This is a genomic window from Erwinia sp. SLM-02, from assembly GCF_037450285.1.
In the GTDB taxonomy this organism is placed as follows: Bacteria; Pseudomonadota; Gammaproteobacteria; order Enterobacterales; family Enterobacteriaceae; genus Erwinia.
The window spans coordinates 575,455-633,125 of sequence record NZ_JAQISN010000002.1; the positions used below are offsets into that span (position 1 = coordinate 575,455).

Sequence of the window (57,671 nt, forward strand, 5' to 3'; positions counted from 1 at the left end):
TGATGTTGTGCTGAATGGCGGTATTGAAGGAGACTTTCACCACGCTGTCTTCCCACGGCACCACCTGGGCCACCGTGCGCTCGAAGGCGACGTCGTCACTGCTGCCTTTAGGATCGATTTCCACCGCGTTGATGCGGTAGGGACGCAGATACGGCAGCAGCGCATAGCCGTTCTTATCCACGCGCGTTCCCGGCGACCCCGGCAGCTCGGCACCGGCGGCATCTTTCGCCTCAATCAGCGCCATGGTGGTGCCGGTTTCCGGTGACAGCACCACACCGCCGCCGTGGGCAATCAGCGTCCCGCTGCCGCCCAGCCCGCTCTGGCGATAGCCCGCGCCCTGGCTGTAGCTGCCGTTCAGCGTGGCCAGCGGCGTGCGGTAGCTGCCGTTGAGCGCCACATCATGTTCACCGCCGCTGGAGGTGGTGGTGGAGATGCCGTAGTTGAGGTTATTGCTGCTATCCAGCGAGCCGTTGACGCCAATCTGCGAGCTGCCGAAATGCGAGTTGTTAAATGAGGTATTCGAGGTCAGGTTGGCCGTGCGACCCTCGCCAAACCACAGCGGGTAGCTGAAGTTGAGCGACACGCGATCGTCGCGGCTGTGGCCGGAGCTGTCCGGGGTATAAACGCGCTGGGCCCCCACCGACCATGACAGGCGGCCGGCCATATTGTTGTAGCTGAGCTGATACTGCTTCTCGGTGCCGGAACGGTTCCAGTAGTCGGAGATGCGACCGCTCAGATAGAAGCCGCCCCAGCCGTCCGGCAGGCTCTGGTTTACGGTAAAGGTCAGGCCGTTTTTCTGCCGCCACTGGGTGTAACTGCTGTCGTAGTATTTCTCCTGATCGACCGCGAACAGCGCATCGTTCAGGTTGTAATAGCCTTTGGTGGAGTAGCGGTACGCCGCCAGTACGATGCTGGTCTGGGTTTCGGTGAACATCCGGTTAAAGGTGGCGCGGTAGCTCTGGCCGCTTTCATTCAGCGTGTCGCTCTTCAGCCGCGACTGGGTAACATCAAAGGAGACCGCACCAAAGCCGGTATTCATTCCGGTGCCGAGCAGGAAGGCCTGATAGTCATTAAAGCCGGTGGCGCCAACGTAGCCGGTGAACAGGTTATTCAGACCATGCTGCCATGTGGCCTGGTACAATACGGGGCGGTTGCGCAGCGAGCTGTCGTCGACCTTACCGGCGGAGAGCGCATAGCGCGTCATCCCCGGGCGCAGCAGCTGTGCCACCGAGGCGTAGGGCACGTTAAACACCTCGGTGCTGCCGTCAGATTCCTTCACCGACACTTCCAGATCGCTGCCGTAGCCGGAAGGATACACATCTTTCAACACGAACGGCCCCGGTGGCACCGTGGTCTGGTAAATCATGTTCGCGCCCTGGCGCACCGTCACCAGCGCGTTGCTCTGCGCAACGCCGCGGATCTCCGGCGCATAGGAGCGCATCCCGTCCGGCAGCATATTGTCGTCGGTCGCCAGGTTCACACCGCGCACGCCAACGGTGTCGAAGAACTCACCATTGGTGAAGATCTGCCCCGCGCTGACGATGGAATCCACCTGCGGCAGCGGCCGCTGGACGTAGGTCTGGTTGCTGCTCCAGCGCGCGCTGCCCTGCTGCTGCTGCCAGTTGAGATTCCCCACGTGCTTCAGCAGCCAGCCGTCCCAGGAAAATCCCGCGTTGATACCCAGATAGGCGCTGCTGTTGTCCGAACTCTCGCCCGCAGAAGCATGACTGGTCCAGGTGTTTGCCATCCAGCCCAGGTTCAGCGCGGTAATGCCTTTATCCCAGAATTCCGGGCTGACAAAGTTTTTAAAGCGCTGGTCTTCATAAATCTGCGGCACGGAGATTTCCAGCCGCAGGGAGGACTGAATCAGGTTATCTTTAATCGTATCTTCGCTGTGCCACGCCTGCAGACGGCCGCAGAAACCCTCCTGCTGGCTGAGCGTGGGATTAAGCTTTTCGGCGGCAATGCCAAACTGCGACAGCATCGCGCGGGTGTAGCAGATCCCCATTTTCCCGTCTTGATCGCGGGTGACATTGAGATCGTAGCGTCCTTTCCACTCGCCGTTGGTATAGACGTCAAGTGAATAGGTTCCCTCGGTGATGGCGCTGGTAGAAAAGCGTGACAGGTCGACTTTTTCGCGACTGCCGACGATAAAACCATCGTTAAATGTGTAGGTCGCCCCTGGGTTTTCCTGTCCGCTGGAAACAAACGGCAAACCGCAAAGCGCAACTGCTATCGCCGTGCGTAAACCTGCCGGGCAGAATGACTTCTGCTTCATCATTTTCACCCTTATTGAACGGCGACTTTCACAGCAACATCGGCACCATAATCATTGATATTGTTAACGGTCAGCGTCTGGCCTTTGTTCACCGCAGCGTTCAGCGCAATCACCTGGCTCGACTGCGGAGCAAGCATGACCGTTTTACCGTTGAGCGGCTGGCCGCCGTCGCGTGAGATGCGGCTGACGGTGATATAAAACGGCGTGGGGTTAGAAACCGACAGGCGATTACCGCTGGCGGACAGCACCAGCTTTTCCACCGCCGCATCGCGGTTGCCCAGCCCGGTCGGGCGATAGATAAATTTGAAGCGCGAACGGATCGCCAGCTGCAGAACGTTTTGCCCTTCATTTTTACCGCTAGCCACCACCGGCGGTATTTCCAGCAGGTTCAGCCACCACAGCGTTTCTTTATCTTTCGCCAGTCCGGCATCGCTGCCGAGTTTGATGCGCAGCGTCTGCCCGCTTTTGGCATCCACGCGGGAAATTGGCGGGGTAATAATAAAAGGCGTGCTGATCGTATCCGGCGTGGCATCGGGATTACCGTTATCCAGCCAGGTTTGCGCCAGCGCCGGGCGGTCGGCGGTGTTAGAAAGCTGCACCGTTATTTCTTTTTCATTTCCGGGATAAATAAAGCGGGTGCCGTTGACAATAATATTGTTGGCGCTGGCCGCGACACTAAAAATGGAAAAGAAAAAAAGGGCAATCGACTTCATGCTGACCTCAGAATAAAAAAATAAGCGGCAGCGGGTGCCGCTTTAATTTCAGGCGATAATTACTGGTAGGTAATTTCGTAAGTCGCGTAGCTGTTAACCACACCGGTGGTCACAGTAGATGGGGTGCTGGTGGCATAGCCCACGATATACGTGAAGCGTGCACCGTCCTGCACGGCTGCAGCGTCACCGGATACTTTCGGCTGGGTGCTGTCGCCCGGGATGATTTTGTTGGTCAGTGCGGTGGCGCTGTCAGTAGCCAGAACCAGCTGGATGTTTTTAGCACCGGCGGCTTCGGTGTTCGCCAGGTAGCCCTGCTGTTTGCTGGTGGCGCCAGCCAGCAGGTTACCGCCGGTCCAGTTTACGCCCAGCTTGGTCAGGTCGTCCTGCGCGGTGCCGTCAGCGGCCTGGCAGTTAGACACGTCGATGGTGAAAGATTTTGGTTTCAGCAGCGTATCGGCCGATGCACCTTTCACTTCGGTTAAGGTTACCGGAGACAAATAAACATTGGCATCGCTGCCCTGGCCATTAACGGAAACAGTACAGGAAACATCGGTCACTTTACCGAAGAAATTAACCTGACCGCCACCCACATTCTGATCTGCCGCGTTTGCTGCAGACAGGCCGATAAATGCAGTTGCCATAGCGGCAGAGAGAAGTACCTTTTTCATTGCTTTTCCTTGTCGGAGTGAATTATGTATCAATATGCCAACAGTTATCCGGCACAAAGCGATGAACTTTATGCAATGCGCTTAGGGTGAAACTGTTAATAGAAACTTCAACTGACCGGGAGCCGCAAGATTTAAGGCGTCAGATAACGAATTCCCTCCGGGAAGCTCGTTAATACTGTCGGCGTCAAAGAATGCTATTTCGGCGATAATATACATTTGTTCACATCTTAATGGCGGCTGCTTTGACAGCGAGCGGCTATTAATTTTTAAGGAACAATAGTTTTTTTAATGATAAAAGTTAGCGAATTTCGTCAGAATTTTAAGGTGAATAAGGAGAACGACGAAGATAAGGAGGCTAAGGGAAAATGTGACCAGGACGACTTCGATGAGTTTTGCCACCGGGTAGAGGCAGCCCGGATGGGCTGCCTGCAATAGCACCTTACTCGCGCTTAACTCTCCCCGCCAGCCCACGCAGCCTGTCGGCCGCCGCCATAACGAAGATAAAGAAGACCGGCACGAAGAACACTGCCAGAATCGTTCCGGTGACCATCCCACCAAACACTCCGGTGCCGATGGCGTGCTGCGTTGTGGCACTCGCGCCCGTTGCCAGCATCAGCGGCACCACGCCAAGGGTAAAGGCCAGCGAGGTCATCAGGATCGGCCGCAGACGCATGCGCGCTGCGCGCAGGGTAGCGCTGACAAGATTGCCCTCTTCGCGATAAAGCTGGCGGGCGAACTCGACGATCAGAATGGCGTTCTTCGCCGACAGGCCAATGATGGTGATCATCCCAACTTTGAAGAACACGTCGTTGGACATATCGCGCAGCAGCACCGCGGCCACGGTTCCCAGCAGCCCCAGCGGCACCACCAGCATCACCGACAGCGGGATGGTCCAGCTTTCATACAGCGCGGCCAGCACCAGGAACACCACCAGCATCGACAGTAGCATCAGCATCGGTGCCTGCGAAGCCGACTGCAGCTCCTGCTGCGACTGGCCGGTCCACTCAACGGCAAACCCCGGCGGCAGCTTCTCGGCCAGCTTCTCCATTTCGGCCATCGCATCGCCGCTTGAATAACCCGGCGCGGCGCTGCCGGCAATCCGGAAGGCCGGATAGCCCTGATAACGAATCAGCTGCAGCGGCGATGCCTGCCAGTCGGCCTGCACAAACTCGGACAACGGCACCATGCCGCCGTTTTTATTGCGCACGTAGAGCGAGAGTACGTCTTTAAGATGCATACGATACGGCGCATCGGCCTGCACAATCACCTGCTGCATGCGGCCCCCGTTGGGGAAGTCGTTCACGTATGACGACCCCAGCGCGCCGGAGAGCGTCTGGCTGATATCGGCAAAGGTTACGCCCATCGCTTCGGCTTTCTGGCGGTCAATACGCAGATTAATGCTGTTGCCGTCGGGCAGGCCATCGGGGTACACATCCTTGACGACGGCGCTGCCGGCCGCCGCGCTCAGCAGCATCTGTAGCGCCGCCGTCTGCGCTTTGTAATCATGCCCGGCGCGATCCTCCAGCCGCAGCGTAAAGCCGGTGGAGTTGCCCAGTTCGGCGATCGGCGGCGGCAGCAGGCTCATCACCGTGGCGTCAGGTACGGAGGACATCGCCTCCTGCACCCTGGCGGCTTCCCCCTCTGCCGTAGCGCCGGCCCGCTCTCCCCAGTCTTTCAGCATGGTAAAGGCCAGCGCGGAGTTGGACCCGGAACCGGCAAAGCTGAAGCCCATAATCGACAGGTTACGATCGACCCCCGGACGGTCGGCGATCGCCGCCTCCAGCTTTTTCACCACGTCGCTGGTACGCTCGGTGGTCGCATCGGAAGGCAGCTGAAGAGAGGTAATAAAGTAGCCCTGATCCTCTTCCGGCAGGAACGAGGACGGCAGGATTTTAAAGGCCATTGCCAGCGCCGCGCACAGCGCCACATACAGCAGCATCATCCGGCCGGTTTTCTTCAGCAGGCGGCCCAGCCACGAAGAATAGCCGGAAGACAGCCGCTCAAAACCGCGATTGAACGCGCTGAAAAAACGCCCTTTATGGTGAGATTCCGCGGTAATCGGCTTCAGCATCGTTGCGCAAAGTGCGGGCGTCAGCGTCAGCGCCAGGAACGCAGAGAACAGAATCGACACCGCCATCGACAGCGTAAACTGCCGATAGATAATGCCTACCGAACCGCTGGCCAGCCCCATCGGGATAAATACCGCGGTCAGCACCAGCGTAATGCCAATCACCGCGCCGCTGATTTCACGCATCGCCTTTTCCGTGGCCTCTCGCGGCGACAGCCCCTCTTCTGCCATCAGCCGCTCAACGTTCTCCACCACCACAATCGCATCGTCGACGATAATACCGATGGCCAGCACCATGCCAAACATCGTCAGCACGTTAATCGAGAACCCGCTCAGCATCATCACGGTGAAGGTGCCCAGCAGCGCGATCGGCGCAACAATGGCCGGAATAAAGGTATAGCGAACGTTCTGCAGGAAAAGAAACATCACCAGGAAGACCAGCACCATCGCCTCGATAAAGGTGTGGATCACCTTCTCGATGGAGATTTTAACGAACGGCGCGGTATCAAACGGAATCGAATAGCTCATCCCCTCCGGCATCGTACCGGCCAGTTCTGCCAGCCTCGCCTGCACCGCCGCCGAGGTTTTCACCGCGTTGGCACCGGGCGACAGCTGGATCGCCGCCGCCGTGGACGGCACGCCGTTGTCACGGATGGAGAAGGAGTAAGTTTGCAGCCCCAGCTCCACGCGCGCGACGTCGCCCAGCGTCACGCGTGACCCGTCGGTGTTGGCCTTCAGCACGATCTGACGAAACTCAGCAGGCGTACCAAGCTGCCCGCTGACGGTCAGCGGATAAGCCGAGCGCTGGCCTTCAACCGTGGGCGAATCCCCGATGCGTCCCGGCGCGATTTGCGCATTTTGCAGGCTGATAGCGTTAGTAATGTCGCTGATGGTCACACGGTAGGAAATCAGCCGCGCGGGGTCAATCCATACCCGCATCGCCTTCTCCGCTCCGAATGCCTGGACTTTGCCCACGCCCTCTACCCGGCGTAGCTCTTCCGTCAGATTGCGGGCGAAATAGTCGCTCAAATCGGCTTCGGTAAAGCGGCCCGGCGCCGAGTTCAGCCCGACAATCATCAGAAAGTTTGAAGACGCCGCCTCAACCGTCAGTCCGTTCTGCCTGACCGTCTGCGGCAGCCTTGGCTCCACCACCTTAATCTGGTTCTGCACGTCCACCTGGGCCAGCTTGATGTCGGTGCCCGGCTTGAAGGTCACCGTAATAGTGCCCATTCCCGAGGTATCGCTCGATGATTCAAAGTAAAGCAGATCGTCCACGCCGGACAGTTCCCGCTCGATCAGGGAAATCACCGATTCGTTCATCGTCTGCGGCGTGGCGCCGGGGTAGGTTACCGTGATCGACACGCTGGGCGGGGCCACCGACGGATACTGTGCCACCGGCAGCTGTGGAATAGCGATCAGCCCGAACAGCACGATAAACAGCGCGATAACCCAGGCAAAGATCGGGCGGTTGATAAAAAATTGCGGCATCAGATTTTCCTGTACTGATTAAAGCGGGTATTACGCACGAGGCGCGAGCGGGACGGCCGTCACCGGCATGCCTTCCTGCAGCTTGTCCTGGCCCTCGATCACCAGCGTTGCTCCGGCCTGCAGGCCGCTTTTGACGATCTCGCCCTGGCCGCTTTCGCCCGCCAGCTCAACGCCTATCTTTCGCGCCGCACCATCGCTATCGACCGTCCAGACAAAACTGCTGCCGTTAAGCCGCTGCACCGCCTGACCCGGTATTACCAGCCCGTCCTTAGCAATATGTCGGGTAATGTTGACGCGGATATACATCCCCGGCAGCAGTACACGCCCTGGATTGTCCGCCACGATGCGCAGCACCACGTCGCCGGTTTCGTTATTAACGCTTACGCCGGAAAACAGCAGCTGGGTCTGCACGTCGTAGGCTTTACCGGCCTCATCCAGCAGGCTGACCCGTAGCGCGCCCGGCGCGGTTCCGTCCGCCGCCGGACGGTCAATAATATGACGCAGCTCCGATGCCGGCAGGCGGGCATCGACATAGACTTTTTCCGTCTGCTGCACGATAGCCATCGCCTGCGTATCCGCCGCGCTGACCAGCGCACCCTCGGTCACGAATTCCTCATCGATTCGCCCGCTGACCGGGGCCTTCACCGTGGAGTAAGCCAGATCCAGCTTTTTACGCTGCAGCGAAGCTTTGGCTTCCGCCACGCTGGCCGCTGCCTGGGCGCTGTTCGCCAGCGCATCATCAAAATCCTGACGGCTGATGGCCCCGGTATGCTGGATCTGACTCAGCCGGTTCGCCTTCTGCTGCAGCTGGCGGTGAGAGGCTTCCGCTCTGGCCAGCGTGGCTTCTGCCATTGCCACTTCCGCACGAAACGGCGCCGGATCGATTTGAAACAGCGGCTGGCCCGCCTTGACCTCAGAGCCCTGATCAAACAGCCGCGCGGTAACAATCCCACCGACCTGTGGCCGGATTTGCGCGGTGCGCAGCGCCACAACGCGCCCCGGCCAGCTGCGGGTCACCGACACGTCGCCGGCTTCCAGCGACGTTACCGTCACTTTGGTGGCCTGAGGGGGCTGAGCGGCGGTCTTATCCTCATCCTGCCCACAGCCGACGAGCGACAGGACAACAGCAGCCAGCAACAGCACCCGTCCTTTAATTTTCATAGCGGCATTATTTCCAAAATTCAGGAGGTTGAAAGGCGGCAGACTAACGCGGTTTTATGCAGAATCGGTGGAGCGAATGTGGAGGGAGTGTGGAGATAAAAAATAAAAATTCTGGCCTTAACAACCCGCTGTCGATGCCATATTGTGAGCCACTATGAACACACAATTCCCGATCCTTGTGGTCGAAGACGAAGCGGAAATCGCTGAGATCGTCCAGGCGTATCTGCAGCGCGATGGCTTTAAGACGCTTCACGCCGCCAACGGCGTCGACGCGCTTGAACTGCATGCGCGGCATGACCCCTGCCTGGTGATTCTGGATATCCGCATGCCCGGCATGAACGGCTGGCAGGTGCTCTCCGAGCTGCGCCGACGCGGCAATACCCCGGTGCTGATGCTGACGGCCAGCGATGGCGATACCGATAAGCTGGCCGCGCTGCGCATCGGTGCCGATGACTACGTGATCAAACCGTTCAATCCCGACGAGGTGGTGGCCCGCACCCACGCTATTTTGCGGCGTGCGGCATATCAGACCCGCCCCGTTACCGCCGGGCAGCAGGTGCTGAGAACCCCCCGGCTGGCGCTCTATCCCGAAGAGTTCCGGGTGCTGAATGCCCTTACCGGGGAAGAACTGGGTATCGCGCTCACCACCACGGAGTTCCGCCTGCTGGCCCACATGATGCATTACCCGAAAAAGGTCTTCAGCCGCCTGGAACTGCTGGAAAACTGCCTGGCCGAGGGGGAAACCCTTGAGCGTACGGTGGACAGCCATATCAGCAAGCTGCGCAAAAAGCTGGAGGAGGCCGGGATTTCAGGCCTGCCCGAGAGCGTGCGCGGCCTCGGCTACCGGCTGGGGGACTAGCATGAAAGGTTCCGGCCTGAGCCGCCACCTGGTCGTGCTGATGACTCAGGTCACCTGCTCATCGATCATCATCTCTTTCGGCGTGTATTACGCCTGGTACGGCCTGGCGCTGCTGTTCACCAACATGGAGGAAATCAGCTACGAGCCGACTACCGGAGAATGGCTGCAGTTCGGGATTTCTACCGCGCTGTCGCTGGCGGTGGCGGTGCTGACCGCCGTCCGATTTGCCCGCAAGGTGCTGTATCCGCTGAACTCCCTGGCAGACAGCGCGCGCAAAATCGCCGGCGGCGAGCTTAGCGCCCGTGCGCAGGCCGGCGACCGCAGGCTGACGGAAACCGCTGCCCTGGTGGACGATTTTAATACTATGGCCGAGCGCCTGGAAACGGCCTCGGGCGAGATCACCACCTGGAATGCGGCCATCGCCCACGAGCTACGCACTCCGGTGACCATCCTGCGCGGACGGCTACAGGGGCTGGCCGATGGGGTATTTCCGCCGGATCAGGCGCTGTTCGTTAATCTGGTAAAGCAGACCGAGGGCCTGGCGCGGCTGATTGAAGACCTGCGCACGCTGAGCCTGGCGGAAAGCGGCCATATGCCGCTGCACGCTGAAGACGGTGAAATCAGCAGGGAGATCTCTGCCGTGGCGGAGCTGATGCGCCCCTCGCTGGCCGAGCGCAGGCTGTCGCTGGTGCTGCGGCTGGATGACATCACCCTGCACTGCGACGCCGCGCGAATTCGTCAGGCGCTGCTGGCCCTGCTGGACAATGCGCGGCGCTACGCCACGCCGGGGATCGTGATGGTGTCCTGTTTCCGCAGCCCTGAGGGCGTCACCATCGCGGTAGAAGATGAGGGGCCGGGCATTCCAGACGAGATCGGCAGCACCCTGTTCAATACCTTTACCCGGGGCGATCAGTCGCGATCGCGGGAAAGCGGCGGCACCGGGCTGGGCCTGGCAGTGGTTCAGGCGATTGCCAAAGCCCACGGTGGAAAAGCACGCTGCGAAACCAGCGAGCTGGGCGGCGCGGCGTTTAAGCTGACCTTCCCGGAAAGTTAACGCGGTACTGAACTGGCGGAAGCCCAACAGGCGAAACAACTGCTGCGCCAGCTCTGCGCCCCGGTCACGACAGGATTAAGCCGGGTGCTGGGTGCCGGTCAGCACCGGCATGGTTTCCCGCATCATCGCCAGAAACATGCGCAGCCGGGCAGGATAATAGCGCGCGTGCGGATAGACCAGGTACACCGGCAGCGCCGCCGCCTGCCACTGGGGTGCCAGATGCCGCAGTTTGCCCTCGGCAAGATCCTGCTGCACCAGCCACGAAGAGGCAATGCCGACGCCCATCCCCGCCAGCACCGCATTGCGCAGCGCATACAGACTGTCGGTCAGCAGGCGCGGCTGAATATCAAAGCGCTGCACCTCGCGGCTGGTATCGTGCGTCAACGACACGCTGTGGCGATAAAAGGTGCTGAGCGCCAGCCACGGCAGATCCTGTAGCTGCTGCGGCTGTTCCGGCAGCGAACGATCGCCGAGCAGCGCGGGTGAGGCGATGACGATGCGCGGCACTTCGGCCACCAGAACCGCCACCACCGACGGTTCGGTCACCGGCCCGACGTGCACCGCGCAGTCAATGCCCTCGGCGATAAAGTCTGGCGTGCGGTCGCTGAGCATCCAGTCAACGGTCATTTTCGGATAGCGCTGCAGGTAGGCCTGCAGCGGGGCGATCATCTGGTCCTGGCCGAAGGCATGCGGGGCCAGCACCCGCAGCACCCCCTGCGGCTCCTCCGTCACGCCGCGCAGATCGTCCTCAATCCCCTGCCAGCTTTCCAGCAGAGAACGCGCGTGGGCGTAACAGCGCTCACCGTCTTCGGTCAGCTTCATCACGTGAGTGTTGCGCTGCAGAAGCTTCAGGCCGAGCAGCTTTTCCAGCGTTTGCAGACGGCGGCTGACGGTGGGCTGGGTGGTCGACAGGCGCAGCGCGGCCGCAGACAGGCTGCCTGCTTCCACGATGCGCACAAAGGTTTGCATCAGTTCTATACGGTCAATGCCGGGAGATTGCTGTTTGCTCATACGCCAATCGTATAACAGTTCTTCCTGGCGGGCGACTACCAACTGTCATCGTAACGGTGAAAAATAGCCGCAACTTCTGATGAAACGAACAACGGGTAACAACCATGTCAACGCAAACTCAATCATCGCACGACGAACGCCCTCTGGCGGCTTCCACCGTGCTGATGCTGGCCACCGGTGCCGGCTTCAGCGTGGCGTCGATTTACTACAGCCAGCCGATGCTGGAAATCTTATCCGGCCAGCTGCACGCCAGCGTCACCGCCAGCGGCCTGGTGCCGACCCTGACCCAGATCGGCTATGCGCTGGGGATCCTGCTGCTGGCCCCGCTGGGGGATCGCCACGATCGTCGCACCATTATCAGCATCAAAGGGCTGCTGCTGACCCTCGCGCTGCTGCTCAGCGCCGCCGCGGGCAATATTACCGTGCTGCTGGTCGCCAGCCTGGCGGTGGGGATCGCCGCCACCATGGCGCAGGATATCGTCCCGGCTGCCGCCCATCTGGCACCGGCAGCGCAGCGCGGGAAAACCGTCGGAACGGTGATGACCGGGCTGCTGCTGGGGATCCTGCTTTCGCGGGTGGTCAGCGGCGTGGTGGCGCAGTATGCAGGCTGGCGCACGATGTTTATTCTCGCCGCCGTGCTGGTGCTGGCGATTACGCTGGTCCTCTGGCGTCGCCTGCCGCATATCGCGCCGAGCACCGCGATGAGCTACCCGGATCTGCTGGCCTCAATGCGCCATCTGTGGCTGCGCCACGGTGAACTGCGCCGTGCCGCGCTGGCGCAGGGTCTGCTGTCCGTTGGCTTCAGCGCCTTCTGGTCAACGCTGGCGGTGATGCTGCACAGCCATTACGGTCTGGGCAGCGCCACGGCGGGTGCGTTTGGTCTGGCCGGGGCAGCGGGTGCGCTGGCCGCACCGCTGGCGGGAATGCTCGCCGATCGCCACGGCCCGGCGGTAGTCACCCGCCTGGCCACGGCGCTGGCGACCGTATCCTTTGCCGCGCTGTTTCTGCTGCCGCTGCTGCCGGTTCCGGCTCAGCTGGCGCTGATTGTGATTTCCGCTCTCGGCTTTGATTTTGGCGTACAGGCCACGCTGGTTTCCCACCAGACGCTGATCTTCGGTCTGGAACCCGCCGCCCGCAGCCGTCTTAACGCGCTGATGTTTACCGGGGTATTTATCGGTATGGCCGTCGGTTCTGCGCTGGGCAGTCTGATGCTGGAACGTGCGGGCTGGCCGGGCGTGGTGGCGCTGCTGACCGTCGCCGGTGCCGGTAGCTTTGTGGTCAGAATGTGGGGCCGCCGTGTGGAAACGCGGGACGCGATAACGGCGGAAAAATAGTCGGGAAGCGGATAACGTATGAACCCGTCATTGAGATCCAAATTACATTGCGGTAAACCGCGATAAACTCAAACAGTGCGAACCCTTTTATCGGGTTCGCATTTTTATAAACGCTAAGCCCATCAGGAAATTTTCAGGTCGCCGTAGGCCGCCGTCCAGTCCTGATCGAAGCGCTGCAGCGCGCTGTCGACGGCCGGATCGAGCAGGAACAGCTCGGCCACATCCGGATCGACGGTGATCGACTCACATCCGGCCAGCATGCAGTCCAGCACCTGGCGCGGCGTACGGAAGCTGGCCGCCAGCACTTTGCTCTGCGGGCAGTGGAGCGTCAGCAGCTTTTGCAGCTCTCTGACCAGCATAATGCCGTCGCCGCCCTGGGCATCCACACGGTTGACGTAGGGCGCAATATAGCTGGCACCGGCCAGCGCGGCATAGAACCCCTGCCCCGCACCGTACACGGCGGTACCCAGCGTCGGGATATTCTGCCGGGTCAGCGCCTTAATGGCCGTCAGGCCGTTATGCGTTACCGGCACTTTCACCACCAGCGACGGGACGATTTCACGCAGATGCAGCGCTTCATCCACCATTGCAGCGGCATCATGGGCAATAACCTGAGCAAACAGCGTGCTGTCGGCAGGCAAAATCGACACCAGTTCCTGCAGCACGCTGCTTAACGGGCGCTTGCTGCGTGAAACGATACTTGGGTTTGTCGTTACGCCTTTAATCGGCAGAACTGCCGCCAGGCGTTTGACTGCCGCAACGTCAGCAGTATCTAAATAGAATTCCATGGTGACCTCCGGTGCAAAATACGATTCACAATCAAAAAGTTTCATATGCAATATATTTTCATTTCATTGAAAAATACATCTGTATCTTTGTATAAAAGACGATCGCCATCACATTCTGTGAATTAACAAAATAATCGTATAACTTATTGTAAATTATCACTTTAATCAATAAACAGAGTGAGAATTTATCTAAATCGCAAGTTGGGTTTGCAACGGTGGATAATTTCGAAACAAAAGGAAGAAAGTATGAAAGAAAAGTGCCCGAATCAGCCTGTTGATGAAAAACGCCCAGCGCCCGACTCACCGGTCAGGCGGTCAGGCGGTCAGGCGGTCAGGCGGTCAGGCGGTCAGGCGGTCAGGCGGTCAGGCGGTCAGGCGGTCAGGCGGTCAGGCGGTCAGGCGGTCAGGCGGTCAGCACCTTGACTCCCTGCCGGGTCAGGCTGTCAACAAATTCCCCGGAAAGATGCCGATCGGTGATAATCGTCTCAATATCACCGTGCTTAGCTACATTGTAGGGGTAAAGTTTGCCAAACTTGGCGGACTCGGCGATCACAAAGTTCTGCACCCGTTTTTCTATCGCCAGCCGGATGTTCTCGGCGCGCATCACATCGCGGCCGGTAAAACCGTGCTCCGGGCTGTAGCCGTCAATCCCAATAAACACTTTGTTAAAGTTGATGTTGTTAATACACAGATGCGTCAGCGGCCCCACCAGGCACTCGCTGCGTTTTTGCAGCACGCCGCCAATCAGCACGACCTCCTGATGGCAGTTCTTCAGCTCATTCGCCACATAGACGCAGGGCGTAATCACCGTGACATCCAGCCCGGACCGGCCAATCTCGCGGGCTAAATGCGCATTGCTGCTGCCGGCTTCGATAAATACCGTGTCGCCTTCGCCGAGCAGGCTCAGTGCGCGCTTCGCCATCGCCTCTTTGGTGCTGAAGTTGCTGCTCACCCGCTCGCTGAGATCGTTGAGCGATACCGCATAGCCGTGGGTTCGGGTCAGGTAATTCAGGTTCTCCAGCAGCACCAGATCCTTGCGAATCGTCACGCCGGACACCGCAAACTGCAGCGCCAGATCCTGAATGCTGACTTTCCCCTTTTCTTCCACCCGATCCAGAATCAGCCGGTGCCGCTCTTTCATCTCATCCTCACTGTGCCGCAGGATTTGCAGCATTAAAGTTTCATTAGTAAATAATTGCTTTCATATTATGAAACCTGAGGGGTGATAACAATCGCCGCGACTCGGCCTGCATCGCAAAAACGAAAGAAATGCGGCACAAAGGTGCAAAATTCGCCTCTTTTTTTTTGCACCTTTTCCGACGAAAATAGCGGATGATTTTTCTACTTCAGGGCATGGAACCGTGATTAAAATGATCGCCGTCGATATGGACGGCACCTTTCTTTCTGACCAGAAAACCTATAACAAAGCCCGTTTTTTGGCGCAGTATCAGCGGATTAAACAGCAAAACATCCGGTTTGTGGTGGCCAGCGGCAATCAGTATTACCAGCTGATCAGCTTCTTCCCGGAAATTCGTGAGGAAATCACCTTCGTCGCCGAAAACGGCGCTTACATTATCGATCGTGGACAGACGCTGTTCTGCGGCGCGCTCAGTGCGGAACACGTTCAGCGAGTGCTGTCGGTGCTGTCGGCATTCCCGGATGTTCACGTTGTCGTCTGCGGCCCGCGCAGCGCCTGGATGCTGGACTCGTCGCCGGATGCGCTGGTGGCGCTGATGTCAAAACACTACCACCGCCTTGAAATGCGCGAGAACTTTGACCCGCTGGATGAAAGCGTCTTCAAGTTCTCGCTGAATCTGCCGGATGAAAACATCCCGGAACTGATGGCGCACGTCGGCCACGCGCTGGACGGCATCGTCACCCCGGTTTCCAGCGGCTTCGGCTTTGTCGATTTGATTATTCCCGGCGTGCACAAGGCGCACGGGCTGGCGCTGCTGCAGCGCCAGTGGGGCATTGCCGATGAGGAAGTCGTGGCCGTCGGCGACAGCGGTAACGATATCGAGATGGTGGCGCATGCGGGCTTCGGCTTTGCGATGGCCAACGCACAGCCTGCGGTCAAGCAGGTTGCGCGCTACCACACCGAGAGCAATAACGACGAGGGCGCGCTCAATGTCATCGAGCGCGTGCTGACCCAAAGTGCGCCGTTCGGCAACTGATTCGCTGCTCAGCGCCTGCACAGACAGGCGCTTCCGGCCAAATCGACAGCCTTGAGCCAGGCAGCCTGAACGACGAGCGTAACCGTATTCGGGCGATAAATCTCAGTTTCCGCGGCCAGGGCTGCCCTCATCCCTGCGCCACGCGTTCTCACTCAGAACATTAGCTCAGTTCCTCACGCAGCCGATCGAGCGAGTCCTGCTGCCGCTGCTGATACAGCGTAAACTCATCCTGTACCGCGCAGCCCAGCGCCTGCTCAAATGCCGCCTGGCTGGGATTGCCGCTGCTGACGCTGCTGGTATCGCTGCCCAGGTTGGACTGGAAAATCCCCGCCGCGCTGACCGGCAGAAAATCCTCGTAGATTATCGGCTCGGCAATCACTGCCCCGCTGGCGATCAGCGCCTCCAGATCCTGCCCCGGCTGCGCCGCAGCGCCGGGATTACGCCGGTAGCGGTAAAAGGCCAGTTCCTGCTGACGCAGTTCGGCATCACTGTCGGGAAACGCGGCAAACACGGCGCTGAGGTGCTGCTGATGGGCGGTGTTATCGCTGAACTTCTGCGCTGAAGCCTCGCGCAGCAGGCGATCGTACAGCTCGCGCCCCCTGCGGGTCAGCGCCACGCCGCGCTGCTCGATCTCGCCAAAGCGGGCGGTGTGGGTGCCCTGCTCGCGGTCGGAAAAACGGATCTCTTCATTCAGCGCCTTAAAGCTGGTCTGCCGCAGCAGGATCGGGCAGCGGCGGCGCGGCGGGCCTTCGATCACTTCTTTCGGGCTGATGCCGTACTCCGGCATCAGCTGCTGCACGCGGTCAATATCCAGCGTGCGCGGGGTCAGGTGGTTAATATGCGGCCCGCGGAAGCAGGCAACATCGGCAATCAGTCGGTGCTGGGCCAGCAGCGCATTGTAGGTTGGCAGATCCACCGCCGCCTGCTGATGCCAGCGGAAGGTTTCCAGCGCTTCGCGGACAAACTCGTCGGCCTCGCTCTCGCTGAAGCCCCCCTGCTGCTGCCACAAAACGAGAAGCTCACGCAGGCGCGGCGTGTAGATATCGCGGCCGGCCAGCACATCGGCCACCCGCTGTCGCAGAGCCGGATCCTCAATCAGCTCCAGCCGCAGCAGCGAGGTAAACACGCGGAAGGGATTGATCAGCAACGAGGTTTCACTCACCGGGCGGAAGGCGGTGGAATGCACCGGCACGCCCGCCTCGGAGAGATCGTAATAGCCCACCGCCGACATGCCCATGACCGCAAACAGCTGGCGCATAGTGGCCAGCTCGGCCGCGGTTCCCAGCCGAATCGCGCCGTGGCGCTCCACGCTCAGGCGGTTCAGCTCCTCCGGGGATAACGCACTGCAAACGCGTGTGGATTCCTGCTGATTCACGTCGCGAACCAGCTGGAGCAGCGTGCCGTACTGCGGCACCTCCGCCTGGTACATTGCCGACATGGCTTTGGAAAAACGGTCGCGTATCCGGTCGGCACTGATAAATCTGTCACTCATTGCAGCTCTCCTGAAAAAGCTCAAATTATCCCACTGGCAGCATAGTCACCCCGCCGCGAGTTGAGTACCGTTTGCATCACAGATTATCAATATTGTGAATCAGCCCCGGAAGGCGGCTATTATCATCGCGATCGTTTCATTTCAGGGAGAACACCCATGTCACAACCCCGCATCGGCGTAGGCGTACTGATTTTTCGCGACGGCAAAATCCTGCTCGGCAGGCGTCTGGGCAGCCACGGCGAGGGCGACTGGTCGGCCCCCGGCGGCCACCTGGAGTTTGGTGAAACCCCGCAGCAGTGCGCCGCCCGCGAGGTGCTCGAAGAAACCGGGCTGATCCTCGGTGCCACCACGCAAGGCCCGTTTACCAACGATTTTTTTCACGCCGAGCAAAAGCACTACGTCACGCTGTTCGTGCTGGCCCACGCGGCCAGCGGCACGCCGCAGCGATGCGAGCCGGAAAAATGCGCGGGATGGCAGTGGTGCGATCCCGCCGATCTGCCGCAGCCGCTGTTTGCGCCGCTGCGTTCATTGCTGGCGCAGGAAGGCAGTCTGATTATGCTGGCAAAAGCCCCGATTTAGCGCGGTGCGGCAGGGATCGCAAAAGCGTAAAATACCTGCGAAAACAGTTAGTCAGCGGCAGAGTGACGCCGTACAGTGAAGTTCTCACTTTGCCGCCGACGAGAACCCGATGAACGCACTGACCTCGCTCCTCAATCTGCCTGCTCACCCGATTAATGATGCTGCTTACACCGAACGCTGTCGTCTTCAGCTGGCGGACTCCGGCGCGCTGGTGCTGCGCGGTTTTCTGACCCCGGCCGCGCTGGACATCATCAAAAAAGAGGGCGAGGCGAATCAGCATCTGGCCTTCTACGCCAAAAGCCAGCACAACGTTTATCTGCAAAAAACCGATGAATCCCTGGCCGCCGACCATCCGCGCAACCGCCAGGTGGTGTCCTCCAAGGGCTGCATCACCGACGAAGAGATCCCGGCGGACTCGCCGCTGCGTACCCTGTACGATTCCGGGGTATTCAAAGCCTTCCTGTGCCGCGTGCTGGACGAACCAGAGCTGTATCCCTACGCCGACAGCCTGTCATCGATCAACCTGCACTATGCCCATCAGGGCCAGGAGCTGGGCTGGCATTTTGACAACTCGTCGTTTGCCATCACCCTGCTGATCCAGAAACCGGAAGCGGGCGGCGTATTCGAATACGTCAGCCATCTGCGCGATGCGGAAGCCGGAGAGATGAATTATGACGGCGTGGGTAAGGTGCTGAACGGCGAGCAGGAGGTACAAAAACTGGAGATTGAACCGGGCGATCTGGTGCTGTTTCGCGGGCGCAACGCGCTGCATCGGGTGACCCCAACCGAGGGTGACATCACCCGTATGCTGGTGGTGCTGGCCTGGAATGCCCGGCCGGGTATTGCGCTGTCGGAAAGCGCCCGCATGACCTTCTACGGACGCCTGTAACCCTTAACCGGCGGCGAGCAGCGCCGCCCAGCCGCGCTGGAAAATCTGCCGGGTGCGGAACGCCACCAGCGCCTGCCAGTCAGCATCCTGCGGATTGAAGCCTTCAAAGATCTGCCATTTGAGCTGCCGTCCCTGCTCGCTTGCCGGCTCGCCGTAAAGATGCAGCCAGTGGTCGTCGCGCACCCGGCGATGCATCTCATCCCCGGCATAGGTACCGCACTCCACCACCAGCTGGATCAGCTCGGTTTTCGGCAGATTATCAAGCAGGAACTGCGACAGATAGCCGGTGGCCGTGGCGGTCACGCCGGTTTCACTGTCGCGGCCTGCACCGGTGATCAGCACCGTCAGCCACTCGCCGAAAATCCGTCGCGCTTCATCCAGCGCCGGATAAGGCCGTTCCGCGATCGCCAGCAGCATCGGATGCCCCCAGGCGCCTGCGCCGGTATGCAGATCGAAGCTGATAATGCGCTGCGCGTGCTGCAGATGACTGGCGATAATCTGTTTCAGCGTCAGATGCGACCAGCTGGCCCGGCTGCCGCCGAAGAAGATGCCGTCGGCATACTGATACTGCCCGGCCTCAACAATCTGCTTCACCCCGCTCCAGCCGCGTGCGGCACACTGTTCTGCCAGCATAGCGTCGGCGGCGGCACGTTGAGGGCCGTTCACGTCGCGGCAGGTGTAGATCGCATGCAGTTCGCGGTACGCGGCATTCTCCGGCGCACCGGCGGCGAAGTCGATAAAATTGCGGTTGAGGTCGGCGTTATCTTCATTCACCCGCCGCAGGTGCGCGGTGCCCCACGGATTCAGCAGGTGAACCATTACCACCGCCACGTCATCGGGCAGCGTCTGGCCCTCCAGCGCGTCCAGCCAGGCGATCTGACTGTCGGAACCGTAGTAGCCCTCCACGCCGTGAGTGCCGGAAATAATCAGCATCACCCGCGGCGCATCAGGGCGGCCCAGCACCGCGACATCGGTGGAAAGCGCTTCGCCGTCGGGGCCGGTTAATGGATGGTCGTAGCGGGTAACGGTGCCGCCGTTGCGCGCCACCGCCGCCAGAAAGCGCGCCCGCTGCGCGGTAAAATCAGGAAGAACGGTTGTGGTCATCACTTATTCCGGGCGCTTGTAGACGTCAAAGCTGAAATACTTCTTCGCCAGCTTATCGTAGGTGCCGTTTTTATGCAGTTCGGCCAGCGCCTGGTTAATCTTTTCGACCCGCGCCGTATCGTCCTTGCGCAGGCCGATGCCGATGCCCTCACCGAAGTATTTCTGGTCGTACATCGGCTCACCGGCAATATGATAGCCCGCGCCCTGCGGCGTTTTCAGGAAGCCGGTTTCGGCGGCGGCGGCGTTGATAAAGGTGGCATCAAGACGCCCCGAGGCCAGATCCGGGTAGATTTCCGCTTCGTTCTGATAGCTCACCACCTGCACGCCCTGCGTTTCCCAGACGCTTTTCGCAAAGGCTTCCTGAGTCGTGCCCTGCGCCACGCCGACGGTTTTGCCCTTGAGCGCAGCGACATCCGGCTGCAGCCTGCTGGCTTTTGAGGTCAGCAGCGCGCTCGGCACGTTGTAGATCATATCGGTGAACAGCACCTGCTGGCGGCGCTTCTCGGTCATCGCCATTGCGGACAGGATCGCATCGAATTTACGCGCCTGCAGAGCCGGAATAATCCCATCGTAGGCGGTCTGCACCCAGACGCATTTCACCTGCATCTGCTGGCACACGGCATTGCCCAGATCGATATCGAACCCCTGCAGCGATCCGTCCGCCGCTTTGCTTTCAAACGGGGTGAAGGTCGGGTCGACGCCAAAGCGCAGTTCTTCAGCAGCCTGCGAGGCGGTACTGAAGGCGGCCAGCAGGGCCAGCGCAGTAAGGGTGAGTTTTTTCATGGTAGATCTCCGGATTAATCAGGCGTTTACTCTCAAGTAATACCATGATTAACCGCGGAGAAATAAGGTTTTTAGCTTATATAACAGGGAGAATAATTAGCAGGGATGATACTTATCCCTCCGGGTACATCTCCATCAGGCGGCGGGTCACCCCGTTAGTCCAGCCAAACCCGTCCTGCAGCGGGTATTCCCCCCCGGTACCCAGCAGCGCGGCATCGCCGCTGACGTTGTACTTCTCCACCATTTTATGGTGCTGCTGATAGGTTGATGACACGGTTCTCAGCCAGCGGCTGGCGATTTCATGCGCCAGATTCTCGTCGCCATAAATGCTGAAGCCCTTCACCGCCATCCACTGCAGCGGCGCCCAGCCGTTGGGGCTGTCCCACTGCTCGCCGGTCTGTTCCATGCTGGAGAGCAAGCCGCCCGGCGCCAGCAGATAATCGCGCACCGCTTTCGCCGTCCGGTTCGCCTGGTCGAGGCTCGCCATACCGACGTAAACCGGGGTGACGGCGGCGGCCGAGAAGGTCGCCTGCTCGCCGTCGCGCCAGTTGTAGTCACGGTACAGGCCGGTGTCGTTATCCCACAGATAGTGATTCACCGCTTCCTGGCGACGGTGCGCCAGCTGCTGATAGCGTTCGGCGGTCGCCTCGTCGCCCTTGGCCGCCGACAGACGGGCAATCGCCATCTCCAGCTTGTAGAGGAACGCGTTCAGATCGATGGGGATAATGCTGGTGGTCTGAATGCTGGCCAGACGCCCCGGTTCGCTCAGCCAGCGCGAGGTATAGTCCCACCCCGACGCCGCTCCGGCGCGCAGATCGCGATAGACTTCGCTGGACGGGCGCGATGAGTCGCGCGCGGTTTCCACGTCCTCAATATAAGACTCGTCACGCGGCGTATCGCGATCGTCCCAGTAGCGGTTCAGCACCGCACCGTCCGGCAGCATCACCACGTGGCGATAAGCCTGGTTCGGCTCCAGGTTTTCCCGCCCGTCCATCCAGAAAGCGTATTCGCTTTTGAGATGGCGAAGATAGCGCTGCGCCTCGTTGACGCCGTTCTTTTCAAACAGCTCCACCATCATCGCAAAGACCGGCGGCTGCGAACGGCTGAGGTAGTAGGTGCGGTTACCGTTGGGAATATGGCCGTAGCGGTCGATCATCCAGGCAAAGTTGTCCGCCATATTACGCAGCAGATCGCAGCGCCCGGCGGCGGCAAAGCCCAGCATGCTGAAGTAGGAATCCCAGTAGTAGGTTTCGCCAAAGCGACCGCCGGGAACCACGTAGGGTTTTGGCAGCGGCAGCAGCGAGGAATATTCACAGTGCTGTTTCGGGTGACGGGTTAATACCGGCCACAGTGCATCAATATGTTCCGCCATGGTTTTTTCCGGGTCAGAAACATAATGACTTTCATTGACCTGCGGCAGGTCGAAATTTTCCAGCACGAAGTGAAGCAAATTAAAATCATCGCGTTCACGTGCCAGATAATAACGAAACATAATACGTTCCGGATCGAATTTTGGCGCACAGTCGGCAAAGGTTTTACTGTCGCTAAAAATACGCGATGTTTGCACCGCAACGAACAGTTCCTGATAGCGGTCTGATGGCGTCAGGATATCGGAAACCGGCAGCCCACGGATATGCTCCGGCTGTGGCTCCATGACCGCTTCGGGGCCGGCTTCATAGTCGAGATACCAGTTCTCAAATTCGCCGGGGATGTTGTTTATCGTTTCAGTGTGATTGAAAGTGATAAAAGCCTCCTGCTGTCGGATATTACCGACAGAATTCACATGATGAATTTATCGTACTGCCTGTTAGTATAGTACGGGCGTCTCTACGCGCAACCCAATGTTTCTATTAATCTTAATGAGATATTATTTCAAAAAATAAATGAAACGTTAAATACGGTTTTTTTATAAAAAAAAGAAAATATCAGGGCGAATGAATAAACATAAACTGACAAATTTACCTTTCAGCCCTGTTTATTAAAAATAGCCGCCGATTAACAGCAGGTTAGTGTGACCCGGCTCACTGTTTTGCGGTCGCTGAATTTCTCAGCTTTTTTAGCGGCAATCTTCAGTGCGAACAGCAGATTAGTACGTTTTTCCCCTCGCTGGCCCGCCCCGCTGGGCGCCGAAGGCAGCAGCTGTTATGTTACGTGTTTGTAAATTTTAAGCGGCCGGCTTTTTTTTGCTCACCGGCCTCACGGAGCCATTATGCAATCTGGCACGCCCGCCTCCTCTTCCACTGCGCCGATGCCGAAAACCTGGTGGATAGCCCTGCTGGTGGCCGTCACCTTCTTTATGGAAAACCTGGATGCCACGGTGATCGCCACCGCCCTGCCGCAGATGGCGCGCGATTTCTCGGTCAGCGCGGTGGATATGAACGTCGGCATCACCGCCTTTCTGCTGGCGGTCGCGGTGTTTATCCCGCTGAGCGGCTGGCTGGCCGACCGGTTTGGCGAACGGCGCATTTTTGCCAGCGCCATCGTGCTGTTCACCCTCGCTTCACTGCTGTGCGGCCTGAGCACCTCGCTGCCGATGTTTACCTTCAGCCGCGTGCTTCAGGGGATTGGCGGCGCGCTGATGGTGCCGGTGGGCAGGCTGCTGGTGCTGCGGGTGACGGAAAAACAGGATCTGGTGCGCATGATTGCGCTGATCACCTGGCCCGGCCTGATTGCCCCGGTGCTCGGGCCGCCGCTCGGCGGACTGATCGTTACCGTCGGCCACTGGCCGTGGATTTTCTGGCTGAATATCCCGCTGGGCATCGCGGCGCTGATCTGCACCTTCTGGCTGATCCCGAAAGGCGAACGCGGCCAGCCGCGCCCCTTCGATCTGACGGGGTTCCTGCTGACCGCCATCGCCTGCGCGGCGCTGATTACCGGGCTGGAGTGGCTGGGCCAGAGCCGCCTGGTCGCGGGCGCGGCACTGCTGCTGCTGGGCAGCCTGAGCGCCCGACTGGCCTGGCGACACGCGCGCCGGGCAGCGGCACCGATGCTGCCGATCGATTCACTTGGCATCAGCTCGTTTCGCAGCACCCTGCAGGGCGGCTCGCTGTTTCGTGCCGCCATTAACGCCATCCCGTTTCTGCTGCCGCTGATGTTTCAGGTCAGTTTTGGCCTGTCGGCAATGGAAGCGGGGGTGCTGGTGCTGTGGGTGTTCGCCGGGAATCTGGCGATGAAGCCGTTCACCACGGCAGTGATGCGCCGCTGGGGTTTCCGCCAGGTACTGCTGGTCAACGGCCTTATCAGCACGGCGGCGATTGCAGTCTGTGCCTTTATCACCCCGGCGCTGCCCTACCCGCTGCTGGCGCTGGTGCTGTTTATCGGCGGGCTGTCGCGTTCGATGCAGTTCACCTGTTATAACTCGCTGGGCTTTGCCGACGTGCCGCGCCCGCAGATGAGCGCCGCCTCCACGCTGTTCAGCATGTTCTTCCAGTTCAGCATGAGTGCCGGGATCGCCTTTGCCGCGCTGGCGCTGCGCGCCTCGATGTCTCTGCAGGCACATCCTCAGCCGCTGCCGGTGGATTTTTTCTGGGCGTTTATGGCCGTCAGCCTGCTGTCGCTGCTGGCGTTACTGGATAATCTGCGGCTGAAGGCCGGCACCGGGGAGCACGTACTGCAGCGACAGCCTTAAAACCGATGGAAAATCTTTGCCATGTGATTTACTTATCACTGCCGGGAAAATAAACTATTGCTCCTTCGTATTTTAACGAAATCCATTTAACGCTTACCGTAAAAACCCTCAGGCAGAGGGTTTTAAAAGAAAGGATCCTTGTATGACGCTCCACCTCTGGCTGGCCTATACCGGCGTGATTGCCGCGCTGATTGCCATTCCCGGCCCGTCGGCCTTAATCAGCATGACGCACGGCCTGCGCTTCGGGCGCAAACACGCGCTGGCAACGGTGGTCGGCGGCGTGCTGGCGGCCATGGTTCTGATGACCGCCTCCGCGCTGGGTCTGGGTGCTATTCTTGCCGCCTCCACCACCGCCTTCACTATTCTGAAAGTGGTCGGTGCCGCCTATCTGGTCTGGCTGGGTATTTCCGCGTGGCGCGATAACAGCCACGAAACGCCGGTGGCCACCCCGGAAATGGAAGACGCGCCGGGTGCGCTGCGCCTGTTCCGTAAGGGCTTTATGGTCGGCATCAGCAACCCAAAAGATCTGCTGTTCTTCGCCGCGCTGTTCCCGAACTTTATTGACGCCAGCCAGCCGCACGCGCTGCAGTTTGCCACCCTGGCAATCACCTGGGCCGCGCTGGATTTCAGCATTATGTTCAGCTACGCCTGCGCCGGCCGTCGCCTGTCCGGGCTGTTCTCTAATCCGAAGCGGCTGCGGATGCTTAACCGTTCAACCGGCAGCCTGTTTGTCTTCGCCGGTGGCGCACTGGCCATCTCCGCGAAGTAACCTTTCAGGGCCGCCTCACAGCGGCCCTGCTGTTTTACAGCGGGGAATTTATGCGCTTTTGATTCTGCCGCTGGCGCGGGCATAGGCAAACAGCCCGCCGGCCGCAACGATGTTCGCCAGCTCGCCCGCCGGGTCGATAGCCACCGTTTCACCGCTGTCCAGCAGCGTGACGGTCTGCGCATCGTTGTCGATTTCCACCCGATCGCCGGTGCGCAGGCGATCGCACAGCCGCACGGTCGAGGCCAGCGGCAGCACCTCACCGGTTGCCACACAGTTGCGGAAGAAAATGCGGGCATAGGACTGTGCCAGCACCGCCTGCACGCCCGCCGCGCCCAGCGCAATCACCGCATGCTCGCGCGAGGATCCACAGCCGAAGTTTTTTCCGGCAACGATAATCGGATACGCCGCCCGCTGGCCGGATGCCTCCAGAAACGGCAGCGCGCCCTCCGGCAGGCCGCACATCGCCAGCCCCGCCAGCTGCGCGTAACCCTCCGGCGTCGACGGATTCACCTTGAGGTATTCGGCGGTCAGGATCTGGTCGGTATCAATGTTATCGCCCAGCACGTAGACCGTTCCGCTGATACTGTTTTTCATGATGAGGCTCCTAAAAACTCTACAGGGTTGGTAATCGTGCCGCGCACCGCGGCGGCGGCCACCGCATACGGCGACGCCAGGTAGATGTTGGCACGCTTGTGCCCCATACGGCCCACGAAGTTACGGTTGGTGGTGGAGATCACCGACATGGGCTGATTAATCCGGCCAAAGGTGTCGGCAGGCCCGCCGCAGCAGGCGGCACAGCCGGGTTCAGAGGAAAGATTCACGCCGGCAGCGGTGAGGATTTCATACACCGATTGATCCGCAATCCGGGTGACGATCAGCTGATGAAACACCTCTTTCGTTGCCGGTACGGCAAAGGTGGGGATCGCGACTTTGCGCCCCTGCAATATCCGCGCGGCGGCGACAAAGTCAGCCAGCTTGCCGCCGGTGCAGGAGCCGATATACGCCTGCGAGATTTCCACCTGCCGCAGGCTCTCAATCGACACCACATTATCGGGCGAGTGCGGCTTCGCCACCAGCGGCTGCATACCACTGACGTCGATTTCCACCACCCGGCTGTAAACGGCATCCGCATCCGCTTCCACCACATCAAAAGGCACCGTGGTACGCGCCGCCAGGTAGTCAAGGGTGGCCTGGTTCGGCACCATAATGCCGTTCTTCGCCCCGCACTCCACCACCATATTGCACATCGTCATACGCTCTTCTACCGACATGGCGTCAATAACCGGCCCGGCAAATTCAATCGCCTCGTAGGTGGCCCCCTCCACCGTCAGCTCCCGCAGCAGCGCGAGGATCAGGTCTTTCGCCTGTACCTGCTTTGGCTGTTCGCCGCGATAGTTCACCCTGATAGTGGTCGGCACCTTCAGCGGAATTTCGCCGGTGCCCAGCGCGTAGGCCGCATCGGTGATCCCCAGCCCGATGGCAAAGCAGCCAAACGCGCCGGCGGTAACCGTATGGGAATCGGTGCCCAGCAGCACTTCGCCGGGCCGGGTATGCCCGCCTTCGGCCAGGCCAATATGGCAGACGCCCTTATAGGCGGGGGTGCCAACGTCATAGAAATACTTCACGCCCTGCTCGCGGGCAAACTCACGCATAACCCGAATATTCTGATTCGCCTGCGGATCGGCGGAATAAACAAAATGGTCAGGAATAAGAATCAAACGCTGCGGATCCCATATTTTTGCCTGCTCACCAAACTCTTTTTTAAATACGCTGGCAACGCCCGGCATACAGGGATCGTGTGACATTAATATATCCACCTTCGCCCAGACTATTTCACCAGGCGTGACGCTTTCGCGCCCGCTGGCACGGGCGAGTATTTTCTGACTGATTGTCTGACCCATTTTAATTTTCTCTCTGCGCTATTATTTTTCCGATGGCTCACAATTACTTGTAATTACCCTATCTCTTTTCGGTGCGCCAGAAACGTGAAATATGCTAGTATCCTTTATTGTTTCTCCTTAAAAACAATCCGGGAAAATAATGAGCGATTTTGAAAACCTGCACGGGATGATTATTTTTGCCAAAGTGGTGGAAACGCTGAGCTACACCGAGGCGGCGAAAGTGCTCGGGCTGGCAAAATCCTCGGTCAGTAAGGAGATCTCAGCGCTGGAAGTGCGTCTCGGGGCCAAACTGCTGACCCGCACCACCCGGCGTATTCAGGTAACCGAAGTGGGGATGACCTACTATCACTACTGCTATCGCATCCTGCACGAGGTGAAAAGCGCCGACCTGTTTATCCGTCAGTTCCACGAAGAGCCTACCGGCAGCCTGCGCGTGGTTGCACCGGTGACGTTTGGCTGCCAGTGCATTGTGCCGGTACTCAACCGCTTTGTGGCCAGCAATATCCACGTCAGCGTCGATCTTGATCTCACCGATCGCCCGGTCAGCCTTGAGGATGATAATTTCGACCTGGCGGTGGTGATCAAGCGGGAGCTTCCCGGCCACCGCAACTACCGTCCGCTGATGGATATTACCTGGGGAATTTACGCCGCGCCGGATTACCTGCGGCAGCACGCTGAAATTACCAGCCCGGACGATCTTACCCGCCATGACTTTATTCTGTTTCGCGGCCCGGCCCACACCATTTCATTGCCGTTCAGAAAAGAAAAGCAGAAAAAAGATATTGAGGTGCGCAGTCGATTCCGTGCCAACAACAGTATTGCCCTGGTAAACTCCGCAATAGCCCAGACCGGCATCGCCTATCTGCCGAGCTATATCGCGCAGGAAGCCGTTGATGAGGGAAAATTAGTCCAGGTGCTGCCGGACTGGGAGATGGATATTTATAAATCCTACGTACTGATGAAAACGGACAGCTATATTTCCCCACGCGTCAGGCTATTCGTTGAGGCACTGCAAAAGGCGCTGGGTGATAATTAACATTCCGGATTCAGGCCGGGTGACGGCAGTAATTAACGTTCCGAGTTAACTTCCGGTTCTCAACAATAAAAAACGCCCGCATTAGCGGGCGCTGATTGATTTTCGCGTTGTTCGCGCCTGAAGCGGCCAGCCTGTGCTGTCGTTTCAGGCACCGATAATCAGTAGTAGTTACCGTGACGGTAGTCCCAGGTGGTGAAGATGTCAGACAGCATTGACATAATCTTATCCACGTCCAGGCCTTTACGGATCAGTACCGGGCAAGGCGTGATGTTGCGCTCGCCTTTCTGCTCAGGTACCAGCTTACCGTTTTCATCGACCATTGCGACCATCACACCCTGCTCGTAACGGGTCTTTTCAGATTCGTTAGGCTGGATTGATTTCACGTAGTCGTTCGCGGCGATAATCAGGTCAGCGTGCTGTTCGATACGCTCACCGATACCTTCTACCAGGCCACGGTTGCCTTTGCCTGACGGGTTAGCCGAGCTGGCGAAGGAGAACTTGCCGTGGTTTTCCCACAGTTCTTTTGCCAGGTTTTCACCAGGCACACCGAACTTGATCACGAAGCAGCTGGTCTGGCGGCGGTCCATCATCAGGTCTTTAGAACCGTCTTCCGGAATGCGCGCGACGGCTTCTTCTTTCCACGGCAGGATGCAGCCCAGCAGCACGTCTTTATCCCAGTGCTGCTGATACAGCTCTTCGATTTCCGGGTTCAGCTGCGCCAGCTCTTTCAGCTGCTCCAGCGAGCCGCACAGCACCACGCCTGGCTTGTTGCGGTTACGCTGCTTGGCGTCGAACTTGCGCTCCAGGCCTTTCGCGTCAGAGGTCATGATGATGTAGCCCACTTTGGTAGGGCAAACGATCATGCCGCCTTCAGCAGACAGGATTTCAACGGCTTCCGGCTGTAAGCCACCATTCCAGTTAACAACTTTATTGCTCATCATGACACCTTCGGATTCGGTTTAAATTAGGAGGGTAATCACCCGTTGAAACCATCCTGCCACAATCAGTTTTTCCTGCAACAATAAACGAGAAATCACGCCTATTGTTTCCACCAGGAAACAACCGTTGCGATACGGAAAGGGTGAAAGCGACGATTTGGCGAAAATAATATTCCATCAAAAAAGCTGGCGGTGATATTTCCCCGATTAACCTGTTAATAAACAGACGGTTTATTCATTTCATTTTTCCCGCATCATTATTGAGCTGGCTCGCAGTTTATTAAATAAACCGCCCTCCGCGCCGTTGATGCATTTACAGCCATTAAGCTTAACGGGTCAGGCGAATCACTCGCCGGGGGAAAATCATGGATACACATCACGCCCAAACTCGCACACTCGTTTATCGCAAAAACATGCGCTATCTGCTGCCGCTGCTGGTGGTCTGCTATCTGTTTGCCTTTATCGACCGAACGATAGTCGGCTTTGCCTGGCTGGAAATGGAGGCCGATGTCGGCCTGAGCGCCGCCGCGTTTGGACTGGGCGCCGGGCTGTTTTTTATCTCTTACGCCTTCTGCGAAGTGCCCAGCAATCTGCTGATGCTGAAATTCGGACCGAAGATCTGGTTCTCCCGCATTCTGGTCACCTGGGGGATCATTACCATTCTGATGGCTTTCGTGCAGGGGCCGTGGTCGTTTTACGCGCTGCGCTTTTTACTCGGCGTGGCCGAAGCCGGGTTCTATCCGGGCATTATCTATTTCATCACCAAATGGTTCCCGCCTTCGCGCTGCGGTCAGGTAATTGGCATTTTCTTCCTCGCCAATCCGCTGGCGCTGGTGATCGGCAGCCCGCTCTCCGGCCTGATTATGCAGATGGACGGCCTGTATCAGCTGGCGGGCTGGCAGTGGCTGTTTATTCTGATGGGCCTGCCGCCGGTGCTGCTGTCGCTGATTGTCCTGCGTTCGCTGCCGAATACGCCGCAGCAGGCGCACTGGCTTAACGATGACGAACGCAGCCAGATTGCCAGCGATATTCAGCAGGAGCAGCAGCAAAACGGCGTCACCGACGCGGCCGGTCAGCATCATCATCCGCTCAGCGTGATGAAGGATCGTCGGATCATGATGCTGATTGCCTTCCTGATGTGCTATCCGATTGTTGGCTACGGCCTGATGCTGTGGCTGCCCAGTATTATCAATAAATTCAGCACCTCGGTGATGATGACCGGCCTGCTCTCCGCCCTGCCGTGGCTGGCTGCGGCCGTGGCGGTGATCGTGGTGCCGCGATCCGCAGCCAGGCACAATACGCCGTTTCTGCATATTGGGGTGACGCTGGCGCTCAGCGTGGCCGGGCTGATCCTCAGTGTGATATTTAACGATCCGCTATGGCGCATGCTGGCGCTGTGCCTCGCCGCCTTTGGCATTTTCGCCGGGCAGCCTATTTTCTGGAGCTTCCCGGCGCGACTGCTGAAAGGCACCGATGCGGCGGTCGGCATCGCCTGGATTAACGCCTTCGGCATTGTGGGTGGGTTTATCGGGCCGTATGGATTTGGCGTGGTGGCCCAGCTGACCGGCAGCAATGAAAACGGGCTGGTGTGGTTTATCGGCTGGGGGATTTACGGCCTGTTGATGCTCTACCCGCTGCGGCGGATGATGCGCCGCCAGCGCGGGATGGGAGGGGAAGCGGCAGCGGTTCCGCATCATCGGTAACCTCAACTGCCGCTGGCCGGGCTTAGCCGTTAAACCCCAGCTCGGCGGAGATGGCTCGGGCGGTGGCCACTACCGGCGCCATCAGCTTTTTCACGCCGACCTGCTGCAGCTTGGCGGTTGGCAGCGACACGGAAACGGCAAACGGCACCCGCTGCTGGATATCAAACACCGGTGCCGCCAGGCAGGATACGCCCAGCTCGTTCTCTTCCCTGTCCATCGCGGTTTGCTGCTGGCGGATCGTCTTCAGCTCTTCCAGCATCTCCGGCAGCGTGGTGATGGTGTTTTTCGTCAGCTGCTGGATGGTGTCCTGATGCGTTTCCCAGTAGTGCGCCGGATAATCCTCGCTGCCCCACGCCATAAAGATTTTGCCCATCGCCGAGCAGTACAGCGGCGTATGCTGGCCGATCCAGGCACGCGTACGCATGATGCCGGTGGTCGGCTCCAGCTTGTAAATCAGGATAGCATGATCGTCTTCCCGGCTGGAGAAGTTCACCGTTTCACCCACTTCCAGATTGAGTTTCTCCAGATGCGGGGCCGCCACGTGAATGATGTTCAGCGACGACAGGGCCTTCTGCCCCACCGAAATAAACTTGGTGGTCAGCCGGTAGCTGCCGGGCGACGGTGCCTGGGTGACATAGCCGCTGCTGTGCAACCCCTGCAGCAGCCGGTGAACGGTACTTTTGTTCATCCCGGACAGCTCTGACAGGTTCGCCAGCGGGCAGCCGTTCGGGTAATTACTCAATATTTCAATCAGCTGCAGGCCACGAAACAGGCTCTGGGTGCCAGCCGGCTGATCCTTTTTATCGTCCTTTGCGGTATCCGCCTTTACGCTCATTCACGCTTCCTCTTAATGTCCCGCAGCCCCTTCAGGGGCTTTATCTGATGGTAACCCATGCCTCTCCGGCTGTGAATATGGAACGACGTTTCAACACTGATATTGCCCCATCTTAGACGGTAAAAAGCGTAAAAGCGAAGTGAGTGATTCATCACAGATCTATAACATCAAAAATAAGCTACTGATTTAAATCAACAAAAAAAACTTCCGCACCTTTGCTTTCCGCCTTCAGTAAGAATACTATTTTTGAAACTTGATTTCGCATGTTGGAACAAGCGGTGTTTTTATTATGCTGTCGCCGCCGTTGATACTTATCTGTTGTTGCAGGAGACTGTTATGCAGAATACACCCGGGGCAGCGGTTCTGACGCTGAGCCATATCACTAAACGCTTTGGCGGCAACATCGCCGTCAACGACGTCAGCCTGGAGGTTCATCCCGGTGAAGTCCTGGCGCTGCTGGGCGAAAACGGTGCCGGCAAATCCACGCTGATCAAAGTCCTCGCCGGGGTTTACCCGCGCGACGGCGGCGATATCCGCTTCCACGATGCCACCATTCCCTCCGCCGCCGCGCTGAAAACCGCTCAGCGCCAGCCCATCGCCTTTATTCATCAGGATCTCGGCCTGATCGAGTGGATGACGGTGGCCGAAAACATGGCGCTGGTAATGGGGTTTACCCGCCGTCTGGGGCTGATTGACTGGCGGGCGGTACGTGAGCGCTCCCGCCAGGCGCTGGAAGAGGTCGGTATCGCCCTCGATCCGGACTCACGCGTGTTCGAACTGTCCCGCACCGAGAAATCGCTGCTGGCCATCGCCCGTGCGGTAGCGGTCAACGCCGAGGTGCTGGTGCTGGATGAACCCACCGCTTCCCTGCCTGCCAACGACGTGCGCCACCTGTTCAGCGTCATCGAACGGCTGAAAAGCAAAAAAGTGGGAATGATTTACGTCACCCACCGCCTGGACGAAGTGATTGAAATTGCCGACCGCGTCTGTGTAATGCGCGACGGCAGGCACGTGGCCGGCGGCTTTACCCGCGACTACAGCCTGCGCAACCTGGTGGAAATGATCGTCGGCGAAGCGGTGGAGGGCAATCAGCGCGAGCCGCTGCCGGAAAAAGCCGACCCGGTCCTGACCTTTGACAGCGTCTGCATTGATGAGGTTGGCCCGGTTTCCTTCAGCCTGCAGCCCGGCGAAATGCTGGCGCTGGCCGGGCTGCGCGGTGCCGGGCAGGAAGAGATTGGCCGCCTGCTGTTCGGCCTGCGCCAGCGCACCGGCGGCAGCATCACCTTCCGCAAACAGCACTATCAGGCCGGCTCACCGCAGCAGGCAATGGCGGCGGGCGTCTCGCTGGTGGCCGGGGATCGCACCGGCGAAAGCCTGGTGATGTCGATGAGCGTGCGTGAAAACCTGTTTATCAACCCCTGCGCCAGCGGCCATCGCCTGCTTTCCCACTACGGACGCCGCGCCGAACTGGGAGCCAGCTGGTGGAAAATGCAGCTGTTCGACGTCCGTCCTAAGGACGTCAGCCTGGATATCAGCGCCCTCTCCGGCGGCAACCAGCAAAAAGTGGTGATGGCGCGCTGGATGCACCTCAATGCGCCGCTGCTGATCCTGGAAGATCCCACGGCGGGCGTCGACGTGGGCGCGCGTGAAGAGATCTATCACCTGCTGAATAAAGCGCTGGCCGAAGGCGTGGCGGTGCTGGTGATCTCCAGCGACTTCGAGGAGATCGCCCATATCTGCAACCGGGCGCTGGTCTTCAACCGCGGGCAGATCGTCGGCGAGTTGAAAAACGATCGCGTCAGCTTTGCCAACCTGCTTGAACTGGCCTCCGCCAGCAGCGAATCCACCGTCGCCACCGTATAAAAATTTAACGCCACCCCGCAGGCGGTGGCAGGAGAAGCTCAATGTCTAAAACGTCCGTCAAATCGACCGCGCTGGAGCAGCGGGTCACTCTCAGCCAGCACGGCGCAGGCCCGTGGTCGATGCAAATCGTCACCCGCTACGGCCTGCTGCTGCTGTGCATTCTGCTGGTGGCGCTGTTCTCCGCGCTGTCGCCGTCGTTTGCCAGCATGCTGACGCTGCAGGCGATCCTCTCCAGCAAGGCCAAGATCGCTCTGCTGGCGCTGGCGGCGACGATCCCGATGATCGTCGGCAAAATCGATCTTAACGTCGGTTTCGGTATCGTGCTGTGGCACATCCTCGCCATCACCCTGCAGGTGCAGTACGGCTTCTCCTGGCAGATGGCGGTACTCGCCGTGCTGGCCATCTCCGCCCTGTACGGCCTGCTGAACGGCATTCTGGTGGCGCTGGCGGATATCGACAGCTTCGTCGCCACGCTGGGATCGGGCACCGTGCTGTACGCCATCGCGCTGTGGCACTCCGGCGGCCGTCAGATCGTCGGCGATCTGCCCGACGCCTTCAGCGCCCTGCACTACACCGAAATCTTCGGCATCCCGATTGGTGCGTTCTACGTGCTGGCGGTGGCTATCGTGCTGTGGCTGATCACCGAACATACCCCGCTTGGCCGCTGCATGTACGCGGTGGGCGGTAACCCGGCGGCGGCGCGGCTGAATGGCATTGCGGTCAATAAATTCACTATCGGCGCGTTTATCGCCTCCAGCGTACTCACCGGCTTCAGCGGCGTGCTGATCGCCGCCGAACAGGGCGTCGGCCAGGCCAGCGTGGGGATGGACTACCTGCTGCCCGCCCTGGTCGGCGCGTTCCTCGGCAGCACCACCATTCGTCCGGGACGGGTCAACGTCTGGGGCACGGTGGTCGGGATTGCCATTCTGGCGATCGGTATCGCCGGTATCCAGCAGTTTGGCGGCGAGTTCTGGGTTGAACCGCTGTTCAACGGGGCCACCCTGCTGCTCTCCATTAGTCTTGCCGGCTACGCCCAGCGCCGCCGGATGTTAAACCAGAAAGCCGTCGTTCGCAGCCAGAGCGCCCCGGCCACGCCTCCTGACAATAACCAAAACGCCACCACAGGAAGTTCGCTATGAAAATTCACGTTCTTGCCTTAACCCTCAGTACCCTGCTGGCCGCCGCCCTGCCGGTACACGCCGACAGCTATCTCGACCAGGCCACGGCGGCAGTCACCAAAGCCACCGCCAGCGTGACCGAATGGGACGGCCCGACCACCGGCCCTAAGCTACAGGCGAATAAAAAGGTGATTTTCATCGCCTCCGATATGAAAAACGGCGGCGTGCAGGGCGTGCAGCAGGGGCTGAGCGAAGCCGCGAAGGCGGCGGGCTGGAAGCTCGATACCCTGGACGGCGGCGGCTCGGTGAAAGATCAGCTGGCCGCGCTGAATCAGGCGATTGCCCAGCGCCCGGACGGCATCGTGATCGGCGGCTGGAACCCGAACGTGGCGAAGATGCTGCTGAAGAAGGCCGCACAGCAAAAAATCGTACTGATGGCCTGGCACGCGGTGCCGCAGCCGGGGCCGATCCCGCAGTACGGCGTGACGACCAACATCACCTCCGATTCGACCGAGGTGGCGCGCCTGACCGCGCAGTATGCGGTAGTGCATTCCGGCGGCAAGGCCAGCGTGCTGATCTTCACCGATTCGCTGTATCAAATCGCGCTGGATAAGGCCAACACCATGAAGCAGGAAATCGAGAAGTGCAGCGGCTGTAAAGTCGTGGAGTTTATCGATACCCCGCTGGCCGATACCGCCAACCGCATGCCGTCGATGACCTTCAGCCTGCTGCAAAAATACGGCGATAAGTTCCAGTACGCGCTGGCGATTAACGATCTCTACTTCGACTTTATGGCCCCAGCGCTGAAAACCGCCGGCAAAGGCGGCAGCAACGCGCCGTTTAACGTCTCCGCCGGTGACGGCTCGGTTTCCGCCTTCCAGCGCATTCGCAGCGGCGACAGCCAGATCGGCACCGTCGCCGAGCCGCTGAAGCTGCACGGCTGGCAGCTGCTGGACGAATTTAACCGCGCCTTTGCCGGGCAGCCGCCGTCAGGCTACGTCACCCCGGCGCACCTGATCACCAAAGAAAATATCGGCAGCGACGGTGGCCCGCAGAACCATTACGACCCGCAGAACGACTATCAGGGCCACTACAAAACCATCTGGGGCGTGAAGTAACGGAGGCACTATGGCAATCACCGACGATCTGGTTATTGAGACGCTCTGTTCCCCGGCGATCTGGGCGGAAGGCCCGGTATGGCTGCCGCAGCAGGATGCGGTGGTGTTCAGCGACGTCAAGGGCAACCGCATGTTTCGCTGGCAGCGTAACGGCGAGCTGGAGGTGTGGCGTGCGCCTTCTCACTTTGCCAATGGCAACGCGCGGGATGCGGAGGGGCGGGTGATCAGCTGCGAGCACGGCCGGCGCGGCATTAGCCGTACCGAGCATGACGGCAGCGTCACCATGCTGGTAGAAAAGGTGGACGGCAGGCGCTTTAACTCGCCTAACGACGTGGTGGTTCGCTCGGACGGCACCATCTGGTTTACCGATCCGCCTTACGGCATCACCAGCGATGACGAAGGCTATCACGCCCACAGCCAGGTGATCGGCTGCTATCTCTACTGCTTCGATCCGGCCAGCGGCAAACTGACCATCGCCGCCAGCGATCTGCAGCGCCCCAACGGGCTGGCCTTCTCGCCGGATGAAAGCCTGATGTACGTGGCGGATATGTCGGTGATTGATTTCCCCACCCTGGGCCGCCGCGAGCTGCGGGTGTACCAGGTGGAGGGAGATCGGCTGAGCAACGGCAGGTGGTTCACCGAGGTGGCTCCGGGGATCCCGGACGGCTTCTGCGTTGACCGTCAGGGTAACGTCTGGTGCAGCTGCGCCGACGGGGTGATCGCCTTCGACAGCCGCGGCAACCGCATCGGCAAGATCCCGCTGCCGGAGTGCGTATCGAACTGCACGTTCGGCGGCCCGGACGGCGACGAGCTGTATATTACCGCCACCCGTTCGCTGTACCGGGTGCGCATCAGACTGTAGTCATGGACCGCGGCGCACTGCCCGAACCGCTGGCCGTGGCGGCCGCGTCGCAGACAACGGTCATTATCCCCTGGCCGGCGGCGAAGGAAACTTCGCTGTCGGCTTTCCCATGCCCGTTTCTGACCGGGTGTGGCGACGATCACAGAAGCCAACATTAATTTTATCCATTTGATTTTAAACACTAAATTCACCCCCCGTTTTTTTGACTTCATCCGGATAACCTCATAGGATTTATTTGGAACGACATTCCACATATTGAAATAAACACCAGCGGGGAGTAACAGCAGCATGAGAATCAGCTACCAGCAGTTAAAGCAGGAGTTCCTGCGCGTTTTACTGGCGCGCGGCGTGGCGGCGGACAAGGCCGAAGCCTGTGCCACCCTGTTTGCCGACACCAGTGAAAGCGGCGTTTACTCCCACGGCGTGAACCGCTTCCCCCGCTTTATTCAGCAGCTGGACGCTGGGCATATCGTGCCGACGGCGACCCCGGAAAAGATCCTCTCACTGGGCGCGATTGAACAGTGGGACGCACATCGCGCTATCGGCAACCTGACCGCCACCGAGATGATGGACCGCGCGATGGAACTGGCCGACAGCCACGGTATCGGCCTGGTGGCGCTGCGTAACGCTAACCACTGGATGCGCGGCGGCAGCTACGGCTGGCAGGCGGCGGAGAAAGGCTATGTCGGCATCTGCTGGACCAATTCCATTGCGGTAATGCCGCCGTGGGGCGCGAAAAACTGCGCGATCGGCACCAACCCGCTGATCGTTGCCGTACCGGGCGAACCGATCACCATGGTGGATATGTCGATGTCGATGTTCTCCTACGGCATGCTGGAAATTAATCGTCTGGCGGGCAAAACCCTGCCGGTGGACGGCGGCTTTGATAACGACGGCAACTACACCCGCGATCCGGCCACCATTGAAGAAAACCGCCGCATCCTGCCGATGGGCTACTGGAAAGGCTCCGCGCTTTCCATCGTGCTGGATATGCTGGCCACCCTGCTCTCTAACGGTTCCTCCGTCACGGAGGTAACCCAGGACAACGGCGACGAATTTGGTATCTCGCAGGTGTTTATCGCCATTGACGTCGATCGCCTGATCGATGGCCCAACCCGCGACGCCAAGCTGGCACGCATTATTGAATCCATCAGCGGCGCCGAGCGCGCCAACGTCGGGCAGGCCATCCGCCTGCCGGGCCATAAATTCCCCGGCATCCGCGCTGAAAACCAGCAGCAGGGCATTCCGGTCGACGAACGCGTCTGGGCGCGCATTCAGGCGCTGTAACAGGAGCAACCCGATGATTTTTGGACATATTAACAATACCGAAGCGCATCACTATCCTGTCGCCGTTGCCCAGGCCGTGGACTATCTGGCGCGCCACGACCTGCAGACGATGGCGGCCGGGCGCTACCAGCACGACCAGACCGGCTGGGTGGTTCAGGTGCTGGATTTACAGACCGGCCCGCACGGCGAGAGCTTCCCGGAAGCGCACCGTCACTTTGTTGACGTGCAGTTTCTGGTCCACGGCGAGGAGCTGATCGGCGTGGCGACGGAAAAAACCGAGCTGGTAATCCACCAGCCTTACAACGCCGAGCGCGACATTATTTTCTATCGCGATGCGCCGAACGAAACCCTGCTGCTGATGAAGCCCGGCAACTTCGCCGTGTTCTTCCCGCAGGATCTGCATCGGCCAAACCTGATGATCGACGGCCCACAGGCGATCCGCAAAGTCGTGGTCAAGATCCCTCTTACCGAGTTCGTTACTTCCGGGAGAACGCTATGAGCCTGACTTCCAGTTCTGTGGCATCCCGCGCGTCGATTCCGACCACGCGCTGGCTGCGGATCATCCCCCCGATCCTGATCACCTGCATTATCTCCTATATGGATCGCGTGAATATCGCCTTCGCCATGCCGGGCGGCATGGATGACGAGCTGGGCATCAGCGCCTCGATGGCCGGCCTGGCGGGGGGGATCTTCTTTATCGGCTATCTGTTCCTGCAGGTTCCCGGCGGCAAGCTGGCGGTCTACGGCAACGGCAAACGCTTTATCGGCTGGTCGCTGCTGGCCTGGGCGGTGATCTCTGTCCTCACCGGTATGGCCACCAACCAGTATCAGCTGCTGGGGTTGCGCTTCCTGCTCGGCGTGTCCGAGGGGGGCATGCTGCCGGTGGTGCTGACCATGATCGGCAACTGGTTCCCGGATTCTGAACGCGGGCGCGCCAATGCGATTGTGATCATGTTCGTGCCGATCGCCGGGATCCTCACCGCCCCGCTTTCCGGCTGGATCATTACCAGCTGGGACTGGCGCATGCTGTTCTTCGTGGAAGGCGGCCTGTCGCTGGTGGTGATGGCGCTGTGGTGCTTCACCATCAGCAACCGACCGCAGGAAGCGAAGTGGATCTCGGAGGCCGAAAAGAATTACCTGATCAAAACGCTGCACGATGAGCAGCTACAGATTAAAGGCAAAAACACCCGCAAAGCTTCGCTGCGCCAGGTGATGCGTGAGCCGGTGATGTGGCGACTGATTATGGTCAACTTCTTCTATCAGACCGGGATCTACGGCTACACGCTGTGGCTGCCGACCATCCTGAAAGGGCTGACCAACGGCAATATCGAACAGGTCGGCTGGCTGGCCATCCTGCCTTACGTCGGCGCCATCTTTGGCATGTTTATCTTCTCGTCGCTGTCCGATGCCACCGGACGCCGCAAGCTGTTTGTTGCGCTGCCGCTGGCCGGATTTGCCATCTGCATGGCGCTGTCGGTGCTGCTGAAAGCGCATATCTGGTGGTCCTACGCCGCGCTGGTCGGCTGCGGAGTGTTTATCCAGTCGGCGGCCGGGGTGTTCTGGAGTATTCCTCCACGCCTGTTTAACGCCGAAGTGGCGGGCGGCGCGCGCGGTGTAATCAACGCGCTGGGCAACCTCGGCGGCTTCTGCGGCCCGTACATGGTCGGCGTGCTGATTGCCGAATACAGCAAAGACGCCGGTGTTTACAGTCTGGCGATCTCGCTGGCGATTGCCTCGGTGCTGGCGCTGACGCTGCCCGCCCGCTGCGATGCACCGCAGAAGGAGGCCGCATGAGCTACTGGTTAGGACTGGACTGCGGCGGCACCTTTATTAAGGCCGGGCTGTATGACGCATCCGGTCGCGAGCAGGTGGTGGCGCGGCAGAACCTGCCGGTGCTGGTGCCTGAGCCGGGCCGGGCGGAACGCGATATGCATCAGCTGTGGCAGGTGGCCGTCACGGTGATCCGCCAGGTGCTGGAAAACGGCGGAACCGATGCCGCAGACGTGCGCGGTATGGGGATCTCCGCCCAGGGTAAAGGTCTGTTCCTGCTCGATAAGCAGGGCCAGCCGCTGGGCAACGGCATACTCTCTTCCGACCGCCGCGCGCTGGAGCTGGTCCAGCGCTGGCAGCGCGAAGGCGTACCCCAGGCGCTCTATCCGGTGACCCGCCAGACGCTGTGGACCGGGCATCCGGTTTCGCTGCTGCGCTGGGTTAAGGAGCACGAGCCGGAACGCTATGCGGCGATCGGCAGCGTAATGATGGCGCACGACTATCTGCGCTTCTGCCTGACCGGCGAGCGGGCCTGCGAAGAAACCAATATCTCCGAATCCAATCTGTATGACATGCAGCAGGGCGACTGGTCGCCCGCGCTGGCGGAGCAGCTGGATATCGCGGAAATCCAGCCCGCCCTGCCGCCGATCGTCGGCTCCAGCGCCGTGGCGGGACACATTACGGCCGCCGCCGCCGCGCAGTGCGGGCTGGCGGAAGGCACGCCGGTGGTAGGCGGGCTGTTCGACGTGGTGTCCACCGCGCTGTGCGCCGGACTGTACGACGACACGCGGCTGAATGCGGTGATGGGCACCTGGTCGGTGACCAGCGGCATTACCGACTGCCTGAGCGATGAGGTGGATTACCCGTTCGTATATGGCCGCTACGCCATTGACGGCCAGTACATCGTTCACGAAGCCAGCCCGACTTCCGCCGCCAATCTGGAATGGTTCTGCCAGCAGTGGGGCATCGACGACTACGCGCAGCTGAATCAGTGGGTGGCTGAACTGCCTCCGGCGGCCAGCTCGCTGCTGTTCGTGCCGTTCCTCTACGGTAATAACGCCGGAGCGAACCTGCACGCCAGCTTCTACGGGCTGCAGGCGGGCCACCAGCGCGGCCATCTGGTGCAGGCGATCTATGAAGGCGTGGTGTTCTCGCACCTGACCCATCTGAACCGCATTCTCAAACGCTTCCCCAACGTCAGCGCCCTGCGCCTGACCGGCGGCCCCACCCGCTCGGCCGAGTGGATGCAGATGTTTGCCGATATCAGCGGCCTGCCGGTGGAAATCCCACAGATTGAGGAGACCGGCTGCCTGGGAGCGGCGCTGGTGGCGATGACCGGAACCGGCGCGCACCCGTCGCTACAGCAGGCGCAGCGGGCGCTGGATCCGGCGATCGTCAGCTACAGGCCGGACGCCGAACGCCACGCGCGCTACCAGAAGAAATACCAACGCTATCAGAAACTTATTACGGCGCTGATTGCCGCCAACCAGGAGTAAACCATGAGCCGTTCCTCTGTTCCTCAACTGCAGCTGGCGCTGGATCATACCCGGCTGGATGCCGCTCTTGATGCCGCCGATCGCCTGCATGAGCACGTCGATATCGTGGAAGCCGGCACCATTCTCTGCGTCAGCGCGGGCGTGGACGCAGTGCGTCAGCTGCGCCAGCGCCTGCCGGAGAAAACTCTGGTGGCCGATTTTAAAGTTGCCGATGCCGGATCGACGCTGGCCGAGCTGGCGTTTGAGGCCGGGGCTAACTGGATGACGGTGATCTGCGCTGCGCCGCTGGCCACCTTTGCCAGCGCCAATGAGGTAGCGCAGCGGTATCAGGGCGAGATCCAGATTGAACTGTTCGGCAACTGGACGATGGACGATGCCCGCAGCTGGCGCGCCCTCGGCCTGAAGCAGGCGATCTACCACCGTGGACGCGATGCGCAGGCCCAGGGACAGCGCTGGAGCCAGCAGGATCTCGACGCGATGAAGGCGCTCTCCGACCTCGGTTTTGGGCTGTCGGTGACCGGCGGGATCACCCCGCAGGAGCTGCCGCAGTTCAAAGAGATCGACGTGCGCGCCTTTATCGTCGGCCGCGCGCTGACCGAAAGCGCCAACGGCCTGGCCACCGCCGCCGAGTTCCATCAGGCGATCGACAGCATCTGGGGGAAATAACATGCGTCAGCACCCGTTAGGTATTTATGAAAAAGCCCTGCCCGCGCATCTGAGCTGGCCGGAACGTCTGGCGCTGGCGAAGGCCTGCGGCTTTGACTTTGTTGAGATGTCGGTGGATGAAACCGATGCCCGCCTGGCGCGCCTGGACTGGACCAAGGCCCAGCGCCTGTCGCTGGTGGACGCGATGATTGAAACCGGGGTCAGTATCCCCTCGATGTGCCTTTCCGGCCATCGCCGCTTCCCGTTTGGCAGCCGCGATCCGGCCATTCGCCAGCAGGCATACGATCTGATGGATCGCGCCATCCAGCTGGCAAAGGATACCGGCATCCGCACCATCCAGCTGGCGGGCTATGACGTTTATTACGAATCGCACGATGAAGGCACCGTCACCCGCTTCGCCGAAGGGCTGGCCTGGGCCGTTGAACGCGCGGCGGCGGCGCAGGTAATGCTGGCGGTGGAAATCATGGACACCGAGTTTATGAACTCCATCAGCAAGTGGAAGCACTGGGATCGTCAGCTGGCCTCGCCGTGGTTCACCGTCTACCCGGACGTCGGCAACCTCAGCGCCTGGGGCAATGACGTCAGCGCCGAGCTGGCGCTGGGCATCGATCGCATCGCCGCCATTCATCTGAAGGACACCCTGCCGGTGACCAATGATTCGCCGGGCCAGTTCCGCGACGTGCCGTTTGGCGAAGGCTGCGTCGATTTTGTCAGCGTGTTCCGCACGCTGAAGCAGATTAACTATCGCGGCGCGTTCCTGATTGAGATGTGGACCGAAAAAGCCGAAGAGCCTGTGGCCGAGATCGTGCAGGCGCGGCGCTGGATTGAACAAAAAATGCAGGAAGGAGGATTACTGTGAGCTTAACGACTCTGAAAGAACAGGTGCTGGAGGCCAACCTCGCCCTGCCGCGCCATAATCTGGTGACCTTTACCTGGGGCAACGTCAGCGCAATCGACCGCGCCAGCGGTCGGGTGGCGATCAAGCCTTCCGGCGTGGATTATGACGTGATGACGGTGGACGATATTGTGGTGGTGGATCTGGAGAACGGCCGGGTGGTGGAAGGCAGCAAGAAGCCCTCTTCCGATACGGCCACGCATCTGGCGCTGTATCGCGCCTTTGATTCCATTGGCGGCATCGTGCATACCCACTCGCGCCACGCCACCATCTGGGCGCAGTCCGGGCTGGATCTGCCCGCCTGGGGCACCACCCACGCCGACTATTTTTACGGCAAGATCCCCTGCACGCGGCTGATGACGCCGCAGGAGATTGCAGAGAACTACGAGCATAATACCGGCGACGTGATTATTGAGACGTTCCGCTCGCGCAACATCAGCCCGGCGGCCATTCCGGCGGTGCTGGTGAACGCCCACGGTCCGTTTGCCTGGGGCAGCGATGCAGATAACGCGGTGCATAATGCGGTGGTGCTGGAGGAAGTGGCCTATATGGGTATTTTCTCGCGGCAGCTGACGCCGGGGATCGGTGATATGCAGCAGGTGCTGTTGGATAAGCATTATTTGCGTAAGCACGGGGCGAATGCGTATTACGGGCAGTGAGTGACAGCTGTAGGATTGTGCCCCGGTGGACGTTACGGGGCGGGGTATATTGAAGCATCATTGTTGTTTCGGGTTCTGTGCCCGGGCGACCGTCAGGGGGCAGAACGCCGGGTCGCCGTAAACACGTCCGTGTGGGCTTGGCTGCGGCATCCCTGCCGCAGACACCCGGCTTATCTGCCCCCTGACGTTCACCTTTCTGAACATCGTATCGCTTTGATTTTGCCCCGTAACGTTCACCGTTCTGAACTTCGTGTCGCTTTGAGTTTGTCCCGTAACGTTCACCGCGCTGACCATCGTGTCGCTTTGATTTTGTCCCGTAACGTTCACCGTTCTGAACTTCGTGTCGCTTTGATTTTGTCCCGTAACATTGACCTTCCAGATATCGTATCGCTACGGCATTGCCCGCTACGTTTACAGTTCGAGCCATCACCCGGCACTGAAATACGAACCACTGTTCTATCTCCCGGAATAAACCCTTCTACTTGCAGCAAAACCGCTGCCGGTGGGCTATCGGTGACGGGCAGGTTCGCGGACCGTTGAGCGCAGGGATGCGCGAATCGAGCCCACACGGACGTGTTCACGGCGCGTCCGCGAACCTGACCGACACCGATACGCCATACCCGATACCTATCGCCACCAAACCCACTCACAAGCACCAGAAGCACGGCGAATAGCCGTACCCTGTTTACTCGCAGCAAAACCGCGGCCGGTGGGCTATCGGTGACGGGCGGGTTCGCGGACCGTTGAGCGCAGGGATGCGCGAATCGAGCCCACACGGACGTGTTCACGGCGCGTCCGCGAACCTGACCGACACCGATACGCCATACCCGATACCTATCGCGACTAAACCAATCCAAAGCACCGATATGCCATACCCGACACCCATCGCGACCAAACCAATCCAAAGTACCGATATGCCATACCCGATACCCATCGCGACTAAACCAATCCAAAGCACCGATATGCCATACCCGATACCTATCGCCACCAAACCCACTCATAAGCACCAGTAGCACGGCGAATAGCCGTACCCTGTTTACTCGCAGCAAAACCGCGGCCGGTGGGCAATCGGTGACGGGCGGGTTCGCGGACCGTTGAGCGCAGGGATGCGCGAACCGAGCCCACACGGACGTGTTCACGGCGCGTCCGCGAACCTGACCGACACCGATACGCCATACCCGATACCTATCGCGACTAAACCAATCCAAAGTACCGATACGCCATGCCCGATACCCATCGCGACTAAACCAAATCAGGAATAAATAGCAAAAATTTAACTATAAGCGTTTTTTATGCTTATTTTTCTTCATAGCGGATGCAATTCAAAATTTAAATTTTGCTGCTAACTATTAGCATGAAAAGTTATTGTCCTCTGCTATCAAGGTTTGAAAAGAAAAATGAGTGAAGCCTGCGCGCCGGGAATCCCTTCCCCGCAAAATAACCCTATAAAATATAATAAATTATCCGATCGCCTCGACGCCCTGCCGGCTACCGCCGGGCTGTGGCGCTTTATTGCATTACTCTCACTGGGCGGATTCTTTGAACTCTATGATTTATTCCAGACGGGATATATTAGTTCAGGTTTAATCAGCGAGAACATATTTCATCTGGGTGAACTCGGTGTATTTGGAATATCTGACCAGGCCGCATTTGCCTCCGCCACCTTCCTTGGCCTGTTCCTCGGTGCCAGCCTGCTGGCGCCTCATGCCGACCGCTTTGGCCGCCGCATGACCTTTATGTTTGCGCTGGCCTGGTACGGCTGCTTCTCCATGCTGATGGCGTTCCAGAGCCAGGCGGAGTGGATCATCTTCTGCCGCTTCCTGGTGGGCATCGGTCTGGGTATTGAGCTGGTGACCATCGACACCTACCTCAGCGAATGCGTCCCGTCGCGGCTGCGCAGTAAAGCCTTTGCTTTTGCCTTCTTTGTGCAGTTCCTCTCGGTTCCCGCCGTCGCGCTGATGTCCTGGTGGCTGGTACCGCAGACTATTTTGGGCCTGACCGGCTGGCGCTGGGTGGTGATCGCGGGTGCGGTATGCTCAATGGTTATCTGGCTGGTGCGGAAAAATCTGCCGGAGTCGCCGCGCTGGCTGGCGCAGCAGGGCCGGCACCAGGAGGCTCATCAGGTGGTCAGCGGCCTGGAAATCCGCTGCGGCGTGCCGGTGACCGCACCGGACGCGGCCGACATCGATACGGGAGCCACGCAGAAACCGCAGGGGCGCTTTCGTGATATCTGGCGGCCGGAGTATCGCCAGCGTACGCTGATGCTGGTGGTGATGAATATCTTCCAGGCGATTGGCTTCTTCGGCTTCGGCAACTGGCTGCCCGCACTGCTGTCGGGCAAGGGGGCCAGCATCACCCACAGCCTGCTGTATGCCTTTTTTATCACCCTCGCCTATCCGCTGGGCTCGCTGATTTGTAGCCGCTATGCGGACAAGATCGAGAATAAGTGGCAGATCGTTCTGTCATCGCTGATGACGGTGATTTTCGGCACGCTGTTCGCCCTGCAGACTAACCCGCTGCTGCTGATTATCTGCGGCTTCTGCATCACCTACTCAAACGCCTGGCTGACCTTCAGCTATCACGCCTACCAGACCGAGGTGTTTCCCACCTTTATCCGCGCGCGCGCCGTCGGGTTCTGCTACTCGTTCAGCCGTCTTTCCACGGTGTTCAGCAGCATTATTATCGGCATGATTTTGCAGGTGGCGGGAACGCAGGGGGTGGTGGCCTTTATCGTCGTCAGCATGCTGATTGTGATGCTGACCATCGGCATCTTCGGGCCGAAGACGCGCGGTATCAATCTGGATGATATCTGACAAAAACACAGGGGCGACACGGCGTCGCCCCTGACGCTTCACGCGGGTCAGAACTCTTTTAGGCGATCTTCGGAGGGCTGAGGGCGGCCGAAATAGTAGCCCTGGAACAGCGTACAGCCCTCTTCCTTCAGCCGTTCAAACTGCTCGTTGCTCTCCACCCCTTCGGCGGTGATCTGAATATCCAGACTGCGGCTCATACCGGTAATCGCCCGGATAATCGCCAGCGCCTCGCGGCTGTCTTTCATATCGTTGATAAACGACTTGTCAATTTTGATTTTGTCGAACGGGAACGAGCGCAGATAGCTCAGCGATGAGTAGCCGGTCCCAAAATCATCCAGCGCGATACGCACGCCCAGCGCCTTCAGCTTCTGCAGGATATCGATATTCACCGAAGTATTATCCAGCAGCACCGACTCGGTGATCTCCACCTCCAGGCGATTCGGTGCCAGGCCGGACTCTTTCAGCGCCGCTTCCACCACCGACACCAGCGCGCTGTTTTTAAACTGCATCGGCGACAGGTTTACCGCCACGCTCTGCCCGTCCGGCCAGCTGGCCGCTTCACGGCAGGCTTCATGCAGCGCATAGGCGCCCAGGCTGTGGATCAGGCCGGTTTCCTCGGCAATCGGGATAAAATCCATCGGCATAATCATGCCTTTTTCCGGGTGGTGCCAGCGCATCAGCGCCTCATAGCCAATAATATGCTGATGCTGATTATTGGTAATCGGCTGATAGTACAGCCTGAGCTGGCGGCAGCTTATCGCTTCGCGCAGGTCGTTTTCAATCATCCGCCGCTTCGCCGCCAGTTCGCCCATCTGTTCGGTAAAGTACTCGAAGCGGTTACGCCCGTTACGCTTGGCTTCATACAGCGCCATATCGGCACAGCGCAGCAGGTGCTCCGGCGTACTGATCCCGCGCTCGGCAATGGCAATCCCGATGCTCAGGCCGACGGAAAGGTTGTGACCGTCGACGTTGAACGGCGGACGAATGGTTTCGATCAGGCGGCTGGCAACGATTTCCGCCTCTTCCGCCTGCTTCAGGCCCGGCAGCACGATAGAGAACTCATCGCCGCCGGTCCGCGCCAGCGTATCCTGCTCACGCAGCACGCTGCGCAGCCTCACCGCCACGGTTCGCAGCAGATCGTCGCCAACCTGATGGCCCAGCGCATCGTTAACGTTTTTGAAGTTATCCAGATCGAGGCACAGCGTGGCGGTAATCTTGCGCTCTTCACGATCGGCACGCAGCGCGTCGTTGAGACGCTGGCTGAACAGCACGCGATTCGGCAGGCTGGTCAGATTATCGTGATGCGCCATATGGTGGATACGCGCATCGGCGGCGCGCTGATCGGTAACATCATCGGCGATCAGCAGCACGTAGTTATGGGTAGCGTCGTTGCCGCGAATAATCGAGGCCGTGGCGTTGATAATCCGATCGCGCCCGTGGCTGTCCAGCAGGCGTTCGCTGCGGTGCATCCCTCCTTTGCGCTGTGCGGCATCGGAAAGCTGCATAAAATATTCGCCCATTTCCAGCGTCATACACTGCGAGAGCTTCTTGCCAACAAAATCTTCCTGCACGCCGCCGAGCAGCTGCTGCGCCTTACCGTTGATCAGCAGAATTTCACGGGTGACCACGTCTTCCACAATCACGCTGGACGGGATATTGGTCACGATGGTATCGAGAAAGGTCGACAGCGCGGCCATTTTTTCGCTGTGACGTTCCGCCAGCTCGCGGGCTTCGCGCATTTGCTCTTCATATTCGCGCAGCTCGGTACAGTCGCGGGTAATCTTAGCAAAACCCAGCAGTTCACCGCTGTCGGTACGAATCGCATCAATAACCACATGGGCCCAAAAGGCACTGCCGTCCTTACGATAGCGCCAGCCTTTACTTTCGTAACGGCCGGTGTCGCGGGCGATGCCCAGACCGTGCTGTGGTAATCCCTTTTTCTGATCCTGGTCGCTGTAAAAGCAGCTGAAATTTTTACCGATAATCTCGTCCGGCATATACCCTTTGGCCCGCTGGGCGCCCGTATTCCAGTTCGCGACGGTACCGTCCGGCTTCAGCATATAAATGGCGTAGTCAACTACACTCTGAACCAGAAGCCGATACATTACATCTGAGTTTTCATTCATTATTATTTTCACCCGGTTGCTGACAGTCATTTCGCTTCAATGAAAAGATTCTGTCGGCATGCAATCAATACGCCATCGGATGGCGTACACGCTGATCCTGCCCACATCCTGTGGAAACACGACTCCTGTCGTGCCTGCGACGAACAGTCTCCCTGGGAGGGTCAAAAAACGCTGTATGCCCAGATCCGTTTCGCCTGGTACTCCGTCGGCGTTCATTATCTGCTTTGTTGAATAAACATTCAAAATGCAAATCGCGTTTTTTCGTTAATCTGACTTCATTTGTCAGTAAATAGTGGGCTTCAGGCAGAGAAAATAGAGCAGTCAGGTGAAAATTCAGCATAAGGAACAATTTTTTGCCCTGAGATTCCACCTGGAAATTAATGGAAACACTGTTAGTGAGATTCCTCACAAACATTCACGGTATAACCATCAAAAATTCGCTGTGGAGTTTCTATGTTCAAATCCTTTTTCCCCCGGCCTCTGTTGTTCTTCAGCAGCGCGGCACTGTGGAGCCTGATGGCGATTCTGTTCTGGTTCGGTTTTGCCGGTAGCCATCTCGCGCACATGATGCAGTTCTCCCCGGTAGCCCTCGGCCCCTTACCGAATAATGCGCTGTGTTTTATTGCGCCTGGCGAACTCGGCTTCTACAGCTACTATGTGCTGGCGGCGCTGCTGTTTGCCGGCTTCTGGGCGCTGTTCAGCCCGCATCCGTGGCAGCGCTGGTCGGTACTCGGCAGCACGCTGATTATCTTTGTCACCTGGTTTTCCGTGCAGGTCGGCGTAGCGATCAACCGCTGGTACGAACCCTTTTACGATCTGGTGCAGCGGGCGATGGCGCATCCGAATACGGTAAAAATCGACACGCTTTACGGCCAGATTGGCGGCTTCCTCAGCATCGCGCTGATTGCCGTGGTGATCGACGTCCTGAACCTGTTTTTCATCAGCCACTACGTTTTCCGCTGGCGCTCAGCGATGAATCATTACTATATGTCGCACTGGTCGCGCCTGCGCGGGATTGAGGGCGCGGCACAGCGCGTGCAGGAAGACACCATGCGCTTCGCCTCCACGCTGGAAGATATGGGGGTCAGCTTTATTAATGCGGTGATGACGCTGATTGCTTTCCTGCCGGTGCTGGTCGCCCTGTCGGTGCATGTCAAAACCGTGCCGATTATCGGCAGTGTGCCTTATGCGTTAGTGATCGCGGCCGTCGCGTGGTCCATTCTGGGCACCGGACTGCTGGCGGTGGTGGGCATCAAGCTGCCGGGGCTGTCTTTCCGCAATCAGCGGGTGGAGGCCGCCTATCGTAAAGAGCTGGTGTACGGCGAAGACGACCCGCAGCGCGCTCAGCCACCCACGGTTAAATCGCTGTTTTACAACGTGCGCATCAATTATTTCCGCCTCTATTTTCACTATCTCTACTTTAATATCGTGCGTATTTTCTACATCCAGCTGGATGCCGTATTCAGTATTTTTGTGCTGTTTCCGTCGATTGTCAGCGGGGCGATAACGCTCGGACTGTTAACGCAGATCACCAACGTCTTCGATCAGGTGCGCGGCTCGTTCCAGTATCTGATTAATTCGTGGACCACGCTGGTTGAACTGATGTCGATCTACAAGCGTCTGCGCAGCTTTGAGCATACGCTGGACGCGATGCCGGAGGCAGAAAGCACGGTCTGATGGCGTACTGAGCTGTTGAGGTGCAAGGGTGCTGAGGTGCTGAGGTGCTGAGGTGCTGAGGTGCTGAGGTGCTGAGGTGCAGGAGTCTGGCGTCAGGAATGATGGCCGCCAGTCGAAGCGGCCATCGTGAGCAGTCAGGTTATTTTCCGGCCAGTGCGGCGAACACTTTCTCAACCGCACAGGCACCGGGATCTTTCACCCCGTCCAGGCTTTCCGCATTCAGGTACGAAGCCCGCCCGGCACCGGCGCTGCGCATTCCACTGGTGCTGTCCGCCCCCTTCCGGGCAGCGTCCGCCACCGCGGTCAGATCCTGGCCCTGAACCAGCGCGGCAAAGGCCGGGTGCAACGCGTCAATCATCGTGCGCTGCCCAACCTGCGCCCCGCCGTAGTGCTGCATCCGTTCCAGACCGTAGCTCAGCGCCTGTGGCAGCGGCTCGCCCTCTTCCAGGCGCTGGCCGGCGGCGGTAAACATAATCGACATCAGTACGCCGCTGGAGCCGCCCATCACCGTCGCCAGTTTTTCGCCAATAACGTTAAGCAGCGAGCCGGTACTGTCGAGCGGCAACGCCTTCTCTTCGCAGGCTTTAAGAATACTTTTCGCCCCGGCAGCAAAGGTTGAACCGGTATCGCCATCGCCCACCTTCGCATCAAGATTGTTCAGTTCGCTTTCCAGGCTTATCAACGTCTGGCAAATGGTGGTCAGTAGCGCCGCCACGTTGTCGTTGGCTGAGGGAACGAACGTCTGCTGCCGATCGAGCGTTTTTGCCGGCACTTCCAGCTGCGCTGAAGGCGTCAGCGCCACCGTCCAGCCTGCGGCTTCAACCGGTGAGAGCAGCGCTTTCTCCAGCCCGTCATCCAGTCGCAGCACCGAGAGGGAAAATCCTTTCATATCCAGCGCGCTGACCAGCGTCGCCGGCCCGAGCAGCAGGCGCACCCGTTTCCCGATGGGCGAGTGCAGCACTTCCCGCGTCAGCACCGCCATCTCCAGCATGGAAAAACCACCCAGGTTGTTGATCAGCAGCGCCAGCGGCGCATCGCCAGTATGCGCTGCCAGCCGCTGTACCATCTGTGCAACAACCTCCACGCTGTTCTGGGTTTTTAAGGTGGAAGCGCCGGGCTCCCCGTGGATGCCCATCCCTAACTCGCAGGTTCCGGGCTTAACGCGATCGTCGCGCGCCTCACCGGGAATGTGGCAGCTGCTGAACGCCACGCCGATGGAGGCGGTCGATGCGATCGCACGCTGGGCCACGGCGGCCACGTCAGCCAGACTCTGGCCCTGCTCTGCCGCAAAGCCGGCGATCTTGTGCACCAGCGCCGTGCCCGCAATGCCGCGCGGCTGGGGGTTATCCGGCAGCGCAATATCATCCTGCACCATCACCATTTCCACGCGATAGCCCAGCCGTTTGGCCTTTTCCGCCGCCAGCCCGAAATTCAGGCGATCGCCGGTGTAGTTCTTAACGATCAGCAGGCAGCCCGCCTCCCCGGTGACATTGATAATGGCGTGCAGCACCGCATCAACGCTGGGCGAAGCAAAGACATCGCCACACACGGCGGCGGTCAGCATCCCTTTGCCGACAAAACCAATATGCGCAGGCTCATGCCCGGAACCACCGCCGGAAATCAGGGCGACCTTCGAACGATCCCAGTCGCTTCGCACCACCACGCGCAGATCGCTACCCAGCGCGAGGCGGCTAAGATTATGAAAAGGCGTACTTAACAGTGCCCCTTCAATCGCCTCATTGACCAGCTGCTGTTTGTCGTTCATAAAAAACTGACTCATCTTATCTCCTTATCTCAGGGATGCACTCTGCCCGGGTGGCAACCTGCACGATGCCCTAACTGTAGTAAAAATCCGCGAGACAATCGTTACTCAAACGGCGCAATACGCAACGATCGCTTTTTTAATCTGGTTAGTTAACTAAGTAATAATATCGACGTAAATTAAAATGCATCTGATGACGTCATTTCGCATTATTCCGATCATAATTAATTACAATATTTAGCGAAAATAAAGGCTAACAATTTCAGGGGAGTGAAAGAGCTGTCTTTGATACGCATTATTCATATTCTGCAAAAAATGAAATATAAAATTTAAATTGCAGCATCAATCACAATTCCGAGGGATGAATATGAAAAATAATTCAAAAACGGCTACAAATAAGGCAGATGTTCAAATAAGATCGTTATCAGCCTGGCACGTTATATCCCTAAGCCACCTGTTAAAGACAGCATAAAGGTAGATATCCTTCCGAAAGACCATCATATAAAACGCTGACACCAGGGCGTCTAAAGGGGGCAGATTATGCGATCTGTTCCTTTTTTTTCGTCCTGTCACTTTTCAGCATCAGGTTGTCAGCTTTGCGTCAGTCAACGCCCCGTCGCCATCGCAGAATAGAGCCTCTATCACAAGGAGGAATCACCATGCTGCAACAACCCCACGACAAGTACCGCGCTTTCCCGCCGGTGGCGCTGAGCGATCGCCAGTGGCCGGGTAAGACGCTGACCCAGGCACCCCGCTGGCTCTCTACCGATCTGCGCGATGGTAATCAGTCGCTGGCCGAGCCGATGGACGGTACGCGTAAGAAGCTGTTCTGGCAGCTCCTGTTGCAGTGTGGATTTAAGGAAATAGAAGTGGCGTTCCCTTCAGCGTCGCAAACCGATTTCAATTTCGTTCGCGAGCTGATTGAACAGAGGATGATCCCGGATGACGTGTCGATTCAGGTGCTAACCCAGGCGCGCAGCGATCTGATTGACCGCACGTTTGTCTCCCTGGAGGGCGCGAAAAACGCCACGGTGCATCTCTATAACGCCACCGCGCCGGTATTTCGCCGGCTGGTCTTTCGTCAGAGCAAGGAACAGATTATTGAACTGGCGGTCAATGCCACCCGCCTGATCCGCCAGCGCTGCGAGGAGCAGCCGCAGACCAACTGGACCTTCGAATATTCGCCGGAAACGTTCTGCTTTACCGAGCTCGATTTCGCGCTGGAGATCTGCGAGGCGGTTGCCGCCGTCTGGCAGCCCTGCGCGGAGCGCCCGATGGTCGTTAATCTGCCCGCCACCGTAGAGGTCAGTACACCGAACGTCTATGCCGACCAGATTGAGTACTTCTGTCGTCATTTCTCCTGGCGTCCACAGGTCTGTATCAGCGTCCACCCACATAACGATCGCGGCACCGGCATCGCCGCCGCCGAACTGGCTCTGCTGGCCGGAGCCGATCGGGTGGAAGGCTGCCTGTTTGGCAACGGAGAACGCACCGGCAATGTCGATCTGGTGACCATGGCGCTGAACTTTTACACCCAGGGCATCAACCCAGGGCTGGATTTCAGCCAGCTGAAGCAGGTGGTGGATTTAGTGGAGCAGTGCAACCAGCTGCCGGTCCACCCGCGCCATCCTTATGCCGGTGAACTGGTCTTTACCGCCTTCTCCGGCTCGCATCAGGATGCCATTAAAAAAGGCTTTGCCGCCCGTAAAGAGCAGCAGGATAACGTCTGGGAAGTGCCTTATCTGCCGCTCGACCCGGCGGATATCGGCTGTAGCTATGAGGCGGTGATCCGGGTTAACAGCCAGTCGGGGAAAAGCGGCGCGGCGTGGATGATCGAGCAGAATCACGGCCTGGTTCTGCCTCGTGCCCTGCAGCAGGATTTCAGCCAGCGCGTGCAGCAGGTCACCGACGGCGAGGGCAAAGAGATGACTCAGGCGGCGATCTGGCAGCTGTTCCGCCAGGCCTATGGCCTGACCGCACCACAGCTTCAGTTGGGAGAATACCGCAGCCAGAGCGACAGTCACGGACAGCTGCAGTTTGAGGCCAGCGTGCAGTACGACGATCGCCCACACCCCGTTGCGGGCAGGGGCAACGGACTGCTGTCGGCGGCGGTTGATGCGCTGCGCCAGGCCTTTGATATCTCCTTTACCATTCAGGATTATCACGAGCACACCCTCGGCCAGCGCAGCGACAGCCGTTCGGTCGCCTACCTCCACTGCACCTTCGCCGGCAATCACAGTGCCTGGGGCGTCGGTATCGACAGCGACGTTTCACGCGCTTCGCTGCAGGCGCTGCTGAACGCGCTGGCGCAGGGTCAGCTGGCCGGCGGGAAGTAGTCGCTGGGCGATACCCCCATAATGCGGCGGAACATCGCGCTGAACGCACTCTGGCTTTCGTAACCCAGTTCAAGTGATACCGTCAGCACGGAGTCTCCCCGCGCTAAACGCGCCAGCGCTTCCATCAGCCTGGCGCGCCGCACCCAGTCGCTAAACTGCAAACCGGTTTCCTGGTAGAAGCGCCGCGCCAGCGTGCGGCTGCTGACGTTTATTCGCCGGGCGCTGTTCTCCAGCGTCCAGCTTTCACCCGGTTCGGCGCGCAGGGCATGGCACAGTGCGACCAGCGCTTCACTCTGCGGTTCCGGCAGGCTGAACGGCAGTTCGGTCATCACCCGGATTTCATCCAGTATCAATTCATAGATCCGTTCCGCCCGGCTGGCCGGAGCGTAAGATTCCGGCAGCGCCAGCGCGCTGACAATCAGCTCGCGCAGCAGGGGAGAAACCTGCACCACCTGGCAGCTGGCGGGCAGATCGGCACGCGCCAGCGGGTCGACGAACAGCGTTCGTGCCGCTACGTTGCCGGTCATCTGCAGCGCATGAGGCACCCCCGCAGGCAGCCATACGCCGCGCCCCGGCGGCACAATCCAGTGACCCAGATCCGTTTCAATACGCACCACGCCGCTCAGCGTATGAACCAGCTGCGCGCAGTTATGCTGATGCCGCGGCTCGCAGTCGCCGTGGTGATAGTCCTGAGCATGAGGCACCAGTGGCCGGGTCGCAAAAGAGAAATCAATGCTGGATGACATAGGGTTCCCGGGAATTGGCAGGAACTCAAGCTTAACAAAGGCGCGGGCAGAATGCGGTAAAAAGAGGGAGAAAGTTGCGGAGCCGTATCGGGTGGGGAAACAAATCAGGCGAGCCGATTGCGGCCCGCCTGCAGAGGAGAGGGATCAGGAGTGAGCGACTTTCAGCTGTGCTTCATAAGCCGAAGCCTGCTTCGCGTCGAACTGATCTTCCCACTTGGCAACAACCAGCACCGCCAGCGCATTCCCCACCACGTTCAGCGCGGTACGGGCCATGTCGAGGATACGGTCAACGCCGGCAATAAACGCCAGGCCTTCCAGCGGGATCCCCACGCTGCCCAGCGTGGCCAGCAGTACCACGAAGGAGACGCCCGGCACGCCGGCAATCCCTTTGGAGGTAACCATCAGCGTCAGCACCAGGATGATTTCATCGCCCAGCGACAGGTTGATGCCGTAGAGCTGCGCAATAAAGATCGCGGCGATGCTCTGGTACAGCGTGGAACCGTCGAGGTTAAACGAGTAGCCGGTTGGCACCACAAAGCTGGTGATCGATTTCGGCGCGCCGTACGCTTCCATCTTCTCCATGATGCGCGGCAGAACGGTTTCCGAGCTGGCGGTGGAATAAGCCAGGATCAGCTCATCCTTGAGGATGCGAAACAGCACGGTGATACGCAGCTTACAGATACGCGCCACGGCACCCAGCACCACAAAGGCGAAGAAGGCAATGGCGGCGTACACCAGGATCACCAGCTTGGCCAGCGGCCACAGCGAGGCGAAACCAAAGTTAGCCACGGTGACTGAGATCAGCGCAAACACCCCGACCGGCGCGTAACGCATGATCATGCTGGTCACTTTGAACATCGCTTCCGAAGTAGAGCGGAACACTTTCACCAGCGGGTCGCGATGTTCAGACGGCAGCGAAGAGAGTCCCAGGCCAAACAGCACCGAGAAGAAGATAATCGGCAGCATGTCGCCTTTAGCGATAGCCGCGAAAATATTCTGCGGGATCAGCGACAGAATGGTGGTGACCAGACTGTGGGGCTGACCCTGAACCTGCGCCGTTGTAGCTTCATATTTAGAGATGTCCACCGTTGCCAGCGTCGACATATCAATGCCGGAACCGGGTTGGAACACATTCGCCAGAGTAATACCTGTCACAATGGCAATGGTGGTAATCACTTCGAAATAAAGAATCGTTTTAACACCAATACGTCCGAGTTTTTTGGCATCCCCGACGCCGGCGATACCGACAATCAGCGTTGAGATAACGATCGGGACAACAATCATTTTGATCAGGTGAATAAAGATGTCACCGGCCGGGCTGAGAATGTTAGTGACTAACCATTCGCGTTCCCCTGGTTGATTATGCAGAACCGCCCCAACGACGATCCCCAGTACCAACGCAATCAATATTTGCCAGGCAAGGCTGAGTTTTATTGCTTTCATAACGAGTCTTTTCCTTAACATAACCTGCTTTCCGCGCGGAGCTTGCGGAGTGAATGACACTCAAGGGAGGCAGACCGAAACCGGTCAATTCACAGGTAATGGATGGTTGATACCTGTATTCAGGCGCGTAATCAGTACCATTTTAAGCGGTATTAATGCAAGTCTGGGCGAGATGTATCTATTTTGTTAAATTTAAGCAGAATAAAGCTCTGTTTTTAACCACATAGCACTAAGCTGTTGTTCTGATTAACAATATGAAATCTTCAAAACAACATAACTATGCACGGAGCAATTGACTGCCGCAGTAAATTAACGGTCTGCTTGCGCTTTTTTTGTACAACGCTCCGGCGGAAAACGGCTTTTTCTTTCCCACTTCCCTCTCTTTATGACGCTGTCTTCCCGCTGTTTCATTACATTCGGTTATGGCGTGATCTGCCGCTCAAAAAGAAAACAAAGCTTTGTGGGCATCTTCACTTAACTATTGATTGACATATTATTAACATCTTCAAGGAGGCCAGCCATGAGCCAATTACATACGTACCCGGTTCCCGCGAATATTGCGGAAAACACCCTGATCAATGCTCAGCAGTACCAGTCGATGTACCAGCAGTCAGTGCAGGACCCCGATGCATTCTGGGGTGAGCAAGGCAAGATACTTGACTGGATCACGCCTTATCGTACGGTGAAAAATACCTCTTTCGCCCCGGGCAATATTTCTATTCGCTGGTTTGAAGACGGCACCCTTAATCTGGCTGCCAACTGCCTGGACCGTCATCTGCAAACGCGCGGTGACCACCCGGCCATCATCTGGGAAGGTGATGATGCCAGCGAAAGTAAAACGCTGACCTATCGCGAGCTGCATCGCGATGTCTGCCGCTTTGCCAACGTGCTGCAGGATCTGGGCATCGGTAAAGGCGACGTGGTGGCTATTTATATGCCGATGGTGCCGGAAGCTGCGGTTGCTATGCTGGCCTGTGCGCGCATCGGTGCGATTCACTCGGTGATTTTCGGCGGATTCTCCCCGGAAGCCGTGGCCGGACGTATTATCGACAGCACCGCCAGACTGGTGATCACTGCCGACGAGGGCGTCCGCGCCGGTCGCACCATCCCGCTGAAGAAAAACGTCGATGACGCCCTGAAAAACCCTGCCGTGACCAGCGTGAAAAACGTGGTGGTATTCCAGCGTACCGGTCGGGACGGCGACTGGAACAGCGAGCGCGACCTGTGGTGGCACGAACTGGTGGCCAACGCCAGCAGCGAACACCAGCCGGTTGAGATGAACGCCGAAGACCCGCTGTTTATCCTTTACACCTCCGGTTCAACCGGTAAGCCAAAAGGCGTGCTGCACACCACCGGCGGTTATCTGGTGTATGCCGCCACGACCTTTAAATACGTTTTTGACTATCACCCGGAAGATATTTACTGGTGCACCGCCGATGTCGGCTGGGTCACCGGTCACAGCTATCTACTCTATGGACCGCTGGCGTGCGGTGCAACCACGCTGATGTTCGAGGGCGTGCCAAACTGGCCGAAACCGAGCCGTATGGCGGAAGTGGTCGATAAGCATAAAGTGACAATCCTCTATACCGCGCCAACGGCGGTCCGTGCGCTGATGGCCGAAGGCGATAAGGCGATTGAGGGGACCGACCGTTCCTCCCTGCGTATTCTGGGTTCGGTCGGGGAGCCGATTAACCCGGAGGCCTGGGAATGGTTCCATAAGAAGATTGGTAATGGCCGCTGCCCGATCTCCGACACCTGGTGGCAGACCGAAACCGGGGGCT

Annotated in this window: 45 protein-coding genes (2 of these 45 only partly in view); 25 read left to right on the forward strand and 20 right to left on the reverse strand. The window is 59.0% G+C overall.

What is annotated here, in order from left to right; all coding sequences use genetic code 11:
* The 5 genes from PGH32_RS15865 to PGH32_RS15885 form a co-directional block, all read right to left on the reverse strand.
* Positions 1-2,278, reverse strand: partial view of a fimbria/pilus outer membrane usher protein gene (locus PGH32_RS15865; RefSeq protein WP_337894641.1) — the 5' portion only. 209 nt of this gene lie to the left of the window's left edge; 2,278 of the gene's 2,487 nt are visible here — the first part of the coding sequence; the start codon lies at positions 2,276-2,278; its stop codon lies off the left edge, out of view.
* Positions 2,279-2,289: 11 nt separating this feature from the next.
* Positions 2,290-2,991 carry a fimbrial biogenesis chaperone gene (locus tag PGH32_RS15870; RefSeq protein WP_337894514.1) on the reverse strand — a complete coding sequence of 234 codons (702 nt, stop codon included), beginning with the start codon at positions 2,989-2,991 and terminating at the stop codon, positions 2,290-2,292.
* Positions 2,992-3,050: 59 nt separating this feature from the next.
* Positions 3,051-3,659, reverse strand: coding sequence for a fimbrial protein (locus PGH32_RS15875; protein WP_314417563.1), 609 nt, complete (start codon positions 3,657-3,659; stop codon positions 3,051-3,053).
* A 439-nt stretch (positions 3,660-4,098) separates the two neighbouring features.
* Complete coding sequence (locus tag PGH32_RS15880; RefSeq protein WP_337894515.1) at positions 4,099-7,215, reverse strand: efflux RND transporter permease subunit; 3,117 nt, start codon at positions 7,213-7,215, stop codon at positions 4,099-4,101.
* Positions 7,216-7,245: 30 nt separating this feature from the next.
* Positions 7,246-8,376, reverse strand: a complete 1,131-nt coding sequence (locus PGH32_RS15885; RefSeq protein WP_337894516.1) for an efflux RND transporter periplasmic adaptor subunit — start codon at positions 8,374-8,376, stop codon at positions 7,246-7,248.
* A gap of 154 nt (positions 8,377-8,530) precedes the next feature.
* Here PGH32_RS15885 and PGH32_RS15890 point away from each other — a divergent pair, with 154 nt between their 5' ends.
* Together PGH32_RS15890 and PGH32_RS15895 are read left to right on the forward strand one after the other, a co-directional pair.
* Positions 8,531-9,235: a response regulator gene (locus tag PGH32_RS15890; protein ID WP_314417555.1), complete on the forward strand. Its 705-nt coding sequence runs from the start codon at positions 8,531-8,533 to the stop codon at positions 9,233-9,235.
* 1 nt (position 9,236) lies between these two features.
* On the forward strand, positions 9,237-10,289 hold the full coding sequence (locus PGH32_RS15895; protein ID WP_314417551.1) for an ATP-binding protein: 1,053 nt from the start codon (positions 9,237-9,239) through the stop codon (positions 10,287-10,289).
* A gap of 75 nt (positions 10,290-10,364) precedes the next feature.
* Here the strand turns inward: PGH32_RS15895 and PGH32_RS15900 are convergent, their stop codons facing one another.
* Positions 10,365-11,300 carry a LysR family transcriptional regulator gene (locus PGH32_RS15900; RefSeq protein ID WP_314417549.1) on the reverse strand — a complete coding sequence of 312 codons (936 nt, stop codon included), beginning with the start codon at positions 11,298-11,300 and terminating at the stop codon, positions 10,365-10,367.
* Between the two features lie 104 nt (positions 11,301-11,404).
* Here PGH32_RS15900 and PGH32_RS15905 point away from each other — a divergent pair, with 104 nt between their 5' ends.
* Positions 11,405-12,634 (forward strand): MFS transporter, encoded by a 1,230-nt coding sequence (locus PGH32_RS15905; protein ID WP_337894517.1) that lies wholly within the window; start codon positions 11,405-11,407, stop codon positions 12,632-12,634.
* Between the two features lie 122 nt (positions 12,635-12,756).
* Here the strand turns inward: PGH32_RS15905 and fsa are convergent, their stop codons facing one another.
* Both fsa and PGH32_RS15915 read right to left on the reverse strand, forming a co-directional pair.
* A complete protein-coding gene (fsa, locus tag PGH32_RS15910; protein ID WP_337894519.1) occupies positions 12,757-13,422 on the reverse strand; it encodes a fructose-6-phosphate aldolase in 666 nt (221 codons plus the stop codon).
* Between the two features lie 403 nt (positions 13,423-13,825).
* Positions 13,826-14,596 carry a DeoR/GlpR family DNA-binding transcription regulator gene (locus PGH32_RS15915; protein ID WP_314417540.1) on the reverse strand — a complete coding sequence of 257 codons (771 nt, stop codon included), beginning with the start codon at positions 14,594-14,596 and terminating at the stop codon, positions 13,826-13,828.
* 196 nt (positions 14,597-14,792) lie between these two features.
* On the opposite strand from PGH32_RS15915, the gene PGH32_RS15920 reads away from it, so the two are divergent.
* Positions 14,793-15,596 (forward strand): Cof-type HAD-IIB family hydrolase, encoded by an 804-nt coding sequence (locus PGH32_RS15920; RefSeq protein WP_314418084.1) that lies wholly within the window; start codon positions 14,793-14,795, stop codon positions 15,594-15,596.
* 160 nt (positions 15,597-15,756) lie between these two features.
* Here the strand turns inward: PGH32_RS15920 and hglS are convergent, their stop codons facing one another.
* Positions 15,757-17,088, reverse strand: coding sequence for a 2-oxoadipate dioxygenase/decarboxylase HglS (gene hglS / locus PGH32_RS15925; RefSeq protein WP_337894520.1), 1,332 nt, complete (start codon positions 17,086-17,088; stop codon positions 15,757-15,759).
* A 156-nt stretch (positions 17,089-17,244) separates the two neighbouring features.
* Here hglS and PGH32_RS15930 point away from each other — a divergent pair, with 156 nt between their 5' ends.
* A complete protein-coding gene (locus PGH32_RS15930; RefSeq protein WP_314417534.1) occupies positions 17,245-17,667 on the forward strand; it encodes a nucleotide triphosphate diphosphatase NUDT15 in 423 nt (140 codons plus the stop codon).
* 109 nt (positions 17,668-17,776) lie between these two features.
* Positions 17,777-18,556, forward strand: coding sequence for a HalD/BesD family halogenase (locus PGH32_RS15935; RefSeq protein ID WP_337894521.1), 780 nt, complete (start codon positions 17,777-17,779; stop codon positions 18,554-18,556).
* Between the two features lie 3 nt (positions 18,557-18,559).
* On the opposite strand, the gene PGH32_RS15940 is transcribed toward PGH32_RS15935, so the two are convergent.
* The 3 genes from PGH32_RS15940 to treF form a co-directional block, all read right to left on the reverse strand.
* Complete coding sequence (locus tag PGH32_RS15940) at positions 18,560-19,660, reverse strand: DUF2817 domain-containing protein (protein WP_337894522.1); 1,101 nt, start codon at positions 19,658-19,660, stop codon at positions 18,560-18,562.
* A gap of 3 nt (positions 19,661-19,663) precedes the next feature.
* Positions 19,664-20,443 carry an ABC transporter substrate-binding protein gene (locus PGH32_RS15945; RefSeq protein ID WP_314417527.1) on the reverse strand — a complete coding sequence of 260 codons (780 nt, stop codon included), beginning with the start codon at positions 20,441-20,443 and terminating at the stop codon, positions 19,664-19,666.
* A 112-nt stretch (positions 20,444-20,555) separates the two neighbouring features.
* On the reverse strand, positions 20,556-22,187 hold the full coding sequence (gene treF, locus PGH32_RS15950; RefSeq protein WP_443112799.1) for an alpha,alpha-trehalase TreF: 1,632 nt from the start codon (positions 22,185-22,187) through the stop codon (positions 20,556-20,558).
* A gap of 465 nt (positions 22,188-22,652) precedes the next feature.
* Here treF and PGH32_RS15955 point away from each other — a divergent pair, with 465 nt between their 5' ends.
* Positions 22,653-24,071 (forward strand): MFS transporter, encoded by a 1,419-nt coding sequence (locus tag PGH32_RS15955; protein WP_337894524.1) that lies wholly within the window; start codon positions 22,653-22,655, stop codon positions 24,069-24,071.
* Positions 24,072-24,213: 142 nt separating this feature from the next.
* Positions 24,214-24,840 carry a LysE family translocator gene (locus tag PGH32_RS15960; protein WP_337894525.1) on the forward strand — a complete coding sequence of 209 codons (627 nt, stop codon included), beginning with the start codon at positions 24,214-24,216 and terminating at the stop codon, positions 24,838-24,840.
* A gap of 48 nt (positions 24,841-24,888) precedes the next feature.
* Here the strand turns inward: PGH32_RS15960 and PGH32_RS15965 are convergent, their stop codons facing one another.
* Together PGH32_RS15965 and PGH32_RS15970 are read right to left on the reverse strand one after the other, a co-directional pair.
* A complete protein-coding gene (locus PGH32_RS15965) occupies positions 24,889-25,434 on the reverse strand; it encodes a LeuD/DmdB family oxidoreductase small subunit (protein WP_337894526.1) in 546 nt (181 codons plus the stop codon).
* Positions 25,431-26,741: a 3-isopropylmalate dehydratase large subunit gene (locus PGH32_RS15970; protein ID WP_337894527.1), complete on the reverse strand. Its 1,311-nt coding sequence runs from the start codon at positions 26,739-26,741 to the stop codon at positions 25,431-25,433. Before PGH32_RS15970 ends, PGH32_RS15965 begins: the two co-directional genes overlap by 4 nt.
* Before the next feature lie 139 nt (positions 26,742-26,880).
* Between PGH32_RS15970 and PGH32_RS15975 the strand changes: the two genes are divergently transcribed.
* Complete coding sequence (locus PGH32_RS15975; RefSeq protein WP_337894528.1) at positions 26,881-27,777, forward strand: LysR family transcriptional regulator; 897 nt, start codon at positions 26,881-26,883, stop codon at positions 27,775-27,777.
* A gap of 158 nt (positions 27,778-27,935) precedes the next feature.
* Here PGH32_RS15975 and PGH32_RS15980 read toward each other — a convergent pair whose 3' ends face one another.
* Complete coding sequence (locus PGH32_RS15980; protein ID WP_200543595.1) at positions 27,936-28,715, reverse strand: L-threonylcarbamoyladenylate synthase; 780 nt, start codon at positions 28,713-28,715, stop codon at positions 27,936-27,938.
* Positions 28,716-29,080: 365 nt separating this feature from the next.
* On the opposite strand from PGH32_RS15980, the gene PGH32_RS15985 reads away from it, so the two are divergent.
* Complete coding sequence (locus tag PGH32_RS15985; protein ID WP_337894529.1) at positions 29,081-30,418, forward strand: MFS transporter; 1,338 nt, start codon at positions 29,081-29,083, stop codon at positions 30,416-30,418.
* A gap of 22 nt (positions 30,419-30,440) precedes the next feature.
* Here PGH32_RS15985 and PGH32_RS15990 read toward each other — a convergent pair whose 3' ends face one another.
* Positions 30,441-31,253: an IclR family transcriptional regulator gene (locus PGH32_RS15990; RefSeq protein WP_337894530.1), complete on the reverse strand. Its 813-nt coding sequence runs from the start codon at positions 31,251-31,253 to the stop codon at positions 30,441-30,443.
* A 336-nt stretch (positions 31,254-31,589) separates the two neighbouring features.
* Here PGH32_RS15990 and PGH32_RS15995 point away from each other — a divergent pair, with 336 nt between their 5' ends.
* The 12 genes from PGH32_RS15995 to PGH32_RS16050 all read left to right on the forward strand — a co-directional run bounded on the left by PGH32_RS15995 (position 31,590) and on the right by PGH32_RS16050 (position 45,800).
* Positions 31,590-33,116 carry a sugar ABC transporter ATP-binding protein gene (locus PGH32_RS15995; RefSeq protein ID WP_337894531.1) on the forward strand — a complete coding sequence of 509 codons (1,527 nt, stop codon included), beginning with the start codon at positions 31,590-31,592 and terminating at the stop codon, positions 33,114-33,116.
* Between the two features lie 41 nt (positions 33,117-33,157).
* Positions 33,158-34,255 (forward strand): ABC transporter permease, encoded by a 1,098-nt coding sequence (locus tag PGH32_RS16000; RefSeq protein ID WP_314417509.1) that lies wholly within the window; start codon positions 33,158-33,160, stop codon positions 34,253-34,255.
* Positions 34,252-35,352, forward strand: a complete 1,101-nt coding sequence (locus PGH32_RS16005; protein ID WP_337894532.1) for an ABC transporter substrate-binding protein — start codon at positions 34,252-34,254, stop codon at positions 35,350-35,352. The genes PGH32_RS16000 and PGH32_RS16005 overlap by 4 nt, the downstream gene beginning before the upstream one ends.
* 10 nt (positions 35,353-35,362) lie before the next feature.
* Positions 35,363-36,214 (forward strand): SMP-30/gluconolactonase/LRE family protein, encoded by an 852-nt coding sequence (locus PGH32_RS16010; protein WP_337894533.1) that lies wholly within the window; start codon positions 35,363-35,365, stop codon positions 36,212-36,214.
* 288 nt (positions 36,215-36,502) lie between these two features.
* The gene (yiaK, locus tag PGH32_RS16015; protein WP_337894534.1) at positions 36,503-37,501 is read left to right on the forward strand and encodes a 3-dehydro-L-gulonate 2-dehydrogenase; all 999 of its coding nucleotides are present in this window, start codon (positions 36,503-36,505) and stop codon (positions 37,499-37,501) included.
* Between the two features lie 13 nt (positions 37,502-37,514).
* Entirely contained in the window at positions 37,515-38,000 is a 486-nt protein-coding gene (locus PGH32_RS16020; RefSeq protein ID WP_337894535.1) for a YhcH/YjgK/YiaL family protein, read from the forward strand.
* Positions 37,997-39,295, forward strand: a complete 1,299-nt coding sequence (locus tag PGH32_RS16025; protein ID WP_337894536.1) for an MFS transporter — start codon at positions 37,997-37,999, stop codon at positions 39,293-39,295. The genes PGH32_RS16020 and PGH32_RS16025 overlap by 4 nt, the downstream gene beginning before the upstream one ends.
* On the forward strand, positions 39,292-40,767 hold the full coding sequence (locus PGH32_RS16030; protein ID WP_337894538.1) for an FGGY-family carbohydrate kinase: 1,476 nt from the start codon (positions 39,292-39,294) through the stop codon (positions 40,765-40,767). The genes PGH32_RS16025 and PGH32_RS16030 overlap by 4 nt, the downstream gene beginning before the upstream one ends.
* Before the next feature lie 3 nt (positions 40,768-40,770).
* Complete coding sequence (gene ulaD / locus PGH32_RS16035) at positions 40,771-41,433, forward strand: 3-keto-L-gulonate-6-phosphate decarboxylase UlaD (RefSeq protein WP_337894539.1); 663 nt, start codon at positions 40,771-40,773, stop codon at positions 41,431-41,433.
* Between the two features lies 1 nt (position 41,434).
* A complete protein-coding gene (locus PGH32_RS16040) occupies positions 41,435-42,292 on the forward strand; it encodes an L-ribulose-5-phosphate 3-epimerase (RefSeq protein ID WP_337894540.1) in 858 nt (285 codons plus the stop codon).
* The gene (gene araD, locus PGH32_RS16045; protein WP_337894541.1) at positions 42,289-42,987 is read left to right on the forward strand and encodes an L-ribulose-5-phosphate 4-epimerase; all 699 of its coding nucleotides are present in this window, start codon (positions 42,289-42,291) and stop codon (positions 42,985-42,987) included. The genes PGH32_RS16040 and araD overlap by 4 nt, the downstream gene beginning before the upstream one ends.
* Positions 42,988-44,384: 1,397 nt before the next feature.
* Positions 44,385-45,800 carry an MFS transporter gene (locus PGH32_RS16050; protein WP_314417489.1) on the forward strand — a complete coding sequence of 472 codons (1,416 nt, stop codon included), beginning with the start codon at positions 44,385-44,387 and terminating at the stop codon, positions 45,798-45,800.
* Positions 45,801-45,847: 47 nt separating this feature from the next.
* Here the strand turns inward: PGH32_RS16050 and PGH32_RS16055 are convergent, their stop codons facing one another.
* Positions 45,848-47,926 (reverse strand): EAL domain-containing protein, encoded by a 2,079-nt coding sequence (locus tag PGH32_RS16055; protein WP_314417487.1) that lies wholly within the window; start codon positions 47,924-47,926, stop codon positions 45,848-45,850.
* Positions 47,927-48,379: 453 nt separating this feature from the next.
* Between PGH32_RS16055 and sbmA the strand changes: the two genes are divergently transcribed.
* A complete protein-coding gene (gene sbmA, locus PGH32_RS16060; RefSeq protein WP_337894543.1) occupies positions 48,380-49,603 on the forward strand; it encodes a peptide antibiotic transporter SbmA in 1,224 nt (407 codons plus the stop codon).
* A 139-nt stretch (positions 49,604-49,742) separates the two neighbouring features.
* On the opposite strand, the gene PGH32_RS16065 is transcribed toward sbmA, so the two are convergent.
* Entirely contained in the window at positions 49,743-51,383 is a 1,641-nt protein-coding gene (locus PGH32_RS16065; protein WP_337894544.1) for a dihydroxyacetone kinase subunit DhaK, read from the reverse strand.
* Between the two features lie 641 nt (positions 51,384-52,024).
* Between PGH32_RS16065 and leuA the strand changes: the two genes are divergently transcribed.
* Complete coding sequence (leuA, locus tag PGH32_RS16070; protein WP_337894545.1) at positions 52,025-53,701, forward strand: 2-isopropylmalate synthase; 1,677 nt, start codon at positions 52,025-52,027, stop codon at positions 53,699-53,701.
* Here the strand turns inward: leuA and PGH32_RS16075 are convergent.
* Complete coding sequence (locus PGH32_RS16075; protein ID WP_337894546.1) at positions 53,680-54,447, reverse strand: AraC family transcriptional regulator; 768 nt, start codon at positions 54,445-54,447, stop codon at positions 53,680-53,682. The genes leuA and PGH32_RS16075 overlap by 22 nt on opposite strands.
* Positions 54,448-54,591: 144 nt before the next feature.
* A complete protein-coding gene (gltP, locus tag PGH32_RS16080) occupies positions 54,592-55,890 on the reverse strand; it encodes a glutamate/aspartate:proton symporter GltP (RefSeq protein ID WP_314417479.1) in 1,299 nt (432 codons plus the stop codon).
* Positions 55,891-56,410: 520 nt separating this feature from the next.
* Here gltP and acs point away from each other — a divergent pair.
* Positions 56,411-57,671, forward strand: partial view of an acetate--CoA ligase gene (acs, locus tag PGH32_RS16085; protein ID WP_314417478.1) — the 5' portion only. The gene runs 695 nt beyond the window's last position; the window shows 1,261 of its 1,956 coding nt (coding positions 1-1,261); it begins with the start codon at positions 56,411-56,413; the stop codon falls past the right edge of the window.

Bases quoted from the DNA above. Each gene is read 5' to 3' on its own strand.
- PGH32_RS15995 (WP_337894531.1), top strand. From the start codon at position 31,590: ATGCAGAATACACCCGGGGCAGCGGTTCTGACGCTGAGCCATATCACT.
- yiaK (WP_337894534.1), top strand. From the start codon at position 36,503: ATGAGAATCAGCTACCAGCAGTTAAAGCAGGAGTTCCTGCGCGTTTTA.
- PGH32_RS16050 (WP_314417489.1), top strand. From the start codon at position 44,385: ATGAGTGAAGCCTGCGCGCCGGGAATCCCTTCCCCGCAAAATAACCCT.
- PGH32_RS16005 (WP_337894532.1), top strand. From the start codon at position 34,252: ATGAAAATTCACGTTCTTGCCTTAACCCTCAGTACCCTGCTGGCCGCC.
- PGH32_RS16020 (WP_337894535.1), top strand. From the start codon at position 37,515: ATGATTTTTGGACATATTAACAATACCGAAGCGCATCACTATCCTGTC.
- leuA (WP_337894545.1), top strand. From the start codon at position 52,025: ATGCTGCAACAACCCCACGACAAGTACCGCGCTTTCCCGCCGGTGGCG.
- PGH32_RS16055 (WP_314417487.1), bottom strand. From the start codon at position 47,926: ATGAATGAAAACTCAGATGTAATGTATCGGCTTCTGGTTCAGAGTGTA.
- PGH32_RS15980 (WP_200543595.1), bottom strand. From the start codon at position 28,715: ATGAGCAATAAAGTTGTTAACTGGAATGGTGGCTTACAGCCGGAAGCC.
- PGH32_RS15985 (WP_337894529.1), top strand. From the start codon at position 29,081: ATGGATACACATCACGCCCAAACTCGCACACTCGTTTATCGCAAAAAC.
- PGH32_RS16075 (WP_337894546.1), bottom strand. From the start codon at position 54,447: ATGTCATCCAGCATTGATTTCTCTTTTGCGACCCGGCCACTGGTGCCT.
- PGH32_RS15940 (WP_337894522.1), bottom strand. From the start codon at position 19,660: ATGACCACAACCGTTCTTCCTGATTTTACCGCGCAGCGGGCGCGCTTT.
- PGH32_RS15930 (WP_314417534.1), top strand. From the start codon at position 17,245: ATGTCACAACCCCGCATCGGCGTAGGCGTACTGATTTTTCGCGACGGC.
- PGH32_RS15990 (WP_337894530.1), bottom strand. From the start codon at position 31,253: ATGAGCGTAAAGGCGGATACCGCAAAGGACGATAAAAAGGATCAGCCG.
- PGH32_RS15915 (WP_314417540.1), bottom strand. From the start codon at position 14,596: ATGCTGCAAATCCTGCGGCACAGTGAGGATGAGATGAAAGAGCGGCAC.
- PGH32_RS15895 (WP_314417551.1), top strand. From the start codon at position 9,237: ATGAAAGGTTCCGGCCTGAGCCGCCACCTGGTCGTGCTGATGACTCAG.
- PGH32_RS15885 (WP_337894516.1), bottom strand. From the start codon at position 8,376: ATGAAAATTAAAGGACGGGTGCTGTTGCTGGCTGCTGTTGTCCTGTCG.
- PGH32_RS15975 (WP_337894528.1), top strand. From the start codon at position 26,881: ATGAGCGATTTTGAAAACCTGCACGGGATGATTATTTTTGCCAAAGTG.
- gltP (WP_314417479.1), bottom strand. From the start codon at position 55,890: ATGAAAGCAATAAAACTCAGCCTTGCCTGGCAAATATTGATTGCGTTG.
- PGH32_RS15970 (WP_337894527.1), bottom strand. From the start codon at position 26,741: ATGGGTCAGACAATCAGTCAGAAAATACTCGCCCGTGCCAGCGGGCGC.
- PGH32_RS15875 (WP_314417563.1), bottom strand. From the start codon at position 3,659: ATGAAAAAGGTACTTCTCTCTGCCGCTATGGCAACTGCATTTATCGGC.
- PGH32_RS15960 (WP_337894525.1), top strand. From the start codon at position 24,214: ATGACGCTCCACCTCTGGCTGGCCTATACCGGCGTGATTGCCGCGCTG.
- PGH32_RS16040 (WP_337894540.1), top strand. From the start codon at position 41,435: ATGCGTCAGCACCCGTTAGGTATTTATGAAAAAGCCCTGCCCGCGCAT.
- PGH32_RS16030 (WP_337894538.1), top strand. From the start codon at position 39,292: ATGAGCTACTGGTTAGGACTGGACTGCGGCGGCACCTTTATTAAGGCC.
- hglS (WP_337894520.1), bottom strand. From the start codon at position 17,088: ATGAGTGACAGATTTATCAGTGCCGACCGGATACGCGACCGTTTTTCC.
- PGH32_RS15945 (WP_314417527.1), bottom strand. From the start codon at position 20,443: ATGAAAAAACTCACCCTTACTGCGCTGGCCCTGCTGGCCGCCTTCAGT.
- PGH32_RS16000 (WP_314417509.1), top strand. From the start codon at position 33,158: ATGTCTAAAACGTCCGTCAAATCGACCGCGCTGGAGCAGCGGGTCACT.
- PGH32_RS15955 (WP_337894524.1), top strand. From the start codon at position 22,653: ATGCAATCTGGCACGCCCGCCTCCTCTTCCACTGCGCCGATGCCGAAA.
- PGH32_RS16025 (WP_337894536.1), top strand. From the start codon at position 37,997: ATGAGCCTGACTTCCAGTTCTGTGGCATCCCGCGCGTCGATTCCGACC.
- PGH32_RS16010 (WP_337894533.1), top strand. From the start codon at position 35,363: ATGGCAATCACCGACGATCTGGTTATTGAGACGCTCTGTTCCCCGGCG.
- PGH32_RS15965 (WP_337894526.1), bottom strand. From the start codon at position 25,434: ATGAAAAACAGTATCAGCGGAACGGTCTACGTGCTGGGCGATAACATT.
- PGH32_RS15905 (WP_337894517.1), top strand. From the start codon at position 11,405: ATGTCAACGCAAACTCAATCATCGCACGACGAACGCCCTCTGGCGGCT.
- fsa (WP_337894519.1), bottom strand. From the start codon at position 13,422: ATGGAATTCTATTTAGATACTGCTGACGTTGCGGCAGTCAAACGCCTG.
- PGH32_RS16065 (WP_337894544.1), bottom strand. From the start codon at position 51,383: ATGAGTCAGTTTTTTATGAACGACAAACAGCAGCTGGTCAATGAGGCG.
- PGH32_RS15935 (WP_337894521.1), top strand. From the start codon at position 17,777: ATGAACGCACTGACCTCGCTCCTCAATCTGCCTGCTCACCCGATTAAT.
- PGH32_RS15900 (WP_314417549.1), bottom strand. From the start codon at position 11,300: ATGAGCAAACAGCAATCTCCCGGCATTGACCGTATAGAACTGATGCAA.
- PGH32_RS15920 (WP_314418084.1), top strand. From the start codon at position 14,793: ATGATCGCCGTCGATATGGACGGCACCTTTCTTTCTGACCAGAAAACC.
- PGH32_RS15890 (WP_314417555.1), top strand. From the start codon at position 8,531: ATGAACACACAATTCCCGATCCTTGTGGTCGAAGACGAAGCGGAAATC.
- sbmA (WP_337894543.1), top strand. From the start codon at position 48,380: ATGTTCAAATCCTTTTTCCCCCGGCCTCTGTTGTTCTTCAGCAGCGCG.
- ulaD (WP_337894539.1), top strand. From the start codon at position 40,771: ATGAGCCGTTCCTCTGTTCCTCAACTGCAGCTGGCGCTGGATCATACC.
- PGH32_RS15870 (WP_337894514.1), bottom strand. From the start codon at position 2,991: ATGAAGTCGATTGCCCTTTTTTTCTTTTCCATTTTTAGTGTCGCGGCC.
- PGH32_RS15880 (WP_337894515.1), bottom strand. From the start codon at position 7,215: ATGCCGCAATTTTTTATCAACCGCCCGATCTTTGCCTGGGTTATCGCG.